The sequence below is a fragment of the Bacillus sp. CHD6a genome, assembly GCF_001293645.1.
Classification (GTDB): Bacteria; Bacillota; Bacilli; order Bacillales; family Bacillaceae_I; genus Sutcliffiella_A.
Genome location: NZ_LBMD01000001.1, coordinates 1 through 57,671, shown reverse-complemented (window position 1 = coordinate 57,671; position 57,671 = coordinate 1). Strand labels below are relative to the sequence as shown.

The 57,671-nt window shown below is 34.0% G+C and carries 61 protein-coding genes, 3 pseudogenes and 1 other annotated feature (1 of these 65 running past the window's edge); of the genes and pseudogenes, 6 read left to right on the top strand and 58 right to left on the bottom strand.

Translation table 11 applies throughout. The features are described from left to right. The 3 genes in view from AAV98_RS00320 to AAV98_RS00310 are tightly spaced (at most 11 nt apart) and all read left to right on the top strand, a layout consistent with a single transcriptional unit that may run on beyond the window. Positions 1 to 400: the end of a spore germination protein gene (locus AAV98_RS00320; protein WP_082380703.1), read on the top strand. 1,058 nt of this gene lie to the left of the window's left edge; 400 of the gene's 1,458 nt are visible here — the last part of the coding sequence; its start codon lies off the left edge, out of view; its stop codon occupies positions 398 to 400. A gap of 11 nt (positions 401 to 411) precedes the next feature. Beyond that, complete coding sequence (locus tag AAV98_RS00315) at positions 412 to 1,497, top strand: GerAB/ArcD/ProY family transporter (protein WP_060663565.1); 1,086 nt, start codon at positions 412 to 414, stop codon at positions 1,495 to 1,497. Then, the gene (locus AAV98_RS00310; RefSeq protein ID WP_060663564.1) at positions 1,494 to 2,606 is read left to right on the top strand and encodes a Ger(x)C family spore germination protein; all 1,113 of its coding nucleotides are present in this window, start codon (positions 1,494 to 1,496) and stop codon (positions 2,604 to 2,606) included. Before AAV98_RS00315 ends, AAV98_RS00310 begins: the two co-directional genes overlap by 4 nt. A 92-nt stretch (positions 2,607 to 2,698) precedes the next feature. On the opposite strand, the gene AAV98_RS00305 is transcribed toward AAV98_RS00310, so the two are convergent. The 31 genes and pseudogenes from AAV98_RS00305 to AAV98_RS00155 all read right to left on the bottom strand — a co-directional run bounded on the left by AAV98_RS00305 (position 2,699) and on the right by AAV98_RS00155 (position 27,562). Beyond that, the gene (locus AAV98_RS00305; RefSeq protein ID WP_060663563.1) at positions 2,699 to 3,331 is read right to left on the bottom strand and encodes a type 1 glutamine amidotransferase family protein; all 633 of its coding nucleotides are present in this window, start codon (positions 3,329 to 3,331) and stop codon (positions 2,699 to 2,701) included. 74 nt (positions 3,332 to 3,405) lie between these two features. Next, the gene (locus AAV98_RS00300; RefSeq protein WP_060663562.1) at positions 3,406 to 4,368 is read right to left on the bottom strand and encodes a helix-turn-helix transcriptional regulator; all 963 of its coding nucleotides are present in this window, start codon (positions 4,366 to 4,368) and stop codon (positions 3,406 to 3,408) included. Between the two features lie 248 nt (positions 4,369 to 4,616). Then, a pseudogene (locus tag AAV98_RS00295) lies at positions 4,617 to 5,411 on the bottom strand (phosphotransferase). Between the two features lie 156 nt (positions 5,412 to 5,567). Further along, on the bottom strand, positions 5,568 to 6,041 hold the full coding sequence (locus tag AAV98_RS00290) for a GNAT family N-acetyltransferase (RefSeq protein ID WP_060663561.1): 474 nt from the start codon (positions 6,039 to 6,041) through the stop codon (positions 5,568 to 5,570). A 157-nt stretch (positions 6,042 to 6,198) separates the two neighbouring features. Further along, positions 6,199 to 6,615 carry a hypothetical protein gene (locus AAV98_RS20640; protein ID WP_231687661.1) on the bottom strand — a complete coding sequence of 139 codons (417 nt, stop codon included), beginning with the start codon at positions 6,613 to 6,615 and terminating at the stop codon, positions 6,199 to 6,201. A gap of 68 nt (positions 6,616 to 6,683) precedes the next feature. After that, positions 6,684 to 6,926, bottom strand: coding sequence for a hypothetical protein (locus AAV98_RS20635; RefSeq protein ID WP_231687660.1), 243 nt, complete (start codon positions 6,924 to 6,926; stop codon positions 6,684 to 6,686). 52 nt (positions 6,927 to 6,978) lie between these two features. Next, positions 6,979 to 7,332 carry a DUF3147 family protein gene (locus AAV98_RS00280; RefSeq protein WP_060663560.1) on the bottom strand — a complete coding sequence of 118 codons (354 nt, stop codon included), beginning with the start codon at positions 7,330 to 7,332 and terminating at the stop codon, positions 6,979 to 6,981. Continuing rightward, complete coding sequence (locus tag AAV98_RS00275; RefSeq protein ID WP_060663559.1) at positions 7,316 to 7,738, bottom strand: MarR family winged helix-turn-helix transcriptional regulator; 423 nt, start codon at positions 7,736 to 7,738, stop codon at positions 7,316 to 7,318. Before AAV98_RS00275 ends, AAV98_RS00280 begins: the two co-directional genes overlap by 17 nt. Before the next feature lie 644 nt (positions 7,739 to 8,382). Beyond that, positions 8,383 to 8,835 carry a GNAT family N-acetyltransferase gene (locus AAV98_RS00270; RefSeq protein WP_060663558.1) on the bottom strand — a complete coding sequence of 151 codons (453 nt, stop codon included), beginning with the start codon at positions 8,833 to 8,835 and terminating at the stop codon, positions 8,383 to 8,385. A gap of 280 nt (positions 8,836 to 9,115) precedes the next feature. Continuing rightward, the gene (locus tag AAV98_RS00265) at positions 9,116 to 9,655 is read right to left on the bottom strand and encodes a GNAT family N-acetyltransferase (protein ID WP_060663557.1); all 540 of its coding nucleotides are present in this window, start codon (positions 9,653 to 9,655) and stop codon (positions 9,116 to 9,118) included. A gap of 105 nt (positions 9,656 to 9,760) precedes the next feature. After that, positions 9,761 to 10,225, bottom strand: coding sequence for a DUF4871 domain-containing protein (locus AAV98_RS00260; protein ID WP_060663556.1), 465 nt, complete (start codon positions 10,223 to 10,225; stop codon positions 9,761 to 9,763). A gap of 259 nt (positions 10,226 to 10,484) precedes the next feature. Beyond that, a complete protein-coding gene (locus AAV98_RS00255) occupies positions 10,485 to 11,255 on the bottom strand; it encodes a GNAT family N-acetyltransferase (RefSeq protein ID WP_231687659.1) in 771 nt (256 codons plus the stop codon). Between the two features lie 194 nt (positions 11,256 to 11,449). Beyond that, entirely contained in the window at positions 11,450 to 12,010 is a 561-nt protein-coding gene (locus tag AAV98_RS00250; RefSeq protein ID WP_060663555.1) for a class I SAM-dependent methyltransferase, read from the bottom strand. A 173-nt stretch (positions 12,011 to 12,183) separates the two neighbouring features. After that, on the bottom strand, positions 12,184 to 13,050 hold the full coding sequence (locus AAV98_RS00245; RefSeq protein WP_060663554.1) for a hypothetical protein: 867 nt from the start codon (positions 13,048 to 13,050) through the stop codon (positions 12,184 to 12,186). A gap of 147 nt (positions 13,051 to 13,197) precedes the next feature. After that, positions 13,198 to 13,632: an NUDIX hydrolase gene (locus AAV98_RS00240; RefSeq protein WP_060663553.1), complete on the bottom strand. Its 435-nt coding sequence runs from the start codon at positions 13,630 to 13,632 to the stop codon at positions 13,198 to 13,200. Between the two features lie 642 nt (positions 13,633 to 14,274). Continuing rightward, positions 14,275 to 14,868 carry a DUF2441 domain-containing protein gene (locus AAV98_RS00230; RefSeq protein ID WP_060663551.1) on the bottom strand — a complete coding sequence of 198 codons (594 nt, stop codon included), beginning with the start codon at positions 14,866 to 14,868 and terminating at the stop codon, positions 14,275 to 14,277. A gap of 232 nt (positions 14,869 to 15,100) precedes the next feature. Continuing rightward, positions 15,101 to 15,571, bottom strand: coding sequence for an NUDIX hydrolase (locus AAV98_RS00225; protein ID WP_060663550.1), 471 nt, complete (start codon positions 15,569 to 15,571; stop codon positions 15,101 to 15,103). Between the two features lie 423 nt (positions 15,572 to 15,994). Continuing rightward, on the bottom strand, positions 15,995 to 16,699 hold the full coding sequence (locus AAV98_RS00220; protein WP_060663549.1) for a Type 1 glutamine amidotransferase-like domain-containing protein: 705 nt from the start codon (positions 16,697 to 16,699) through the stop codon (positions 15,995 to 15,997). 72 nt (positions 16,700 to 16,771) lie between these two features. Further along, positions 16,772 to 17,161: a hypothetical protein gene (locus AAV98_RS00215; protein WP_060663548.1), complete on the bottom strand. Its 390-nt coding sequence runs from the start codon at positions 17,159 to 17,161 to the stop codon at positions 16,772 to 16,774. Positions 17,162 to 17,381: 220 nt separating this feature from the next. Further along, positions 17,382 to 17,831 carry a GNAT family N-acetyltransferase gene (locus AAV98_RS00210; RefSeq protein WP_060663547.1) on the bottom strand — a complete coding sequence of 150 codons (450 nt, stop codon included), beginning with the start codon at positions 17,829 to 17,831 and terminating at the stop codon, positions 17,382 to 17,384. Positions 17,832 to 18,678: 847 nt separating this feature from the next. Next, the gene (locus tag AAV98_RS00205; protein ID WP_060663546.1) at positions 18,679 to 19,482 is read right to left on the bottom strand and encodes a class I SAM-dependent methyltransferase; all 804 of its coding nucleotides are present in this window, start codon (positions 19,480 to 19,482) and stop codon (positions 18,679 to 18,681) included. A 190-nt stretch (positions 19,483 to 19,672) separates the two neighbouring features. Further along, the gene (locus tag AAV98_RS00200) at positions 19,673 to 20,470 is read right to left on the bottom strand and encodes a GNAT family N-acetyltransferase (RefSeq protein WP_060663545.1); all 798 of its coding nucleotides are present in this window, start codon (positions 20,468 to 20,470) and stop codon (positions 19,673 to 19,675) included. 712 nt (positions 20,471 to 21,182) lie between these two features. Next, positions 21,183 to 21,518, bottom strand: a pseudogene (locus tag AAV98_RS00195) (YunG family protein); the annotation flags it as partial. Positions 21,519 to 21,791: 273 nt separating this feature from the next. Beyond that, positions 21,792 to 22,439 (bottom strand): uridine kinase family protein, encoded by a 648-nt coding sequence (locus tag AAV98_RS00190; protein ID WP_082380702.1) that lies wholly within the window; start codon positions 22,437 to 22,439, stop codon positions 21,792 to 21,794. Between the two features lie 112 nt (positions 22,440 to 22,551). Next, a complete protein-coding gene (locus AAV98_RS00185; RefSeq protein ID WP_156317538.1) occupies positions 22,552 to 23,355 on the bottom strand; it encodes a carbon-nitrogen hydrolase family protein in 804 nt (267 codons plus the stop codon). 288 nt (positions 23,356 to 23,643) lie between these two features. Continuing rightward, a complete protein-coding gene (locus tag AAV98_RS00180; protein ID WP_060663543.1) occupies positions 23,644 to 24,090 on the bottom strand; it encodes a GNAT family N-acetyltransferase in 447 nt (148 codons plus the stop codon). 181 nt (positions 24,091 to 24,271) lie between these two features. Next, on the bottom strand, positions 24,272 to 24,691 hold the full coding sequence (locus AAV98_RS00175) for a GNAT family N-acetyltransferase (RefSeq protein ID WP_060663542.1): 420 nt from the start codon (positions 24,689 to 24,691) through the stop codon (positions 24,272 to 24,274). A gap of 115 nt (positions 24,692 to 24,806) precedes the next feature. Beyond that, positions 24,807 to 25,436: a class I SAM-dependent methyltransferase gene (locus AAV98_RS00170; protein ID WP_060663541.1), complete on the bottom strand. Its 630-nt coding sequence runs from the start codon at positions 25,434 to 25,436 to the stop codon at positions 24,807 to 24,809. 437 nt (positions 25,437 to 25,873) lie between these two features. Beyond that, positions 25,874 to 26,404, bottom strand: a complete 531-nt coding sequence (locus AAV98_RS00165) for a hypothetical protein (RefSeq protein WP_060663540.1) — start codon at positions 26,402 to 26,404, stop codon at positions 25,874 to 25,876. Positions 26,405 to 26,571: 167 nt separating this feature from the next. Continuing rightward, complete coding sequence (locus AAV98_RS00160) at positions 26,572 to 27,012, bottom strand: GrpB family protein (protein ID WP_231687658.1); 441 nt, start codon at positions 27,010 to 27,012, stop codon at positions 26,572 to 26,574. Between the two features lie 37 nt (positions 27,013 to 27,049). Beyond that, positions 27,050 to 27,562 (bottom strand): DUF5662 family protein, encoded by a 513-nt coding sequence (locus tag AAV98_RS00155; RefSeq protein WP_231687657.1) that lies wholly within the window; start codon positions 27,560 to 27,562, stop codon positions 27,050 to 27,052. An 84-nt stretch (positions 27,563 to 27,646) separates the two neighbouring features. Next, positions 27,647 to 27,893 (bottom strand) — a binding site (T-box leader). Between the two features lie 292 nt (positions 27,894 to 28,185). Here AAV98_RS00155 and AAV98_RS00150 point away from each other — a divergent pair. Further along, on the top strand, positions 28,186 to 29,316 hold the full coding sequence (locus AAV98_RS00150) for a winged helix-turn-helix domain-containing protein (RefSeq protein WP_060663539.1): 1,131 nt from the start codon (positions 28,186 to 28,188) through the stop codon (positions 29,314 to 29,316). 67 nt (positions 29,317 to 29,383) lie between these two features. Beyond that, the gene (locus AAV98_RS00145) at positions 29,384 to 30,667 is read left to right on the top strand and encodes an MFS transporter (protein ID WP_060663538.1); all 1,284 of its coding nucleotides are present in this window, start codon (positions 29,384 to 29,386) and stop codon (positions 30,665 to 30,667) included. Positions 30,668 to 31,213: 546 nt separating this feature from the next. Here the strand turns inward: AAV98_RS00145 and AAV98_RS00140 are convergent. The 22 genes and pseudogenes from AAV98_RS00140 to blaOXA form a co-directional block, all read right to left on the bottom strand. Continuing rightward, positions 31,214 to 31,723, bottom strand: a complete 510-nt coding sequence (locus tag AAV98_RS00140; protein WP_060663537.1) for a DinB family protein — start codon at positions 31,721 to 31,723, stop codon at positions 31,214 to 31,216. Between the two features lie 851 nt (positions 31,724 to 32,574). After that, entirely contained in the window at positions 32,575 to 32,973 is a 399-nt protein-coding gene (locus AAV98_RS00130; RefSeq protein ID WP_231687656.1) for a colicin immunity domain-containing protein, read from the bottom strand. 19 nt (positions 32,974 to 32,992) lie between these two features. Continuing rightward, positions 32,993 to 33,286, bottom strand: coding sequence for a hypothetical protein (locus tag AAV98_RS00125; RefSeq protein ID WP_060663535.1), 294 nt, complete (start codon positions 33,284 to 33,286; stop codon positions 32,993 to 32,995). 110 nt (positions 33,287 to 33,396) lie between these two features. Further along, a complete protein-coding gene (locus AAV98_RS00120) occupies positions 33,397 to 34,077 on the bottom strand; it encodes a DUF3885 domain-containing protein (protein WP_060663534.1) in 681 nt (226 codons plus the stop codon). 654 nt (positions 34,078 to 34,731) lie between these two features. Continuing rightward, positions 34,732 to 35,175: a hypothetical protein gene (locus AAV98_RS00115; protein ID WP_060663533.1), complete on the bottom strand. Its 444-nt coding sequence runs from the start codon at positions 35,173 to 35,175 to the stop codon at positions 34,732 to 34,734. A 257-nt stretch (positions 35,176 to 35,432) separates the two neighbouring features. Further along, a complete protein-coding gene (locus AAV98_RS00110; RefSeq protein ID WP_060663532.1) occupies positions 35,433 to 35,912 on the bottom strand; it encodes an HIT family protein in 480 nt (159 codons plus the stop codon). 300 nt (positions 35,913 to 36,212) lie between these two features. Then, positions 36,213 to 36,662 (bottom strand): WapI family immunity protein, encoded by a 450-nt coding sequence (locus tag AAV98_RS00105; RefSeq protein WP_060663531.1) that lies wholly within the window; start codon positions 36,660 to 36,662, stop codon positions 36,213 to 36,215. Positions 36,663 to 36,840: 178 nt separating this feature from the next. Further along, positions 36,841 to 37,695, bottom strand: coding sequence for a GNAT family N-acetyltransferase (locus tag AAV98_RS00100; protein ID WP_060663985.1), 855 nt, complete (start codon positions 37,693 to 37,695; stop codon positions 36,841 to 36,843). Between the two features lie 89 nt (positions 37,696 to 37,784). Next, entirely contained in the window at positions 37,785 to 38,003 is a 219-nt protein-coding gene (locus tag AAV98_RS20890; RefSeq protein WP_231687655.1) for an NUDIX domain-containing protein, read from the bottom strand. A 344-nt stretch (positions 38,004 to 38,347) separates the two neighbouring features. Beyond that, the gene (locus AAV98_RS00090) at positions 38,348 to 39,148 is read right to left on the bottom strand and encodes a hypothetical protein (protein ID WP_060663529.1); all 801 of its coding nucleotides are present in this window, start codon (positions 39,146 to 39,148) and stop codon (positions 38,348 to 38,350) included. Positions 39,149 to 39,266: 118 nt separating this feature from the next. After that, entirely contained in the window at positions 39,267 to 39,974 is a 708-nt protein-coding gene (locus tag AAV98_RS00085; protein WP_060663528.1) for an MBL fold metallo-hydrolase, read from the bottom strand. A 73-nt stretch (positions 39,975 to 40,047) separates the two neighbouring features. Further along, a complete protein-coding gene (locus tag AAV98_RS00080; protein WP_060663527.1) occupies positions 40,048 to 40,233 on the bottom strand; it encodes a hypothetical protein in 186 nt (61 codons plus the stop codon). A gap of 100 nt (positions 40,234 to 40,333) precedes the next feature. Beyond that, a pseudogene (locus AAV98_RS20885) lies at positions 40,334 to 40,525 on the bottom strand (DUF6980 family protein); the annotation flags it as partial. A gap of 97 nt (positions 40,526 to 40,622) precedes the next feature. After that, positions 40,623 to 41,294, bottom strand: a complete 672-nt coding sequence (locus AAV98_RS00075; RefSeq protein ID WP_060663526.1) for a hypothetical protein — start codon at positions 41,292 to 41,294, stop codon at positions 40,623 to 40,625. Between the two features lie 195 nt (positions 41,295 to 41,489). After that, on the bottom strand, positions 41,490 to 42,443 hold the full coding sequence (locus AAV98_RS00070; RefSeq protein ID WP_060663525.1) for an NAD(P)-dependent alcohol dehydrogenase: 954 nt from the start codon (positions 42,441 to 42,443) through the stop codon (positions 41,490 to 41,492). A 683-nt stretch (positions 42,444 to 43,126) separates the two neighbouring features. After that, positions 43,127 to 47,179 carry an Ig-like domain-containing protein gene (locus tag AAV98_RS19740; protein WP_082380698.1) on the bottom strand — a complete coding sequence of 1,351 codons (4,053 nt, stop codon included), beginning with the start codon at positions 47,177 to 47,179 and terminating at the stop codon, positions 43,127 to 43,129. A gap of 269 nt (positions 47,180 to 47,448) precedes the next feature. Further along, positions 47,449 to 48,471 (bottom strand): LacI family DNA-binding transcriptional regulator, encoded by a 1,023-nt coding sequence (locus AAV98_RS00060; RefSeq protein ID WP_060663524.1) that lies wholly within the window; start codon positions 48,469 to 48,471, stop codon positions 47,449 to 47,451. A 424-nt stretch (positions 48,472 to 48,895) separates the two neighbouring features. After that, on the bottom strand, positions 48,896 to 49,483 hold the full coding sequence (locus AAV98_RS00055) for a histidine phosphatase family protein (RefSeq protein WP_060663523.1): 588 nt from the start codon (positions 49,481 to 49,483) through the stop codon (positions 48,896 to 48,898). 81 nt (positions 49,484 to 49,564) lie between these two features. After that, entirely contained in the window at positions 49,565 to 49,918 is a 354-nt protein-coding gene (locus tag AAV98_RS00050) for a glyoxalase (protein ID WP_331456859.1), read from the bottom strand. A 336-nt stretch (positions 49,919 to 50,254) separates the two neighbouring features. After that, positions 50,255 to 50,512 carry a hypothetical protein gene (locus AAV98_RS00045; protein WP_156317536.1) on the bottom strand — a complete coding sequence of 86 codons (258 nt, stop codon included), beginning with the start codon at positions 50,510 to 50,512 and terminating at the stop codon, positions 50,255 to 50,257. Then, the gene (locus AAV98_RS00040) at positions 50,494 to 50,964 is read right to left on the bottom strand and encodes a DinB family protein (protein ID WP_060663521.1); all 471 of its coding nucleotides are present in this window, start codon (positions 50,962 to 50,964) and stop codon (positions 50,494 to 50,496) included. The genes AAV98_RS00045 and AAV98_RS00040 overlap by 19 nt, the downstream gene beginning before the upstream one ends. Before the next feature lie 374 nt (positions 50,965 to 51,338). After that, entirely contained in the window at positions 51,339 to 52,157 is an 819-nt protein-coding gene (gene blaOXA, locus AAV98_RS00035; protein WP_060663520.1) for a class D beta-lactamase, read from the bottom strand. A gap of 137 nt (positions 52,158 to 52,294) precedes the next feature. On the opposite strand from blaOXA, the gene AAV98_RS00030 reads away from it, so the two are divergent. Further along, on the top strand, positions 52,295 to 53,632 hold the full coding sequence (locus tag AAV98_RS00030) for an aminotransferase-like domain-containing protein (RefSeq protein WP_060663519.1): 1,338 nt from the start codon (positions 52,295 to 52,297) through the stop codon (positions 53,630 to 53,632). A 7-nt stretch (positions 53,633 to 53,639) separates the two neighbouring features. Here the strand turns inward: AAV98_RS00030 and AAV98_RS00025 are convergent, their stop codons facing one another. From AAV98_RS00025 to AAV98_RS00005, 5 genes are all read right to left on the bottom strand, one after another. After that, a complete protein-coding gene (locus AAV98_RS00025; RefSeq protein WP_060663518.1) occupies positions 53,640 to 54,086 on the bottom strand; it encodes a hypothetical protein in 447 nt (148 codons plus the stop codon). A gap of 899 nt (positions 54,087 to 54,985) precedes the next feature. Continuing rightward, positions 54,986 to 55,777, bottom strand: a complete 792-nt coding sequence (locus AAV98_RS00020) for a hypothetical protein (protein WP_060663517.1) — start codon at positions 55,775 to 55,777, stop codon at positions 54,986 to 54,988. Then, positions 55,764 to 56,111: a PadR family transcriptional regulator gene (locus tag AAV98_RS00015; protein ID WP_060663516.1), complete on the bottom strand. Its 348-nt coding sequence runs from the start codon at positions 56,109 to 56,111 to the stop codon at positions 55,764 to 55,766. The genes AAV98_RS00020 and AAV98_RS00015 overlap by 14 nt, the downstream gene beginning before the upstream one ends. Positions 56,112 to 56,382: 271 nt before the next feature. Then, on the bottom strand, positions 56,383 to 56,619 hold the full coding sequence (locus AAV98_RS00010; protein WP_060663515.1) for a DUF2651 family protein: 237 nt from the start codon (positions 56,617 to 56,619) through the stop codon (positions 56,383 to 56,385). Positions 56,620 to 56,868: 249 nt separating this feature from the next. Then, a complete protein-coding gene (locus AAV98_RS00005) occupies positions 56,869 to 57,561 on the bottom strand; it encodes a VanZ family protein (RefSeq protein WP_060663514.1) in 693 nt (230 codons plus the stop codon). Positions 57,562 to 57,671: the final 110 nt, after the last annotated feature.

Sequence of the window (57,671 nt, the reverse complement as noted above, 5' to 3'; positions counted from 1 at the left end):
AGGACAAACGATTGGAATTGTCGGTGGAATTGTTATTGGGCAAGCTGCTGTAGAAGCTGGCATTACAAGTAACATCTTAATTATTGTAGTCGCTACTTCTGCTATTGCGTCCTTCGTAATACCAAGCTATTTAATGAGTGGTTCCATTAGAATTATTCGTTTTTGCTTTATTTTGATAGCTGCATTTTGGGGAAATATCGGTCTAGCATTTGGTATCGGCTTATTTGTTATTCACTTAAATGGGATAACGAACTTGAAAGCTCCATATTTCATTCCGGTCTCCCCTACATATTTTGGTGATTGGATTGACACGATTATTCGCGCTCCATTTAGTGTAATAAAAGACAGACCTGTCCAATCTAGATCTAAAAATAAAGATATTAACAAAATGAAGAAATAGGTGAGGAAAATATGAATGAGAGGCTCCACCCGTTTCAAATAGCAATATTAATATATATGACCCAATCAGGTGTTACTCTATTTAGTATTCCACGGTTAACGGCAGAAGCATTTGGTACAAACGGGTGGGCTGGTTTAATTATTGTGTTTATCATTATAAACATTAATATCTTATTAATATCTCTCTGCTATAAATTCGGACATGGACGTTCAATTTTTGAAATTCTAGAGTCGAATATTTTTAGATGGTTTCTTATTCCATTTTATTTAGCTGTATCTATAGTGTTTATTGTCCTTGCTGTATTAGTCACCAAAAAATATATCATTTTATTAAAGATTTTGTTTTATCAAGAAACACCTTTCTTCGTCTTTTTCTGTATGGCACTTCTTCTATCGTATATGCTTTTAACAGGAGGTATTTACCAAATAGGTAAAACTACTATTGTTTTATTTTTTATCACCATATGGACTGTGTTCCTTTTAGCATTTCCCATTAAAGAGTTTGAAATTATTAGGTTGACACCATTCTTGTTTCAAGGTGAAAAATCTATATTTAAAGATGGTATGAATGTTTATACTGCTTTTCTTGGCTTTGAGCTATCATTGTTGCTGTTCCCATACGTACAAAAAAAGTGGACTAAAAGTATTTTTATTGGTAATGCAATAACAACCATTATTTATTTAGGTGTATCCTTCGTAAGCTATGGTTTTTTCAGTTTTGAACAATTGAAGATGGAAATGTATCCTGTCATTACAATATTAGAGTCTATCGATATTCCTTTTATTGAACGAGTGGAAAATGCCATCTTTTCCTTGTTTTCTTTAAAAGTTTTAATAACGATTGTTATGTATTTTTGGGCAGCCACAATAATGATTAAACAAGTGAATCATAATGTAAATTCAAAAATTATTAATATTGTTGTATTGTTGGTAGGATATTTTATTTCTCTCATTCCAAAAGTATTAAGAGATGTGGATTTATGGTTAAAGTGGTTTACTTACATCCTTTCTAGTCTCGCTATGATAATCCCTATCCTTCTTCTACTAATAATTTTTATCGAAAATTTCTTAAAATCAAGGAGAAAGATTTCCCAATGAGAATAATATTAATTTTACTTGTATTGCTTCTAAGCGCTTGTGGAGAAAGAAAGCAAATTGTAGAAGAACTAGCATTAATTAATGTGATTTCTTACGATTTATCTGAAAATGAGGAAGAACCTTTACAGGTGACTATAAACTATCCAATTATAAATAATGAAGGGGAATTAACTAACGATATATTAAGCGTTCAATCAAAATCAAGTAAAGATGCACGTATGAAATTTACTAACTTATCTAACCTCCAAGTAGTTAGTGGACAGGTTCATTTAGCATTATTAGGAAGAGAATTAGCTGAAAAAGGAATCCTCCAGATTCTAGATACTTTTAAACGAGATCCTAATATTGGGTCGCATGTCAACCTAGCAATTGCGGAAGACAATGGTTTTGATTTGTTAACATTTGAATCAAAGGAAGGGGATTCAAGTGCTTCATATTTATTAACCATGTTCAATAAATTAAAAGCTGAAAAAGAGTCAGTAAACTACCATACATTTCAATTCTTTCGTGATTATTATGACGATGGCATAGATCCTTTTCTTCCAATAGTATCAATTAAAGATAATAAACAAGCGATTGTAGGGTACGGTTTATTTAAGAAGGATAAATACGTAGAAAAGATCAATATGGGTCAATCCCTAATCTTATTTTACTTAAGGGATGATATAAATAAGGGGATTATTAATCTAAATGTATCTGTTGGCGAGGAGGAGGAAGATGACAAGCTTTTACAAAGCAGAGTAACGTTCGATTACAAAAAAAGTGACTCGAATACAAGTGTGAAAATAAAAAATGACACGGTTGAACTGAAGAAAAATGTAGAGTTAGAGATTAGTTTATTAGAGTATACAGGTTCAATGAACTTAAGCGAGGAAAAAAATCAAAAGATAATTGAAAAAAAAATTGAAGAGTATTTAAATAATCGTACAAATGAATTTATGGGACAGCTACAAGAATTTGGTTGTGATCCTATAGGTATAGGTAAATACGTAAGAAACCATATGACTTATCAACAATGGCAGGAAACAAACTGGGATCAATTATACAGCTCAATGGATATTAATATAAAATCGAAGGTTAAGATTATGGATTTTGGAAAAGCCAAGTAAAAATAACACTTCAATTCATACTTTCGACTGAAGTGCTTTCCAAGTGTTTTTCATCATTCATTGAATCATCTACTCTATATCTTTCAGTTACGTCATTTATTAATGGAATTCATTAATTGGAAGAAGTATTCAGGTTGATGAGTCTTATTTAGGTTATACCATGAATGTAATGTATCTGGAGTAAAAACTTCTATTTTTTTTAGAACCTCCATTGCAAATTCCAGAGGAGCTATCCCTGATGCAGTAACTAAATTCGCATCAGATACCGCAGATTTCAACTCATACAACTTTTCTCCTTTATAGTTAGGACATACCATTTTAGTATATTCTAAGTTATTACTTGTATGCTTTTTAGTATCCAAGTATCCCATATTTGCCAGGCCGTCCGTTGCACCACAAATCGCACAAACAATCGTGCCAAGCTTTAATGCTTGACCGATTCTTTCCAAGATAGGATGATGAATTTCTTCACTCCAAGTAGTCCCTCCTGGTAAAATTAAAAGGTCTCTACTTTGAAGAGTACATTCATCAAGTGAAATATCTGGTTTTATACTCAGTCCTCCCATAGTAGTTATCATTTCTTTATTAGCTCCTACTGTAATTACTTTTAAAGGTGCTAAATCTTTTTTAAAAAATCTTCCTGAGCTTAGTTCAGCAATTAAATATCCATATTCCCAGTCCGACATTGTATTAAATACATATAGAAAAGCTTTTTTTGTTTGCATCTAATCACACTCCAATCACAATTGATATAGCTATTATAAAATAACTTCCCTGACATTTAACGTCAGGGAAGTTATCATATTTGATGAAATTTTGTTAATTCCGACAGAACTTCAATAAGTCTTTTCTTAAGACTTATTGGCTCCATAACTTTAATAGATTTATTGTACGGTAAAAGTAGATAAGGGACATATGTATGCATCACATCTTTTTCAAGAAGAAAAACTGCATGATTTGAAGTCCGTTCTTGTAGATAATGTCCTAAAAACCAATGGTCGCAAATATCAGCCAATACACTTTTATCCGCATTAATAACCAAAGAAATAACCCCTTCCTTATTTTCTATCTTTGGAAGAAGGCTTTTTATAAAAAAGTCATGTGCTGAAAAATTGTCTGGCCGATTAAACTTATTTTCCGTTATCATTAGATTTTCCATTCGATCTACTCTAAAACTACGGATATCATTCCTAAGATGACAAAATCCAATCACATACCACTTGTTATTCCAATAAATAATTCTGTACGGATCGACCGATCTATTATTTAATTTCTTTTCGCCACTTTTTTGGTAAAGAATTTTTACTGAGTACCCGTCAGCTACGGCCTGCTCCAACTCCTTCAAAATAGGCTCCAAAGAGAGTGAACTGAATCGACTTATAACTTCAAGACTAGTTAAATGTTGGTTTATCTTTGTTTCCTGCTCTTGATTTGAGTATTTTCTAAGTTTTGAAATAGCCCTATTTAGTGCTTCCCCTCCATAATATCCCGCTTCTTCTGCAAAAACAGCAGCATGAAGTAGTGAAGTTTGCTCCTCAAAATCAAAAAAAAGAGGAGCCTCTATAAAATTGTTCAATAAAGTGTATCCACCGTTATGTCCTGGTTCTGAAACTATTGGTACGCCACTTGTTGAAATTGTATCAATGTAACGATAAACAGTCCTTATATTCATCTCTAACTTTTCTGATATTTGTTTTGCAGTAATTTTTTTACCTGACCGAAGCATCCATATGATTGCTAACATATTGTCAATTTTAGGCATAAAATTTCACCTCCATTTGAAATTTACTTTCTATTATTCTTTGCCCCTTCTTCATTAAACTCAAGGTCATATATCCAGTGAAAATAATGTCCCGTCTTCCTTCAAAATATAACCCTACATAAGAATAGGACGTGTTTAAACAAACGCGCTCTTAAATGGAATTACTCAACTAACAATCTAGATTGTTTTGGACTTCACTTGAGATACAAGATAGTCTAGTAGCTCAAAGTTCAATTAATTACTTCTGATCAAAGCCACTCTCCTCCATATTCACGAATGAATTCCATATCATTTTCATAATGCTCAAGGTGTCCTTCGTCTATCATTTTTTGAAATGCCGTGTCTCCTTCGTTGGACTTTCTCTTCATGTATTTACATAACCCATCTAACCGCAACAATACCATCTCTAAAAAACCTTCTTCTATACCTTCAATATCGTAAGAATTAAAAAACAACTTAATTCTTGTTTTGATCCTTTCTGCATCATTTAAAGCATTATAATAGACAGCCTCACCTGCTTAGTTATGATAAAGTCTGCTTAAAGGAACGCATGTATAGAGGGTGTAAGCTATGTCCCAAAGTCTTGGGCCGGGAGCTGCAACATCAAAGTCAATAATGCCTACTGGCTGTTCATGATTAAAAATAATATTGTACACAGCAAAATCATTATGACATAGGACCTCTCTATTAATAGGGGTATTGTCAATTGGAATCCATTCATCTAACAAAGGAAAGTCACTTACTGCGTCATGATAAAGACGAAGCATATGTGCTATTTCTTTTAATACATCATTTGACCACATATATTTTTTCAAAGGGTAATTTCCAGCCTCTCCTTCGATGAAGGATAATATCTCCCTATTTTTTTCATCTATACCCAAAAACTTCGGGGCATAATTAAAACCTTTGCTCTCTAAGTGCTGCAACAATTTATGTATTTTCAAACTATCAGATTTTATTTTTCGTCGTACAGTATCTTCAAATCGATATACATTCGAGACATTCCCTCCAGATAACAGTACTTCTTTCTTAGAGTTTGACATTGTATCACCCCGTAATAGAGAGTTATGTTGATTTATTAGTTGCTGTGCAATAATATCTTGTGAATCCCAAGTGGTGTGCATATCTGAAGGTAAAGTAATCTTATATTCCATAAAAACTCCAGTAAAGTCTAAAGTATATAATTTTGTTAGAGGAAATCAGTTTGACTCCATACAATTAATTTTAAATACATCTATATTTTCGTTTTTTCCATCAGAAACGGTTTCAACAAAAGTCCAACCTAGCTTTCTATAATAATCAGAACTATCTTCTGTCCTTAAATAAAGTTCTTTAAACCCTAAATCTTTGGCTACATCTATTGTTCTAGCTACTAAGCGTTGCCCTATCCCTATGCTGCGATATTCTGGTTTGGTATATAATGATGCAAGCCAAGGTCTATACATACCTCTTATCTTTAAATCATTTTCAAAGATTGATACCGTCCCTAGACATTCGCCGTTCTCTAATGCCACAAGAGTTATTGGAAATTCATTGTGTTTTGTATTAGAAAAATGTTTAACTACATCATCAAACGTCAAACCACTCTCTGTTTTTAATACGAATTCTTGATAAATCATTTCAGAAACTTCTTTTATTTTTTGAGGATGGTTTGATAAAAAATCAATATGCATTATAATCTCCCTTAGTGTTAAATTCAACTGCACTTCAGAAAGTAACTTACCCAGATCATTAGTCCAATTATTTCATGATCAAAAAATCCCTTCAATAAGACTTTTTCCATGTTACATATAAAAAAAGCGCGCTAATCCGGTTTGCTGAAGAACGAATCTATCCGAAAATTTGTGCAGCTATGCCATATAATGTTTTAGTACGTGGTGGTAGTAGGTATGAATTCTTAATCAGAATAGGAGGTTGACTAACTTTTATGAAATTATTTTTTTCTAAATGCGCCATAAATGCATCATTTCCAGATGGAATATCTATTCTTAAGTTACCTTGATGACTTCCAGCTAATCTATTAAGTAATGCAAACGCTACATGATGATTAGGTGCTTCAATTGGGCCAAGTATAAGATTGATAGGCCCTAAAATAGATAAGCCATATCCAATAATTCTCCCATCTGGATTTTTGACAACAAGTGACTCTTTAGCTTGGTTTATCCTATTGCTAATAAAAACTCTTCTTTCTACACCAACTGCATTCTTATCTAATTTTACAACCTGAGGTAAATCTTCCTTACGCATCTGATGAATCTCTATTTCAAGAGTGTCATCTAAATTTGTAGGGGTATAATTGTCACATAGATATTTATTTACAGTATCTGTATATATAAACCCCATACTATTGATGCAAGGTTTACGCCATAAGGAATTATTGCAGCACTAGCCACAATTACCCCTTCATCAATCTTGTAACCGTAAACTTTACCTGATGACATTATCGTTTGAATTTCATTTTTATCATAGTCCCATCCTACTGAAGCAGATAATTCAATTAATCCAGGTATATCTCTTTCTTGAAAAACTTCTATTATACTATGAAAGGATTTAATCATTTAACAATACTCCTTTAGTTATCAATACATTTTTAATAAAACTCTCTTACTTTCAATCAAAGAGAATTGTTTTAAGAAAATCTTTTAAATGTTGTTGAATGATTAGGAAGATCAGCCAGCCACTAATACCGAACGTAATAGAAACGTATAGATTTATTGATTGCTTTAAAGACATATAAACGATCAGCAATAAAACTGCAGTTGCAGGGAATCCCGAGAGAACACCTAGAGCAAATTTACTCAAGCTCTCACTTGATTCGCCTTGAACAGATAACCAAATAATACTTAACAAACTTACAAGAGGAAGGGCTGCAATAATTCCTCCATAAGTAGGGAAGTGCCTAGCAATCTCTGTTACAACACCTATGATCAATGCTGATACAAGAATCTTAGCCAAAAGGTACATTCTGCGCACGCTCCCTCAATAATTTAAAGGCAGACTCTACTAACGATTTTTCATCGGGAGACATGCTATCCCATATATCAATTAACTTGCTCTCGTCTAGACTTGTATTTCTTTGTAAAACCTCTCTTCCTAAATCCGTTAATTTTAAAATTACTCTTCTTTCATCTGATGGATATCTATCTTTAACTAAATATTTTTTTTCAATAATGCGTTTAACATTTTCAGAAGCTGTATTGTGAGATACATTTAAGTGTGAAGAAACTTCGTTAATTCCAATGTTCTGTTCTTTCTCTACTATTTGCAGAACCCTAATTACTTGGTGTGTAATCTTTTCCTTATGAGGATAATGCAAATGAAAATAGATATCTGTCCAATAATTATTTAGTGTCTTTACATTAAAATCCATTCTGAAAACACCTCTTTATATCGTATAAATAGATTATATCTTACTATACGATATAAAACAAATATGTATGAGCCTTAAAAAAAGACGCCCTATTCTTAAAACGTTAACTGGTAACCGCAATCTAGTACGCCAACGTTACCACTCCAAGGACTACGTAAAGACGTTTATTGAAGTTACAAAAGCTATTCTTTATTGGATTTCTTGCCTCAAAATAGTGATATCTCGAAAAGAATTAGACTAAGGAAGATGCGTTTAAATAACGGAGAGAGAATGCAGTATTATGAGTAAAGACATTAATGACTATTGATGTCTAAAAAGTAAAGTTTCAAGAGGGAGAAGCGGTGTATGATGGAGATACTACTTGACGCTGGACTTTCAATATAGTAAATCACCTTTCAAATCAGATATATACAGTACGAGGACTCAAGTAACATTTCAGCATATCAAATAACTAACCATCATAATGGAGTGTTGAGGTGGTTTGCGGAAGTTTACCCATCAAATAAAGTATTCTTCAGTAAAGAGACCTTTTATTGAACGAGGGAACTCAAAACATTTATCGAGTCCCCATTCATTATTTAGAAAAACAACATTATCCATTAAAATCCAAAAAAACTAATTTTAGGCCCCTTCTTAATTAAATACTACTTAATATATTTAATTACTGCCATTTCTTTACCAAACCTATCTCCATAATCTATAAACCCTAAGCTGGAATATAGCTGGTGGGCACTTGTATTCATAGGATGATAACCTACTACAATTTTCGTTCCATTCGGTAATTTTTCCATTTCTTGAATCATTAAATTTGTTGCTGCTTTGCCTATACCCTTGCCTTGGAATTCTTTATCAACCATTATTCTATAAATCCAATAACCATCAAGTTCTTCTGGAACCGAATTATACATTAAAAAGCCTACTGCTCTCTCTTTAAAATATATAGCATAAGGTTTTAATGTAGGCTCAAATTTTGATTGAGCTATTGATATTGCATTTGATTCTATGAATTTTGCTTGTTCTAATGATACCTCTAATTTACAGCACTCATACCAGTTCTCTTCATTCAATTCTACAAGCTTCACGTTTTTTGTACTCACAAATGTTTCCCCTTTCAGAATTTGGGAAAACGCTAAACAACTTTGTTAATTCGGCGTAATCCCCATAAATTTATTCACAATTATATCCTTCTTGTTTAACATAATGAACGCCTCCTATAACAGTTATTGTCCCGTAATAATTCAGACTTTTCAATTATAGCATAATTCTGCTTAACCAAAATTATTTAACAAAAGTGTCATATTGCTGGAAATCATTTATTAGAGAAATGGCTGTACAGGTCTCCCAGAAAGAATCCAAAATAGTTGAATAGTGCTCCTATTAATAAAGATAGCCCAATAGATCTAGTTCTCCATTATGCCACTTTACATTTCCTATCTCTTTAATCAAAAGTTCATTAATCTCTTCATTTCCTAAACCTAAAGAACTATGGCTTTCATTATCTATCATAAGCCATTTACATTTGTTCTTTACGGACCTGTATCCATTTTTTAAATACAAATTTTTATTGTCTGCAAATAAAAGTAAGAAATCTATTAACTTGTTTTTACTAAATTTTTCAACTTCTGTAAGTAACGTTGAGCCTAATCCATTTGAACGGTATTCTTTTAAAACACATAAATCAATTACTCCAAGAACGTTTACAGGCTTGCCATTTAGATTCATTACTCGATAATCTAATCCAACTTGAGCAACAAGTATATCTTCATCATTAAAAACTAGGTATCTAAAATGGGGCAATTGCTTATAATAAATTCTTTCTTTTGGATAAACCTCTTCAAAACAGTTTAATAATAACTCTTGGATACTTCTCCTTACACCATCATCAAGTTCATAATCATACACTCTTTTAATCTTCAAATTTTATTCACCTGTCCTACCTATCTTATGATCCCGTATTTTGATGAGAGGAAGATACATATGCTATGAACGCTCCAAGATTGTTTCACAGATTGCTTCTACTCTTCACTCATTTACATCTACTATAAAATCTCCTATATGGTTGCCATCAGTATAAACGGAAACTTCCCAAAAACCTGGTTTCTCGAATCCAACATAGGATGGCATCGTCTTCGTTGCTCCAAGATTAGGTTGAGTAAATCCGTGGTCAAACTCCCAAGTTGCAGCATCAAAACTATGACCGTCTAATAATATTGGAGTTTTTTCTCCTGTTTCTAAATGAGTCCCTTCCACCCGTACAGCACCATTTATTTCATCAGAAGGCCCCCAAAAATGCCATAAAGTCTTTTGAGGTTCATTTGCAGTATAAACACCGTTTAAAAAGCCTGCTTTACCCTCTATTCCAGCAAATTCCTCCGATTCAGAAACAAAAGTTGGAGTGGTTTCGTAAACGATTGTTTCTTTCTCACATCCTAATACAAACAATCCCAACCCTAATCCAATGAAGACTAAACGTAAAGCACCTAGCAAAATTATCACCTCAACTAAAACTTTGTTGTAAATTGTTATTCATTAAAAATGCTCGTTTGCTTAATTCCAATTATTTCATAATCTATAAATTCCTACAATAAATAATTGTTATCCTTTTAAAAGAAAATAAGCGCTAATCCTTATAGGATAGCGCCTTTTCTCGAATGGCTCTTGCCCCCTATAATGGAAGGTCGTCCAGAAACAGCCTTGCTGCAAGGATATTCCAAATACCCTCCTGATAAATTAAGAATAGATAAATTTAAAAAGTTATGCCTCTTTCCTCTATTCCCATCTCTCTCAAACAGTTATGAAGGACCATTCTTTTTATCCCATTTACATGGAAGTACTTCTCTTGATAAAGAGCAACTATTGCTTGCTGTAACCTATCATACGAAATGTCTTCAGCGTTACACTTTTTTACAAATAATTTAAGAGGCACTGATTGCTCTTCCTTGTGTAAAGGTGGTTGTCTATAATCAATTGAACTTAGATGAAAATAACCGTTTCTCTTAAAAAATTTTTCTCGTTTACCACATTCCTCTTTTTCTTTTTCAGTATGAACCATTTCTTTTATCTCAGTTTCAAGCAGTATCTTATCTATATTCTCATATCCTGCATTTATAGCATCTGCATTAAGTAACTCTTCTAGCTTATGGAGAGTTTTAGAACCTAATCCACTACTTCTTATAGAAGGGTTTGTCACGATATAAACAACAAAACCTGCATTAACACTAGCCAAAAAATGGCCTGTTGCAAATGATAATACTTTTTCATCTTCAATCCCTACCAAAAAACGAAAAGTATTTGGAAAACTACTTTCCGAATATCTAATGCTTCGATGAAAAATATCTTGTGATTCCCTGACTTCAAGTGGGAAAGATTGTTCATATAATTTCATTACTTCATCAAAATACTTTGTACTATTTTTCGTTATCTCAATCCACTCTATAGCCAAGCTGCCACCAATCCTTACTTTTATTAACTTTAGAAAAATTATGTAAATTTCTTCTGGTAACTTAAAACCCTTCACAATCTTCACTTATATTAACATAGATATCCAATTTAGCTGCCAAGTGTTGCTCAATTTTTTAGCCTCATAATGAAAAATAAGCGCTAATCCTTCTAGGATAGCGCGCGTTTGTTTGAAGTCTTAACATCAAGATAACCTACGTAGGCTTTCTAATTCCGAAGCTTGGGAACAATTTTAATCTTCTATTGGTAATTTCATAATGGTTTCACAGCATCGACTATGAGTGAAACAAAACCCAAATTGCCGTTTTGATTTCGGTGGTCAAAACGCTTTGAACGATAGATAAATCCCATCTTTTCATCCCAATTATTGAAATGAAATTTACCATCCCCATCACAATATTCTAGTAGAGTAACGTCAAAACCAGCTTGTTCAAACATAGAGCTAAATGTCTTGTAAGTATGTACAATTTTATGACTTGCTGCTGGGTGATCTTTAGGTCCAGGTCCTCCTACTTGAACCTCTTCCTGGTATTCTTTATCTGGAAAAAAACCATCAGGAACGGCACAACGTATATAGCCACCAGGTTTCAAAAAATCAAAACAAATCTTTGCAGCTTCAGCTCCTTCTTCATAAGTTAGGTGTTCCCAAACGTGTTCTGCCAATACAGCTTCAAGTGAGTTAGGTGAAAACTTATTCTTCCAATCAACTCTCCTTAACAAATTTAGTTCATTTTCTTGCGTTTGAAGCCATTCTGGATTGTTATTGTATTCACCTGCACCAATGACTACTTTTAGATTGTTATTTAAATTCATATAACCCCATCCTCTCCTCATAATTGAAGTTAATTTCTTATGTTTTTAATTTTGAATATGTTAAATACTACTCTTTTTAAAATTACGTACTGCTGTCGATTGCTTTATATATTCCTCATAAAGTAAATTCATTGCTTCAATTATTTTGTTGTCTGCCTCCTTCCATCATTTGGTTAATATAGATACTCTCTCCACTCACTCCAAGCTTGAATATAACTACTAAAATCCTGAGGATGAACTTTAATGCATACTCCAATACGGGTATACAGTTGAAAAATCACCTCATCGATAAGACGTTTTTCTGTGAAGGGTAGATTACCTTTCCATAGGTTGAATAATGGCTGCAGCGTTTCAAAATCCAGGCTATCAGGAGAGGAGCAGAATGCATACGTAAAATCATAAATCCTTGGTCCAATTAAAGGTGACGGATCTATAACCCCGACTAGTTTATTTGAATGGTAGACGAAATTATGGATTCCTGTATCTCCGTGAAGATAATATTTATCTTCTTGATTATGATAATCTCTAAGTTTCTCTACTAACTCTTTGACTCTACTATGGTCTTCATAAGGTAGATGGTTTCCTATGCTTTCATGAGCAAGCTGAAAACTAATATTGTTAAAATCTGTCCAAGTGCTTCTATGTATTCCATTAACCCTTCCCCATGATGAATCATTATTTATCTTGTTGTATTTAGTAAATAATTCTTGGATTAAAATGGTCATCCACTCTAATTTAGAACCACGGTTGTGGTGAGTTTCTCCAGGGATATATGTATAAACTATGTAATTATCATTTTCATCCGCATAAATCACATCAGGTATTACACTTATTTCTTTGTATGCCCGCAAGAAATCTTTAGTTGAACTTATGATTTTTGGATCATCCATTTTGATAACATAAACAGGGTTTTTATCTAATATAAGAGTATATAAGATTCCACTAGTAGTCCCACTATTCATGCGCTTTAATTCTATTTCAGCATTCCTTAACAATCCTTTACTTTCTAAAACATCAATGATTTTATCATTACCTTTCATACAGCAGCTCCAATAGATTAATTAGAATTAACTACATTTAATATTAATCATTGCCAATAGGGAGGAGAATAAAGAATATGTTCTACATAATGGTCAAATAGCCACCCTGCTTCTCTTAATTTTCCTTCCTCTACAAAACCTAAAAACCTAAATTTCCTTTTTCAATAATTCTGTTAATCCATTTGGGTAAAGGACTTTTTCCCCAGAAAAAATTTCATCTTTATCAATCCATTTTGCATAAGTAATTTCATTTCCTTCAGATACTGTAAAATATTCTTTATGATATAAATTCCTATCTTTAAATTCCACTAAGTATATCTGTGTTATTTCGTGACCTAAGTTTTCGTCGAACGTAAATATATTCTCTATGCAGGAAATATATCTCTTTATAACAACATCAACGCCTAATTCTTCAGTAAACTCTCTCACCAATGTTTCATTTGACCTTTCGCCGAATTCAATTGTACCGCCAATGGGACGGTAATATGAACCTATCCCTTTTGAATGCTTTCCTTCCTGCTCTTCCAAAAGGATATCGTTGTCCTTCACAATTATTCCTAGTGTATTTGCTCTTGGATACACCAATTAACCTCCCCTAAAGATAACGCGATCTAGAAATTTCTAATGAGAGTATAAAAATTTTTTCTTAATCCTGCCTGTTTGCTTAATTCCAATTATTTCATAATCTAAAAATTCCTTCAATAAGATATTTTATTGACCAATAAAATAAACTAGCGCTAATCCTTGTTAAAGAATTGCGCCAGAATAAGGAATATCTGAACATGCGAAACAGCTGCAAAGGTTAATGATTAGTTATTTTTCTAAAGTATTAATTCACTTAAAACACCCTTTTTAGTTAAATTATCCATATAGTAAAATCAGGATGCCCATTATGATAAAAACAAAACCGAAAAATATCAAAGCTCCTCTCATTAACCAAAATGGAATATATTTAAATAATAAAGTAAGCAAAAATAATACAATAGATTCCACTATTCCTACATTATAGACAGCAGTACCATTAATATATTTTTCTTCCGTATGCTTAGCTTTAGTAAGTTTAAACCCTTGAATAATAAGAATACTACCTATAATGATAATAATCGATACTCCAATATACATCCAAATCTTTTTTCACCCAGCTTCATAAAACCTATCCTTTGGAAATTTTTATGTAAAAAGATCGCTCCTAGAGTATGGAACATAAAAGATTTGTCAATTTTTTTAGCTTAAGAAATCATCAATAATTTCTACTACTTCAATTTTACCGTTAATTAAAAGTTCAGTTAGGTCAGAATTTACATTACTACTCCAATATTCTCTTGCTTGTTTAATTTTGTTTGCAATAGGAGCTCCATCCTCTTTCGGTAATTTGTTTCCATCACCCTCATAAGAATTACCTATAACTTTGAGTTTAACAATTTGCAATACTTTTCTATTGTAAGATTCAAAAATATCTTTCCATTTCAAAGCTTCTTCATAACTTTTTGTTGCGTATAAACAAGATAATCTTGACGGATATTCTGGATATTCTTCTAACCTAACCATTTCCACTACTACTTCTCTAATAGCTCTAATTGTTTGATCTATATACTTAATTGCTACTTCAGCATTTTCACTATTCAAGCATAAGCCCTCACTAGTATAATGACCGTTAATAATTCTTATAAAGTCTTCACCAGTTGAATTCAATTGTTCCTTTTCAAAGAAGAAACTATATAAGGTGTTTTTTTGATTCTTATCGAAGTTAAGTATCTGACCCATACTCATTTTTTTCCTGGTAACAACGTGGTAAACATAAAACTCTTTATCTTTCATTTCTTCTATCCCCTATTTGACCATTCTATTAATGTGGTCCATTTTCAAATGCTGCCCGATCGCTTAATACCAATTATTTCATAATCTTAAAATTCCTACAATAAGTTCTTATTCTTCCGGAAAAGTAAATAAGCGCTAATCCTTGTTACAGGATTGCGCCCAATTAACTTCGAAAATAGATTTTAATATCAAAATACAGGTATTAATATCAATAGTTTTTATGCATGGTGTTCTATCTAAAGACTCCTGTTCTTTTGGATAACCAATCTTCCAAGGCATCTTCATGCGACTTGGTGAATAATGGTGGTATTTGATCCAGAGGGAAGAACTTTAAATCTAAAGTTTCAATACCATCTGATGTGAGTTTCCCGCTAATTGGTTTGCACTGAAAACTATAAACAATAGATTGGGCTTTATCCCCGTTTGGATATTCTTCTATGTATTTTGAATAGACACCAATAAGATGTTCGACCTCAACCGTTAATCCTGTTTCCTCAAAAATTTCTCTTTTCGCTGTTTCTTCTATAGATTCTCCAAGTTCCATCGCACCACCAGGGAAACCCCACTCATTTCTATCTCCTCGTTTTTGTAAAAGAATTTCATTTCTTTCGTTGTAAACAATGCCTCCAGCAAAATTAAGAAATATTAAATCGTGCCCAACTTTTTCACGAATAAAGCTAATGTAGTCTTTTTTTATACCCATTTCATTTCTCCTTATTATAGTTAGAAGTTTATTTACGAATATTAACTTGATTTAAGCTATCGACTTGTCTGCTAATCGCTTAATAGCAATTATTTCATAATCTAAAAATTCCTACAATATGTTTTCACCCTAGTTAAAGTAAAACGAGCGCTAATCCTTGTTACAGGATTGCGCCCGATTGTTGATGTACTCTAAATTCCATAACACCTTATAAGATTGCTGTTTCAATCATGTCGTGTTAGATCATTTAAGTGTTTTTCCATCTCACTTTTTTTAATTATTACTAATATTTTGTTACTATGTATACCAACCTTTTTATAGAAGTTATGAATTATGCTTGGATTATTCATTTTCAAATTTGTGGTCACTTCTTTTATATAAAAAGCTAAATTTTAATACTTCTATGCAGATTGAATAAGAATTTCACAAACAAGAGCTTAAGTAAATTGTATTAATCTCATCTTCAATTATTTTCTTATCTACAACTTTAACGGAATATGACTTTGCTTTTGGTCTAGAACTCACAGATTTAAGTAGTTTTTCATTAACAAAGTGAAGAGCTACACCGTCATCTACAGCATATCCTTCTTTCATATTCCCTTCTAAGATTAATTGGTGATAAGAAGGCTTTCTTTTATTCTCTCCATCATAATGAGGGCAATAACTTCCCTTCAAATAACCTAAACAATCTAATTTATACAACGATGCATTCAACGGGTCAGTTAGTCCTTCTTCAAACCAACATATGGCACCAGCACTTAGTCCTGCAAGGATAATCCCATTGGAATAAGCCTTTTTAAGAACTTGATCCAATCCCCATTCCTTCCACAAGATAAGCAAATTTCTGGTATTTCCACCTCCAACATATATCACATCTTGATGAAGTACAAAGTCTTCTAAGTCTTTAAATTCCGGTTCTAATAGAGAGAGATGAGAAGGTTGGCAAGGAAGAAGCTTAAATGCCTTATAAAATCTTTCTATGTAATTTGATTGGTCTCCGCTAGCGGTTGGAACAAAACACACTTTGGGTAAGTCTCTTTTTGTTTGTGCTAAAATGTAGTTATCAAGTAGTAGGTTTTCTGGCTCCATTGAGAAACCTCCTCCACCCATAGCTATTATTTGCCTCATCCATTCACCTCTTCAATATGTATTTCATCCTTCTTTCAACCTAGCAGCTTACTTCATAACAATAATGTTACCCTATTGTTTTATACCCATTATTTCATATTCCGTTTTAAGTAGTATACTTTGTAATTTTTTTAGCGCTGTCTCAAAACGAGCATTTATAGAGGCTGTTTTATCTCGTATCAATGGTACATTTTGATCCTTTGTATTTTGAGCAAGAAGACAGGTTACATAGGAGTTCGATTGTGATAGATTCATTCTTATGTGTCCAATGGAATCAATTAGTTCCGCAACTGTCAATGATTCATTAATTCCTTTTGGGGTATTAAAATGACTCAATTCTTTTTCTAAATCACAAACCTTGGATTCTAGGAATTTTATATGTTCCCTAAACTGAATTGAAGTGCTTCCATCTGGAAAAAGATTATCTAAATTCCATACTTGGCTATACTCAATTACTTTCACTTTGGCCCCCCCTAAAATTTATGTGATTTAACTCGATTAGAATGTATATTCCTATTTTATTATGTAGTGGAAATTTATAGGGATTATATGCTACTACTTGAATCTATATTTAAATGTGAAGCTAGAAATGTAAATAAGCGCTAATCCTTTGTTCTAGGATCGCGCTGGATCTATTCCAGCCTAGCTCCTAGTCTATGTTATATGAGTTTTCTGCAACTATTCATTTTAATGTGTACTTAAACAAGAGTTCACCATTATTCGGGTCAACTTCATTCATAAATTCAAACCCTAGACTTTTATATAAGCTATAAGCTGTACTATTTTCTTTTGTAATACTTAAATATATAACATTTACATCGTATTCCTTTGAAACGATATCCATGAGTTTTATCATTGCAATTTTACCATAGCCTTTGCCTTGATATTTTTCATCTATCATTATTCTATCTATCCAAGTATCTTTATTTATACCAAAAGAACCATACATAGCAAAGCCAATAACTCCTTCACCAAAATATATAGCTACTGGATGCCATTCCTGATAGATGGTAGCTTCTTTCAAACATTCATCTACAGTTTCAATATATTTTTCCTGTCCAGATTTTAATTTTATATTTCTAACTTGGTATTCATTAGTAACATCAATGTCTTTAAAGTACACATTACTCATGTTTTAAATTATACCTCCACCTATTTTAGAACGTTATGGAAGATTACTACTCTATTATTAAGTAAATGGCGCATCCTGATTCTTATATAAAAAAAACTAAGCTGTACCTTCAGGTTTGATTTATTTTGCTTTATAGAAAAACCAAACGGCAAAAAATAGAAAGAAAAAAACATATGCATTTTCAAAAAGAAATGGCGGACTGGGGCTGCTTATATATGAGTTCTGACTAACATTTACGCCTACATAAACGATCGCACTCCTTAGTCGCTCTAATGTGTAAACAAATCCACTTGCCAAAACAAACACCCAACCTAATAACCTATATGTATGTTGCTCAAGGTAATCCCCCTTCGTCCAAAATCTGCGCCTTACATAATACCAATTATTTCATATTTTAAAAATACCTACAACAAGTCATTTCCACCCTGGATAAATTAAAATAAGCGCTAATCCCTGTTATAGAAAAGCGCGCTTTTGTAAATGTACATTTTCTTCCCAAACTATTTAATAATCTATTTTTCCTGACACTAACAAATAAAAACGATTTCTACGGAAGTCGTTTTTATTCAATTTATACTCACATCTATGTCCTCTTATTATATGATCCTCGAATCAAAAAAAACGCTAATCCTTGGTATAGGATTGCGCAAGATATACCCGAACAAGTCTATTGTCCTTTAATATTGAACTAACTATTTGAATAGACTCCATTTCAAACCACCACCTTCTCATCATAGGTTTCAATCCCTAAAATTATTAAACAATAGGACCATCTATTAATATAAGTTCAATAACCCAAAAATGCTTTTCTCTTAATAGACTGGCAAGCTACAATTAATAATTAATTTTATTTTTTAGCTAAAATTGTAAAGAGTCCAGGAATATTTTCTTTAATGTCATCAGGAGAATTTTCCGGGAAAGCCCATCTAATTCCTGCTTCTTCTTCTAAACTTTCCATTGTTAAACCAGCAGTAATAATGGACGTAACGATTTCACCTAAGCCCCATCTTCTTATACTATTTTTTACTAATTTTTTTCGTTCAGCTTCTGTTAATAGCAAACTATATGCTACCTCGACTTGTTTTACTTCTTGATCGAAATAATTACCATTAGCAACCACTATATTATCAACAATATTGATTAGCTTTGAGACAAAAGGATGATAATCTCTTAATACAAATTTTCCACCAGGTCTTAACAGCTTAAACACTATTTCAAAAAGAGGATTTAAATCTACGAAATAATGCAATACCCCCAGCTCTAACAGTACAAAATCAAAATCCCCTAGTTTTACTTGATCTTGAGATAGTAAATTCAATACATCTGATACTACATAATTAAGGTTGACACCTGCTGCGTGAGCTAATTCAGATGCATATTGTCTATTTCCTTCAGAAATATCTACCACGGTTACACTAGCACCTAATAATGCTAACGAAACTGCTTTATTCCCTTTTGATCCTAAAAGGTTGATTATCTTCTTACCTTTAACATCACCCATGTACCCTAGATAATGGTTCACAGTCTTAGTAGGGTTTTCTGTTAATAATTGAGAATAACTACTTGGTGACCCATGGCAATTTACCCAGGCTTGATAAGCTGCTTGATTCCAACCTACCTCATTTATTTTACTAAGCTCCTCTTGTTTCATTTGCTCTCCACCTTTGAACAAAATCGATAGTAATTCATTAATCAAGCCACCACTATTTAATACCAATTATTTCATAATTTATAAATTCCAGCAATTTGAAATTCTTCATCTTATCAAAAATTAAAATGAGCGCAGATTCTTTACAGAACCACGCCCATTTGTCGTTATCGTTATAAAGCAGTAGATTATTCTAAACAGTTAATACACGCCATTCACAAACCTCAGTCATGCCTATATTTTTGTAGACACTTCGAGCAACTGGATTGTTATAAAATAAATATGGATATTTTCCTTCGGTCAATAACTTATCAAACAAGCCAGTCAATACTTCTGTTCCATATCCTTTACCACGATATTTTGGATTTGTATAAACACCTATTATTATGGCACTTTTATCACCTTCTCTAATAGTAGCGACAGATGAAACCATGACATTATCAATACTTAAATATGCAGTTCGGTCAGTAGTGTTTTTTAATCTCTCACTTTCCATTTTAATATAATCGTCTCTATCCTCTGGAAGACTACCGTGGAACTCATCAGTTGTTAATAATAAATCATATTGTTTTCCTATCTCTTCTTCAGATTGAACAATTCTCACCTCTAAATCTGGGTACATTTTTTTTACCTCTACGGTCTTCACTACACCCATATGAGATATAGCCTCATTTTTCAAATTAATATAAGGTTTAAACTTTATCATTAACTCACTGGGGCCAGATAGTTTATTGAAAGATAAATTACTTAAAATTTCTTTATAAATCTCTACCTCTCGATCTGACTGAGAATAATAAGTAACATTGTTAAAATTATTTAATAAAATAGATACTAATTCTCCGTTTTCATATTCTCCATATACTTTGAAATGATCGCCTTGATAATTATTGACAATTAAATCATTGATAAGAAAGTAATAGTTTTCAATATCATTACTAAATAATCTGATAACTTCTGCATGATTCGAACGTGTTAATTTCATAATACTCATAGATTTACCTCCAAATGAACATAGTAGAAAGTTTAGAAAATATTTCATTCAAAGAACGCCTATGAATAATAGGAGAAGGTATGGTAAAAAAATAAAGCTCCCCAAAGGCAGCTCTGCAGTATAAAGAAACATTATACTTAGCGTCAGCGTTCCTTGCAATGCAAAAAAGACATACTACTCCCTTGGTAAAAAAGGGTATTTATATGCTTTTGAATAAGACCATTACAAGTATGTTGGCATAAAGTATAAGACTCCTTCCAAATATCTCCTATTAATTATATAATATTCCAAATATCAAATGAAATCAATGTTTTTCCCCAGAAAATAATCCTAAAATAAAGAAATAGCGCTGCCGTTCCATCGTCCTGGATCGCTCGCTATTCTTGAATATCAAAAGGCTAATATTAGCTTTTATCAGCGACCAAAAAGGAAGATTTTTTTATAACAATTTTCCTTTTTTTATATTCTCAATCCATTCATTTATTTCATCAACTTCGTGAAAATATACACCCTTTTCTATTTCTAAATCAATTGCTAATAGGTCTATGAGATATTTATGCATCTTATCTTCATCTATAGATAAATGAGTTCTACTATCAAAATTCTCTACCCATATAAATGACCAGATGTTAAAGTCTTCTCTGGTCATTTGACCATTTACCACGCTTTTCAGACGATTTATTATATCTTCTTTTGTAGGTTGTTTTTCATAGTGTAAATTTACACTTCGCTTGAGATAATCATATTGTTTCTGATTCGTATCCAAGAATGCCTCTTCTCTATTTGACAAAATATCCATATACTTGATTTGTTCATTAAACTGTGAAAACGTAAAATCATAACGAACACCATGAATTTCGTTATAAAAATGCCAGCCTTCAGGTAACTGGGTCTTTCTTATAATTCCACCAAGTACGTCATTTACTACTAATGCTGTTACACCGCATTGGCCCCTACCTGGATTGTTTTCCGTCCATTTGGAACTTGAATTAATTGACCAAGATTTTAGTAATGCTTCCTGCATTTTTTTATTTGTTTGTGCATTCATCCAAAAAAACCTCTTTAGTGAATTTATACTGCTATCTTACTTTACTAACCCTTATACTCTTTTCCCTAACATAAGAAATGATTGTGATCACAAAGCTAAAAATTTTTCAAATCAATTTATTAAAAAAATCATTTTTTATTTACTTTGGTAGTAATACACGGTTGATGGATCTCCTTTTCTTGTTATTACATAATCGCGCCCCATTGCTTAACAAAGCAGTTTGTAAAAGGAGTAAGTACAAACTGCAACAATGCTGTTAAACCATGTACAAATTTAGTTAGTTCCATTATAAATAAGGTGGGCTTTTTGGCTGGGTTTATGTTCCTTAACATAAATATCTTCTGAAATCATCCAGTTATTCTTCCACATCTCCAGTGCTTCTTTCCCGTCTCTTTTAAGACCTCGTGAAAGCCTCGTTTCCCGTGGACATTCAACCCATATTGTAAAATCATATTTATTAGCTAATTCTTCTCTAATAGAATAAACACCCTCTACTAGTACAACCCCTCCAATAGGAACTGTGTGCCATTCTGCTAATTTATCCGTTTCCCAATCATAACGTTGATACTGTCCTTCTATGTTTTGACTAATAGGTTCAAGAACTTGTTTTAATACACGTTTCCAATCAAAATCTGCTCCAATTGGCTTTTTTTCTGAGTTTAATTTAATAATTTGAGATGATGGCAAATAAAAGTCATCCATATGTACAATAGTTACATTAGGAAATTTACTCTTTATTTTATTTGCTAAAGTACTCTTTCCTGAACCTCCACAACCATCTACTCCAACTATTAAGGTTGATTGTTTTTTGAGATTTAAATGAATCAGATTAACAACTTGTTCAATATTATTAGTCTTGAAAGCCACTATATCACCACTTTTTAAATTGTCACCTTTATTTAATTCAACTGCCAGATACATGAAGGATATAATCGTCCTTCACATTTATTCCTAGTGTATTTGCTCTTGGATACATCAATCAACCTCCCTGAAAATAACGCTATCTAGTAATTTCTAATGAGAGAATATTGTTCTAACTGTTTTTGCTAGTATTATTTAAAGGACCAAAAGCTATAACATCCAGTAAATCTTTTCGACTCTGGCTCAAATACCAATTAGAGTTTTCACTTAGATCTATTTGTATTCTTTCTAATGTCTCACAATCCACTTCTAGCGTTTTAATTACTTTACCCTTGGGTGAGATTACCATTGATGAACAGCCTTGTTCTACATGTGCTATATTTGATGAAATAACATAGCGTTGATTTTCTGCTGCACGACTAATTAAGTGAGCGTTCCAAATATCCAGTTCTTCAGTATCTATAATGTTAGTGAGATAAAAAATTATATTTGCACCATTTAAAGAAAGGAACTTCCATTGTTCAGGGAAACGTATCTCTCGACATAATTGAATAGCAATTTTTATATTTGCTTCTCCATTATGAAAGTCAAAACAAGAAAGATTGCTTCCTTCTTTGAGAATTCCTCTTTCATGAATGGCCAAATTCACCTTTTTATAGATATGTTTAATTCCATTGGGAGATATGTAGATTCCTGCATTATACCAACTACCCTCTTCCCTTATACAAGAACCAAATATTAAATGAACATTGTGTTGTTTCGTATAGAATAGAAGTTTTAATAGTGCTTGCTCTATTTCAAGAGCCATATCTTCATTTAAAAATTCAAGGTTATGTGAATACCCTGATAAACAGCCTTCAGGCATAACCACAATATCATTCTCTTTAGTTTGGCTTATCAGCTTAACCATCTTATTGAGATTCTCTGAGACTTCAAGAGTTGGTTTAAACTGGGCTAGAGCAATAATTAATTTCATTAGTTTCTCCTTTATAATGATTACATCAGATTCATTCGGTAAAACATCTGGTCTCAATTCCTAGATACTTCCTTAGCTATTACGCCTTTTAATAGAATAATTAACTTATTTTCTTGAAAAATCTACTCTGTTTCAATTATCGCCAACGATAGCTGAATAGAGGCCTATATTTTGACAAATAGCACCTTTAAATAAATCTTTACCGTATTTCTCCAAAAAATCACCTCTTCATGACTTATTCAAATCAAAGTTATTTCTTTATAGCGCCCCATAATGGAATATTAAACTTTATATTACTTGAACTTTCATTAGGGGTAATTTTCTATCTGGAAATACTGTGGATGGAGAATAACCTGTTTTTATTGCTCCCATTTTTAAATAAAAACCCTCTGCTTTTGGCTCACTATTGAGTGTAAACTCATTCATTCCTAATTCTTTAGCTTTGTTCTTTAAATGAGTCCACATTATTTTCCCTACCCCTTTTCCGATATAATCTGGATCAATAAACAATGCCTCGAGTTTATAGTTGGTTATGGAGAAGCTATAGAATGCTATGATCTTATTATTGTACTCCAATAAAAAGACAGGTTGTTCCTCTATATATTCCTCTGTTACAGTTAGGTCCTTTTTACATTGCTTCATAAATGATTCTGAATATCCCCAATATGCCTTTGACATATAAGCTAATTTACTGAGTGATTCACTATCTTCTTTTAATGCTTTTCTAAATTTCATAAGCAATCACCTCTACTATTTATAACGAAAATATTGAAATCAAGTATTTTTGTCCTGTCCTATTGCTAAATACCAATTATTCCATAGGATGAAAATTCCAACAATATATCATAATCGCGCTGGTCAAGTAAAATAGGCGCTGATCCTTAAAACAGGAAAGCGCCCTATTCTGGAATAACCACTACTTTGATTTAAAGTATATGATTTCCGGATCTCCTGCATCTAAATTTTCAACTATCCCACTCTCTGTAAATCCTTTTGCATGAAATACTTTCTGCATACTAATGTTAGAACGATTAGTAGAAGAAAACACCTTCGTAGTGGGAGATATATTCATCAAATAATCCAGCAGTAAGCTTGCATTTCCTTTTCGTCTCTTGGACGGTGAAACAATAATTAGTGATATAAAAGAGCATTCAAAAAAGTTAGTATCGTAAATTAAGAATCCCTCAATGTCACCACCATTTTTCGCAATTATGCAGTGTCCTAACTCAATGGCATTCTCAATATAATCTCGTCTGTTCGTGTGGCCAATAACCTCATAGTCTATATTTACCATTTTGTCCAAATCTTCGAGAGTAGCCTTAACAATAGTCTTCATCTTACTCCCCCTTTTTAAGCTTTCTATCAATCTAAATTATCCTACAATCGCTCCCAGATTGTTGAATAAGAAAATAAGGAGCAGCAATCAAAATGCCACTCCTTGTATATTTGCATTATTTTCTTGATAGGATAAAGATTCCGCCGCAATGAGATATTGGGTGAAATTCACATCGGCAATCATTATTCAACGATGAATTGAATTCATCATAAACAAAATAATATTCAACTTCATCCCAATGATTAATATTTTCTTCCCGGCAAATCACCATATCTTCTCGGGTATTAAACGCAATATCACCAATAAAAATCTTCCCTTTTTCTTTAAGTAGAGGAATTAATCCTTTAATAAACGAAACTTTCTCTTCGTCTGTTAAATGGTGTAGAGTATACGTACTTATAATCGAATCGTATTTTTTTCTTCTTATTTGGAATGGTAAACCATTTAAGATGTCCCACTCAATCAAACTTGCATTAGGCATCTTAGTTTTGGCAATTGAAATCATCCCGGTTGAAAAGTCCAGCCCGTCAATTCGATGTCCATTTTCATATAATTTGCTTGTTAACACACCTGTTCCAAAACCAATATCTAAGACATCCGAATTGTTTTTTTGCATTGCTTCACTAAAAATGCTGTTTAGTATTTTTTTATATCCTGCAAAAGGATATAGGTTATTATCCTCACTAACTTGAACTGTTTTATCATAGTTATCCGCCCAAAGATTAAAGCCTCGATTATTTAACATGAATGCTCCTCCTAAAATTCACAAATGTACGAGCATTCATACGTAAATGAATTACCCGTATTGAATCTCACAAATGTTATGCAATGGATTGTAAATTTTCAATTTTTTCATTATTAATCCCACCTTTCAAGTGATAAGCATATTTTACCACTAAAATCTTAATTTTCCAATAAAAGTACGGTGAGTCGTCTATTTAAAATCCAAAGAGCGATTACCTAGTTTCGCAATCGCTCGCAGTTTGTTGAATAAGTCCTCTAGGAAACTAAATTAGACGCTTGGGGATTTGGCCGCTGGTTTCCCAGTCCTTATAAGGAAGGATTGTAAAATAAAAACTGCACAGGTCTTCCAGAAAAGCTCCCAATTATTAAAAAGAGATGAATAGTCTAAATAAATAGTTGGCTTACATAATCGAGTATGTGAAACGAAAATAATATTTGTTAATTTTCATCTGAATTGTTAAGGATAGCGTCAACTTCCCTTGTAGCTTCAATATAGGAATCTAAAAATTGTTCAGGGTCCTCATTAATTGTAAAAATACTTTCTTGAAAATTAAGGACAATGCCTAACCAAGCGGATGCATTAGATCTATCTAATGGATCTTCAAAGTTTAGTTTCAGTAATTTTTTATTTGCAAGTCCATTTTTTTTAATATCCTTTAATTTATACTTCTCTTCTAGAATACTCTCGTCAACTGTTAAAAGTATGTGAGTTTGTATAATGGTATCTACGTATTCTGTTGTATTTAACAATAATTCTTTATTTTCTTTGGATGGTTTGCTTAATACAAGATTATAGGAAGTGTTTATTGGTCTGAAAAGAGGTTGATGATCTTGGAGTCTTTCTCGTGAAACTTCTATTTTACTTTTTAGATCTGAAGAAGATCGATAGTTCCCATCTAATAGACTCACAATAAAAAAAATTGCAAGAAAGCCAATAATAATAGCTATACTTGTTTTTACTTTTTTCATTATGTAACTCACCTCCAATATAACGTACCTTAATACTTCAAGTTACAGTTCGATCCTATCTCTTTCTTAGCCGAAAATCGAAGTTACATCTTTTTTATAATATCATCCACAAACTGTTTCTTTTCATCTGTATAAGAACGTTCATCGTTAGGAAATTTTGCTTCTAATTACGTCTTGAGCGACTCGTATTCTTTAGCAACTGACGGGTTTATGTTCAAATAATCTCTGAATAAAATATGTTTGTTCCACCAATTCCCATCATACTCAACCACATGAAGAATATGTGTCTTGGTTAGGTTTTCTAAGTCAGAAAACTTAGCAAAAACCTCTTTCCCCTCAATATGAACTCTTGATAAATGATGGTACCCAGCTTCTTTTAATTTTTCTTTATTAAACATTTCGACATCCATTAATGAATCTACACCAATTAATATATCTATAATAGGTTTGGCTTTAACCCCCTTGATTGCTGTACTGCCAAAATGTTGAATATCCTTTGTCTTGTCCCTAATAATTGACTCCAATAAAATTTTTTCTTTATCAAACAGCCTCTTCCAATTGTCCATATGGTTAACTAAAAACACTTCACCTTTCTTAACGCCTAACATAAAATACCCCCTAAAATGCAAGTTCCTTACAGGAATGCTACCCTTTTGTTTTACTAATGGTCGAAACATTTTTCCTTCTTTTATTTAACTCATTGTTATCTGCTTCTCTTTTTCTCAGCATGATTAACTCCAGCTCCCTTTTAGAGTCAGGATGCAAAACGAGCTTTTCAGTAAGATCCAATTCTGATTGTTTCATCTTTCTCCCCCACTTCCTAGAAAATGATCGCCAATCACATACCATTTCTATCAGGTATTTTCTTGGCATTGGCAAAGCGGTTTTATTTTGAGGATCAACAACCCAGTATTCTGCATGATGTTTATTTTTATTTTGGTGGTGCAGCCAAGCATATTTCCATTTCATTTCATCTTCAGCACTTAGTTCTCTATCTGAAAAAAATTTTTTCGCATATGGGACAAATTCTTTAGAGGAAAATTTCGATAAATCATGAGTTATCCCTTGGATAAATAATCCTTCTTTCCAACATTCAACTAAAACATTTAATTTGTGATTAAGAATATAAAGGAAATTTCTCCAACAGGCTTTCCACATAAAACATTCTCCCCCTTCCATTTTAATCCTGCATTGATTTTCTGTACTCATATAAAAAAATCCCACCCCCAAGACAATAAATGTCTTGGGGACGAGATTATATTTCGTGGTACCACCCCAGTTTGTTAATATGTCACCATATTAACCTCTTCAGGTACAGTTTACTTATACCCTAGCTCTAAAACAGGAGCACCTGTCACAATATCCCTCCAATTAAGTTCCTTTGTGCTGCTTAGAGGCTTGGTTCAATAAAACATCCTTACTCCTTTTCAGCACCCGGAGCTCTCTGTAAAGAATAAAATTTATCTACTCTTCTCGTCATCGCAATTATAATTTTTTAGTTTTTTATATAGTATCAATGGAAACGTGTATTGTAAAGACATAATTTTCTGTATTTTTAGCTATTCATTATTGGCCTAAAAAAAAGCGCTGAACCTTATTACAGGATTGCCCCCATTCATGGATAAGGAATAATTTCTTCCTCTCCATTATCCTTTAAGAGGTTTACAGTTTGAAGTATTTACTTACCAGTTTTTTCAGAAATATAAAAAAATATCAACCATCATTTTTAAGCTAATGATACTATATGTTTACAGGAATAATGATAGAAATGTGGTGTGCTTATGCCGGTCGTTTTCAATATTAGTGACTATACCGTTATGTTTGACGGAGAAGAGTTAAAGCTTTTACGAAAAGAATTTTTACTCCTTGAGTACCTTTATCAAAATGGAAACAAGGCTTTATCTCGACATCAGCTCTTGGATGCAGTTTGGCCTTTACAGGAACCATCCGACCGGACCGTCGACGATCATGTTTATCGCCTTCGTAAAAAGCTAAAGAAGTGGGAGCATGCTATAAAACTGGAAACGGTTAAAGGCTTTGGGTATAAATTAACAGTGTTTCAACAAAAAGAGTTCAAGTCGTTTCCGTTTGTACAGGACCAGGAATTTCAACAACTTACCATAAATCTTATAAGTAAATATCATCTTTTTGGGCATGGAGAAGCCATTGAGGAGTTACTAAGTAAGCATACCTTTGGAATAGAAATAGATGAAAAGTTGCTACTAGTTATGAAGTTATTACGTGGTGATTTTAAAGCCTTTTTACATTCTCCATTACCTTTTAAGGATAAAGCATTGCCGTTGCTATTCCTATACTCGACAATGGAAGAAGACATCCACGTAATAAATTACTATTATCGTATATTTGAAGACAAACAGCTTTTTGAAAATGAGGGCAAGGAAGAGATTGATTTATTCAAAATTTTTCTTTGTTTAAGAGAAAAAGATTTGCGTCATGCTTTTGAAATTTTGGAAGCAACTGAAAAGACTATTTCTCTTGAGGTACCTGGCTTCTATGGTTTTTTCCAAATTAATTGGCTAGCCTATGCTATTGGTCGGAAAGATTGGAAATTAGCAGAAGCTAAAATAAAGTGCCTACATTTGTTCTTTAAAGATAAACCATATCAAAGAGAATACGGCGTGTTTTTAATGTTAAAGGGTATATACTTTCTCCATCAGAAAAAAAAATCGCTCGGTGTGGATTTGATTTCTCAATCGTTTCATGTTCTTGAAAAAACAAAATTTGTCATGCACATTTTAATTTCTATTTTGGTAGCTGAACTATTGCAGGCTGATCTTCACTGTAAAGAAGCCGAAGAAATAATTCTCCTTAAAAAAGACGAGGTTTTTGATAAATATCAATTAATTCCGCTTAAAAAACAAATTAAAACGTTATTTGATTCCGTACTCTGATATTGCTCTGACATACACTCGATATCCTTAAAACAAATAACAATTTGTTTTGAAAGGATGTTTATTAATGACAAGTGTAAATATAAGGAAAGAGACGATTTGGCAAAACTCCATTTTTATGAAGCTATTTGCCTCGTACTCCGTATCGATGCTTGGGCATTGGTTTGATATGGTGGCAATTATTATTTTATTTGGATACGTTTGGAAAGCAAATCCTATAATGATTGCTCTTATCCCTGTTGCATATGCACTGCCTCACGTCTTGCTTGGACAATTTGCAGGAGTATTAAGCGATAAATTTCATAAAGTGAAAATTATGATGTACGCGGACTTCATTACCGCTGTCTTAACTGTATGTCTTCTGTTTACTAATACACCATGGATGGCACTAGTCATCATTTCATTAAGAGCAACAGTAAATGTCGTACACACCCCTGCTCAGCAAGGACTTATTAAACTAGTCGTAAAAGAAAACCTGATTATGAAAGCAATCACTCTTAACGGTACAGTGAATCAATTAGCCAAAATTATCGGCCCTTTTATTGGGGCTACGATTATTGGCCTCGTGTCCCCAAAGATTTGCATTCTAATTAATGCCATCGCGTTTACTATTTCTGCTTTTATCCTATTATTCGTGTATTTAGATAAAGAGATGAAAAGGAAGACTACCGTACCAAAGAATGAAACAGCATTGATGGAAGAAAGCTTTTGGGGTGCTTGGAGACAGGGCTGGCTCATTATTTTTAAAAGTAGAGTAATAGTTGTTAGTTTCATCGCAACCTTCTTAGGTTTGACTGTCATTCAAATGGTGGACATTCAATTTCCTGTTCTTTTCCGTGAACTTGCTCCACATTTTCCTGAGCTCACTGGTTGGTTAATGGGCGGATCAGGACTTGGGGCGGTGGTCATGATTATCTTTTTAAATCGCTTTGAAACATTAAAGCATTATGGACGGCTTATTGGGGCTAGCATGCTGTTAGTAGGCGTAGGCTTTGGAGGAGTGGGCTTCCTAAACGAAGGTTTTAATATTCTCTATCCCATCTTCCTTTGCTTTATTGGTGGATTAGGGGTGGGGTTATTAACTATCACGACTCAATACATTATACAAATAGAAACGACAGAACACGAAATCGGGCGTGTCTCCGGGATTTTTAGTACGATTATTAGCTTTACCGTATTAGCCTCTCCGCTAATGGGTGGTTTTCTCGTTCATCTCTTCGGCGTCATCCCCCTATATCTATCCTCTGGCGCGGTTTTACTTGTTATTGGTACTGTGTTAGTTACCTTTAACACGTTCCTCTTTCCAGAACAGAAGGCAGAGAAAGATATCCTTGCAGTAGATGCCAAATAGGAATAACTGGAGTCGTGGATTAGGGAGTTTAGGGGAAACTGTGGTGAATAAATAATAATTGAGTTGGAGGGAGTAAAATACTCCCGTCCTCTCACACTACCGCAACACGGGACTTGTATATGTCGGTTCAGTCTATTATGTATCTACGCTCTTAGATTTGGAAGGTTTTCTAATGTCTTTTTCAATTATATGGGCCATTAAATGAAAAGTAGGCACGGATCCTTGTTCCAGGATTGATCACGCCCGATTGCGGAGTATGTGGCGCCCTTTTGCGGAATAACCATCAATCTTTATTTGTCATTCGTATGATATATTGAGCTCGTTCTTCGTTAGCTTAACGAAGAGGCCTTAGTTTTTTCCTTGTTTGATAGTATTATTCGTTTTTCATTTTTAGACAAAATTCAGTATGCAACCAATTGCTTCTGCTTTTTTAAACTCGTCTTGTTCTCTCTTCATATCAATCTATGAACGGGGCGGGAAGACTGCGATAGTAAAAGAACGGAAGCCGCGTTTTAAGTGCAGCATCCGTTGCAATTTAAGGGACAACTAACTCAAATACCTATTTCGGATGACCCCCATATGATGAATCTCGTGTCCTGCGATGCCGTACGCTAGGGCACGCGCAGTAATGGTTGCGTTATTGGCAGTGCCTTTGCGGGACCACGCCTCCGCCGGTAACCCACGCAGCAGTGTAATCGTCGATTGCCGTACGGCCCGGTAGTCTTCAGCCAATTGAGCGGTTGTCCAGCTTCTGAAAGGAGGCATGAACAATTCCTGGTCGAAACTGGACAGAGGCGTCTTGTCCCCTCTTGCGAACCGGAGCAGGCGGTAGGTCATGACGCGTTCTCCGTCTGCGATGTGGCCCACGACTTCTTTCAGTGTCCACTTTCCTTCCGCATACCGATACGCACCATGGCTTTCGGTCAACGATGCCAGCAACTCCGTCATTTGCTTTTCCTGGACGAGTAGAATGTCGATGATGTTACCATCCGGCACCAACCGGATATACTTTCCGAAGTCGCCGGCATATTCTTCTTCTGTCGGTCTTTGATTCATGCGTAATCACCTCTCTATGGATTTATAGAAAATTAAAATGTTCTTTCCAATGCTCTACCGCGATTTTTTGCGAATTTAATTTCGGCATGTATAATAAATTCCCAAAAGGATAAAACTTTCCTTCCAATAATTGAGTCTAAGCATCCATTTAGTTGGTCGGTGGCCACGCTAAACTACCCCTTTAAATGCATAATATGCTATTTCTAAATAATCCAGATAGCTTCCTTTTTGAAACAAAAAATGGCACGATACAAAAAAAACGAGTTTCTCAATAAAGCGCCCGATTGCCGACTAGATTTCGAGATAACTTTTATTTGTTCTTCGGTTAAAGCTCCTAGATTGTTGAATAAAAAAGTTTCCTGTCAAACTCATACTTTTAAAGATGGTATTTGTTTAATTTTATCGTCCTTAAAAATCCAAACAAAGGAAATGCTACCACTATTAATAGTGTAAGATTTAAATCAAATGAAATTTTTCGATGCAACATTAAAGAAATGACTGGTACCGTTATAACTCCAATTAACAGGAACAAAACAACCTGAGTAATTCTTGTTTGTGCTTTTAATTTATGCTCAATTAGGTACGCTGTTGGAATAAAAAAAATAAAGAATAATATTCCAAAGGTTAGTGTCAAGAATAGAGATTCAAAAGTGAAAATGAATGATAAGAAATTATTAATTTCTATATTAGGATTATATAAATCATTTAACAACATAAAAAATACAATAATTAATGTAGTTACTATTAAAGCTAATAGATCACGAAACAATAAAAACACCACACTTGTTTATTATTATTTGAGATAACTCGAATACGCCAATCGATCCATTTAGTTGAATACAATTTAAGGCTTATTCAATACAATTAATTTTAACTAATGCTTCACATACTTCTTTTCTTAGTTGTTGTTCGGATATTTCAAAAGCAGTTTCTTGTCCAGGAAGACATTCGTGCCAATAACAATCTACTGCTTCAAAAACTCCGTTTAGGATATCAAATAGTGTGTAATCCATTCTTTCCGTCTCATTTTTAAATGTTTTTAGATAGTCACGTTCAAAATCCTCAACAGTTATTACTTCAACAATAAAATCTTTCATTAAATTTTTATACTTATAAGCAGGAGAAGCGACAATAACAATTCTAAGATATTCACCTATAGAAAGATTAAAATACCAAAGTACCATCTCAATTATTACTGCTGATAATACATAAACTAACACTGCTATTAGTAATTGCTTTCCAATACTCATTTCCTCCCCCTAGCATCCTTTAATTGAAGAAATCACTTTCACACGTTCCCGTTCCGATACCCAGAATAGGAAGGGTAGTCATTAAAACAATTAATAAACCTAGTAGTATTGCTCCACCTTCAAAAGATAAAAGAGAAATTAGCCTTAAAGATTTCGGATCATCTTTTGTATTTACATATAAGAAGAATCCACCGAAAATGAGAAAGAAAAAACCAATACCAAAACCAATTAAGTTGCAGATATAAATACCTCCGTCCTCAAAAAGAATTATGCATATTTCATAATGTCTGCGTTTTATTCCTAAAATAATCATTTCGATCTAAAACCTTTTGAACTAATGTTTTGCAAAAAAAAAAGCGCCGTAGCACTCTTATCGTTAAACTATCTCGCCTGGCTGTTTAGCATTGACGCTAACAACCCTACTTAGCTGAATGTGCTGTCTATTTTGTCTCGGTCATAGTCAAGTATCCATTCATTGCGAACTTCATAGAGTAAGCGTATATGTTCTCTATCTGCTGCTATAACATCACATCCACGATCATCGTATAAATGATAAATAATCTTTTTGGATATGTTCAAAAAAAAGATATCGTACCCATTCCTAGGAGAGCTTTTTAAAATACAAGATTGATGCCCGAAGTCTTCGTAACTTATCGCCAATAAAAGCTGTCTATAGCGAACTTCACTTTTTTTGCACTGAAATATAAAACGATGAGTAACTTCATTTTCATATTCATCGCTTTTTTCATCATCCCACTCGATACTTGGCAAAACGTCATGCCTTAATTTGTTTAATGATTTCCTGTTCTTAACATACTTTCTGTACACATTTAATGGCTTACTTTGAAGGAAAGTATTTGCTTTGTGACAGTACACATTGGTCACTAATAAAACTTCATCATTTTCGTCGAATACCCTTTTAAATATATCCGTACTACGCTCATAAACTTGCTTAAGATTAGCCTTTTCCTGAAAAGATAAATCAGGGTTGGAAATTTCAAAACGCAGTCCATATCTCCAGGAATAAAACAACCCCGGCGCTAAAACGAGATCATCAAAATGTTTTTTTAAAAATTGTTCTAATTTATTTGAAAGGTCATTCATCCTAATCCCCCATTCAGTTTTAATTTTCATGCTATAATCTGGATCAAAAATAAAAATTGAGCACCTATTCTTCCAAGAATGGCACCCGGTTGTTGAGTAAACTTTATTTATTTAAAACTTTCTAATTCATGAATTTCTTCTTTTATAAATTCCCCTAGCGTCCTTGTCAAATCGTCCAACTGGTTTATTTCAGTAAGGATATAGAAGTTAGTTCGCATATTATACTGGGGTTCTAACTTGTTGTCTATCTTAAACTCAATACCTACAACGCCTCTTTTATCATGTATAAAAAACCTCATCGATAAGAAGTGCGTTGTATTTTAGATGTCCTGTTACTCAAGTGAATTCCCTGTTTCCAATTTGATTTGCAAAATTATCAATACCCTTTTGCAGTTCTTCTAAATGTCCGTTATCTAAATATATATCCATATTTACATTACAACCATTTCAGGATAATGATAGGTTTACTTCAAAAAAATCTACATCAGTCCAAATTTTCTTCATTTTAAATCTTGGTTGAGACAAACATATCACTTCCATAAATAGATGTCATTGCTACGTAAATGCGTCCTTTGGCTTAAGTATACTGCTTAACAAACTCATATGAATAAATGCATATTCAGCTAGATTACTGCTCGATTCATACTTATTTAATTACATTCCTAAAACGGATATAACCTTAGTTGAAGGGATTTTTGCTTCTATCCAATTTTGGAATTCCGTAATCATAGTTATAAGCTGCTGTATATTCTTATCATAGTTTTCCGTAAATTTTCCCATAAATTCTTCCTCTGAGTAGATGAACGGAAACCCAATAACAGCTTTTAGAGAATTTGGTTTAGGATTATTAGATAGACAATCCTTCATCTTTTGCAATTCCTTTATAATCGATTTCCACGTTTCAATATCTATTTCATTGAAGGCATAATAATCAAATTTTCCAAAGCACTTTTCGAAGATAGGCATTATATAGCTAAAGTTATCTTCTGAAAAGAAAATAGAAGAACTACTCCAACAATCTCCTTTATACTTGTCAGGGAGAATTTCTATATAACAAGAACCTTCAAGGGTACTAACATCGTATATTATCTCAATCATTAATAACTCCCCTTAAAAAGAAAACCTTAATAAGCTAAGATTATCATAATTTGGATTTGCTGGTATCGGCAGCTTCTACTATTAACCTGCAACTTTAGTTTAAGTGTAATCAGTCACAATATTATCTATATTTCACTTCTTTTCTAAAAGGTTTTATTCCATTATCTGGCCCTAAAATACAAAATGAGCACCGATTCTTCTTCAATAATGGCGCCCTTTTGCGGAATAACAGTAAAATTTCACACCTTACTTACTCCTCAATATGAATTTTTCATTAACTCTTGGATTTTGATTCTTAATTGCTCTTTGATTTCTCCATGGCATTCATAAGTATATTTATATTTTGGATCGCTCCATTTTTCACTAGAGTATTGCCAGACAGGATATGGAATTCTTTCTTTAGGTTCCCAATTATATCGAGGAAAAACATGTGCGTGTAAGTAAGCATCTGTGTTGCCATAAATGGAATAGTTAACTCTTCTAGGTTTACAAACTTCCACTATCGCTTCTCCAATCAAACTCATATCCAACAAATAGTCACTACGTTCCTTCACATTAAGTTCTTCTAGTGATCTAAATGGTTTTGTGGGTAACAATACAGTGTAACCAGGTAAGAACTGTGTATCTCCAATAGCTGCAAAACCACTTTTCATTCGTACAATAATCATTGGGTTATCACCACTATGTGCCGATGCAATCCTATCTTTTTTCCACTCGTCTTCAACATATGTATTCATTTTATCCACCCTTATCATGCTGTCTTAAAAAATCTTTCTTCAGTCTTCTATATAAAAAAAAGAATAGTACTATGATAAATCCTATTATCAAAGTTGCAAACGGATATATTATTGAAGTATCCTGACCGTTTGTTAATTCCAATTATTTCATAATTTAAATGTTCCTACAATATGTTAATCTTCATCCAGTGCAAATAATGATGAGCGCTGATTCTTGTTACAGGATAGCGTCCAATTGACGAAGATTGAAGATACTATAGAGTTGTAAAAAGAAAACGCATTTACTATAGAAAACAAGCATTATTTCTTTACTCCTACATTTCCACCATAATGATCCACTATTTTTTTTAAATCAGCCAGTGTAGAAGTCAAATAGCTCTGTTCACTTTCAATTTCAAAATGTAAAGAATTCTCCTCCGATAGATACTCTTGGAAACTGCCATGTATTGAAAGTTGACCTAACTCAGTAAATTCAATCGCTAATTTAAGCTCTGATGAATCGGGATTTTGAAAATAAACAATACCCTTTAACTCATTGTAGCTTTTAAGTAGTTGGTGATAGAAATTATATATTTGACCTGTTGAAAACCAAAGCTCGGCATCCGATAAGTAATAATTCCCACTTCTTATTTCGATTTTCCCCTTAACATCATAGCCACCCAAATAACTTGTTTCTTCTGGAAAGCCTAATACTTCAACTAACTCAATTCGAATATGTCCCTTTTTTCCTCCAAGTTCAAATGCATACACTTAAATCATCTCATTCCTCTTCATTAAACTACCTTATTCAAACATATCAAAATCCGAAATATTTTTTCGATTGCTTTATCCCAGAAAGCAAAAAAAACAGAAAGACACACTTCATATTCCTAAAGCGCGTCCGATAATTGAAGGTTCGATTTAATATTGAGTAGTTATTAAAACTGAATTATTCGCCTTTATCAAAGCCTAGATGAACAGAGTCTGCAATCCTTTCATAGCCAATTTCTCTATATATCTTATTTGATGTCGGATTCATCAAATCTGTGTATAGGACGCAAAAGTTGAAGTCTTTAAGCAGTTCTTTTGATACCGCCGTAACAAGCGTCCGAGCATATCCTTTTTTGCGTTCTTCCTTTGGAGTAAAAACCAAACTAACGGTTACACCGTTCTTAGTAGGACGTGACTTTTTCATCATTGACACTATTTTTCCTTTGTCCTCCCAAATAAAGATCTCTTGTTCCTTTAGAAACATTGCAACACGTTTTTTCACTTGTTCCATTGGCGAAGTCGAAAGTCCTGCATCATTTTCGAATGAGTTAAACCACTTCTCGATAATTGCAGAATCACTTTCTTCCGCATATCGCCAAGAACCTGGACTATGTACTAGCATTTCATTAATCGTATCTAATCGATACAATCCATGGTCCATAAGCAGTTGATGAGCCTTACCTGTTTTATCTTCCCACTTCTCCGCAACTTTGTATGCCCACTCTTTCAAAGTGATGATTGAACGAAATTCAATTTTAAGATCGACCATATTTTTTATGAAGAAATCAATTATTTCATCTAAACGGTTTTCATCGACAATAATAATATTTAACGGATGCGGTGGTGTCATTTGGAAAAAGGCTAACACATTTCCGTCTTCCTCAATTGTTGCCATAAATGGATTCTCATAATTACCAGCTTTAATCGCTTGCAGTACACCATAAAAAAGACTGAATACATCTTCCTTTTCCAATAAAAACGAATCGATCTTTTTCTCAAAATCATGAGCATTCTCATAAACGTTAAATTTCATTTTCAACACCCTTTGAATTGTTTCTAAATCTTCAGGATACATATGTATCAAATTATCTAATTCTAATAAAGTCTTCCAAGCAGCTTCAATTATTGTTTATCAGGGTCATTAATCCCTTCGCTCTCTCCTATTTTCTCTACATTAAAGTAATGAGTGTTCACATTTATCCCCTTAATTACACTCTCTTTTATAAACAACCTTTCTATAATTCTAACCTCATATCCTGTTTCTTCTTTTACTTCTCTTATGCAACATTCTTCAGGTGTCTCGCCTATTTCAATTCCTCCAGATGGGACACTCCACCCCATAGAATCATTACTTCTTACCATAAGAACTTCATTATTTTCATTAAAACAAATCGCTGCAGATCCATGCCATTCTTTAATATATATCGCTCCCCAATTTTTTTACATCTCTCAACATGTCAATTTCCCAAAATACTTACCTTTGGTTAATTCCAATTATTTCATAATCTAAAAATTCCTTCAATAAGATATTTCCTTAGGTCAATATGAAAAACGAGCGCTGAAACTTGTTACAGGATAGCGCCCGATTGTGAAAGATTATTGAAGCTTCTATTTAGTGGTATGTTTAATAACAAAACATTGCGTTCTTTGCTACAGGAATCCACCTGGTATTTCACAAGAAGATTCTATTTAGTGTACTGCTCTTTATGCTTCTCTTGGAACACTTTAAATACACCCTCATATTTTTGGAGCTTTTTTGTATCGGTAGATGAGTTCAAAAAAGGTTTGCGTTTACCAATAACCATAATATCTTTTCCATCTATAGGATCGTTTAATTTTACATAAGGCGTGAAATAATCACATTTAGTATCAGGAAGGGCAACGGATAACCTTGCAAACTCTTCTGTAGGAAACTGATTAGATACTTCAAGTTCCTCTAAATTGAGTAAATACGATAAAGGCTCCAAGGATTCATCTTTTACCCGTATGTTAGATAATCCTAAATATTTAAGGGCATTTAGTTGCTTGAGGGGTTCTAGGGTATCAATATTTAATGTGTTCCATATGCCACCTGATAAATGTAACTCCTCAAGGGCTGGGCAATGCTGTAAAGGGTCCAAACTGTTTAATCTCTTGAAATCTTCAAGGGACAAAGTCTTGAGGTGAAAATTTTTATTTAAATCCCACAACTTGGTCGCTTTTGTATTCCAACATAAATATAATGTTTCAGTATCTGAAAGAAGCTCCAATGAAGATAGATCTTCTACCCTCATTTCGTAAACATAAAGTGTTTTGGGCCTTACGGATTGAAGAATTATATCAAACTCTTCTTGATTTACACTGAACAACCATAACTTTTCAATACCAGACAAATCCTTCAGTCGTTCAAGATTTTTGGTTTTTCCTTGTATAGCAATCTCACTTGGAACCTCTTCAAATTGGTTTAGATCTTTAATAAACTCTGGTTGTTCTCCAATAGGAAACATTGCTCTTCCCCCAGTAAATTTAATTACCCCTAAAATACAAAAATAGCACCCATTCTTCTTTAAGAATGGCACCCGATTGTTAAAGACTGGATTTCAAGATAATTATCCGTTTCTTCAACTATACAAACTGGCCCTGGATGAGGTCTAATAAGAAAGAATCCACATCATCCCTAATCACAACCCCATGCCCTGTACAAAGGATACTTGGCTTAATCTCCCTAAGTTTATTAAGCCCTTCCATAAACAACTCAAAATGATGCTTATTTCTCATCTCCTCGTTTTTTGCCCACTCCGAGATGAACTTTACGTATTTATCCTTCATTTCTTTCCCATTACCCGCAACTTTTTCATTTGGCAAAGGCTCACCAAAGAAACAAAGGTGGTCTCCACAAAACAGCACACCACTTTCTTGATGAAAAAGAGCAACCGAGCCTGGTGTATGATGACCTAGGATGATACACTCCAACCCGTTGATAACCATACCATTATCAGGGAGCGTTCCTGTAAGATTGGTTTTCAGCTTTTCCGGCACTAGGCTGAGATCTTCACTATGAATATAACTTTTAATGTTTTCTAAAAAGGATAGTCCGCCGATGTGGTCTTTGTGACCGTGTGTAGCTATGAATGCGAAAATCTCCTCTTTATTTAGATTGATGTCTTTCATGGAGGCTTCTAGGTAATCAAAGTGCTCTTCTTTACCAGAATCAATAAGTGTATAGCCATTATCTCCCATTACCAAATAACAGTTATTATAAGAATTCCACGATTCATCCCATAAGAGAAAGCCATGCACATGATCCGTTATTTTTTCGAAGTAGTATTTCAAAAAAAAATCCCCTCCCTGTTTACACTCGACAACCCTTTTCAATATTTTTGCTCAGGTTACCTAAAGATAAATTTCAAGAATTAATATTTTCACTAGCATCTAACCTATCCATAAGTCGATCTATTTTCTTTAAAATTCTTAATTGTAGTACGATTATATGAATAAAAAAACCCACTCCCATTCCAACTAAAGGTGCAAAAAATCCAATAAAAAATGTCGCTACTATTGTTGGTACTATGTACCCCAAAAGTACTATCATTTTGTTTATCCCCCTTTTAATTTAGTGCATTCTTTAAGTTGATTGCTGCTAAATGGTTTTAATACCAATTATTTCATATTCTAAAAATTCCTACAATAATTTATTTATCATCCTCGCAAAAAAAAGCGCTAATCCTTGTTACAGGATTGCGCCCGATTGCAGACAATAATATATATGTATGTAAACTAGAACTACCACTTTCGTTAATTATTAACCCATACTCATCAAACTGGTTATTGGAATATATTAGATTATCTGAGCAATTAAATGGATTGGTTTGTTCCTCGCATTTAGAGTTGACCTGTTATGTCATCGTTTTACGAACAATGTTTTTTCAATAATTTATCCTTTTTATAGTTAAGCCCGCGTTAGTTCAATAACAATTTGAATTAATAAATATATCTACAAGTCTCATAATTTCCATACTTGATAACAGTTTCAAATTCTTCTCCACCATTTTTTTCCTTTAATAGAGCATCCATCTTATCATCTTTGATATTGTAATGTCTCTTATTTAGAAAGCCAACACTTCGGATTGTAGGATGGTCTAAAATCGGTGTTAAGTCACCATCTAACACATTAGTATCAACAAATCTAAAGTCAATAAGGTTAGGAAATTGATTTAAAAAATGCAAATTCTCAAGATTACCACAAGAATTAAGACACAGAACCCGAAGATTCCTCAGAGAGAATATTTCTTCATTTGGTACAAATTTCTTGGATTGATTAATATGTAAATGTTCTAGCGTATCGGCTAACCCAGACAAACCAAAATCATTTTTTAATTTAGTACAATTATGTAGTTCTAAACGCTTTAATTTATTCATTTTTTCTATACAAAGAAAATCTTGTATATTGGACCAGTTTAATTCTAGATAAAGGAGATTTTCTGGAAAACCAATAAAGTTTCCCAACTTATTCTTTTTATGATGCCAAAGAGTTAAATATTGAATGTTTTCAAGCTGAATCTCATTAAATTTTTCTTTTTTTAAGTTTATATGAGATTGAAGATTATCTGGTATTTGTTCAAACCAAATCGCCATATTCCTCCAGTTATCCATTTTGCACCACCCCGAAATTTACCATCATTTCTTTTATCTTATCATTTGGACTTGTTAAACTAAACTGCCCAATTCTTAAGTAAGGAGCGATCCACTATGCCGCAATCGAGCCCGTTTGATAAAGTACACTTTTTCACAACCAATAAAAGGCCCTGTTTGTTTAAGATGGAATTCACATCATCAAATATATCCAACCTATTTGACTCTAAGAACTATCTTTCCTTTTGTACGTCCAGTTTCAATGTGCTCGTGTGCCTTTACAATTTGTTCCCAAGGGTAACATTTTTCAATAACAGGTCGTAATTTTTCTTCCTCCACAAGATCCCTTAGGAAATCCAAATCCCTAGCATTCGGTTTCGTAAAATGAATTTTTGCTTTCTTGCTACCTATTAATGATCCTATCATCAATTGAAAAGGATGGTACTTAGGAAAAAATAGGTGTTCCGTAATATAAAGACCATTCTCGGTTAAAGAGTGTAAACAACTGAAAAAGGTTCGTTTACCAACTGCATCCAGAATAACATCGTATTTATTTCCATTATCCGTGAAATCTTTTTTGGTATAATCAATGACATACTGTGCCCCAAGTTTCTTGACCCAATCTAAATTTGAGGTACTACAAACAGCAGTTACCTCAGCCCCAAAGTAATTTGCAAGTTGAACAGCGAAATGCCCTACTCCGCCAGAAGCTCCATATATTAACACTCTTTGACCTTGCTTTACCTGAGCTACATCTCGTAATGCTTGTAACGCTGTTTGAGCAGCACACGGTATAGCAGCCGCTTCCTCAAAAGTTATGTTTTTCGGCATATGACTTAGGAAATTCTCACGAGGAGCGACATATTCAGAATGAGATCCAAAGCAACTCCCAAAAACATTATCACCAACCTTAAATTTGTGTACATTTTCACCTACAGCCTCAATAGTCCCTGCAACATCTATGCCTAGTATGGGACTCTTAGGTTTTGTTAGTCCATTATCCATTCTTGTTGGTAAATAACCCTTTCTGTACAAGTAGTCTAATGTATTGACTGAGGCACTGTGTACACGAATCAATACCCTATCTTGTTCTTTGATAGTTGGTTTTTCGACGTCCTTAATACTTATAACTTCAGGGGGACCATAAGTACTGTAAACCGCTGCTTTCACCTACATTACCTCCAAGAATTTTGTATTTTATTTAATTGAAACTTTCCCACCTTCTATCTTTGTACCATTTAAACATTATGGCATCTAGCTTTTTTACAAACTACCCTATTTTAGATCTCCACTCAAAAAATCTTAAAGGGGCAAGCAAAGGATTTACGAATGGATTGCAATAAATAACCCTTTTAAGAATTCATAATTTTCTCACTCAAAAAATCAGTCTTATTTTTACATTTATTCTAGTTCTTCTTCAGCTAACCTGCCACTTTAGTTTAAGTACATTTCTTCATAATCAGAAGTGATATTAATATAAATATCCTGTTTTGTTTCGAGGTTTTATTCAATTATCCTGCTCTATAATTGAACGTCAGTGGCAGCCCACCATTTAGAAAATTCTGTTAACCATAGCTTATCATAAGCAGGGTGCTATAACGACTTTGGCGGTAAAATTGTTACATAATATATAGTTCAAACTGCAAGACCCCATAATTTTATGTGGTACTGCAAATTGGGTTGCATATTAGCATCCAAATTCACGTGCAAAATCAATAAAAACAATGATATTTCAATAAAAAAAGGCGATACAAAATGCTATGCAAATTGTATCGCAAATTACCTTGCAATTTATGGGTTTCTTCCTTTCAACTGAACGGGTTATCCGTTATGCGGAAAGGGGGTTATTCTTTTTATTTTTTCACTTTCACTCTCTTCGCTTTGCTAGTATTGTTTGCAGCATCCGTAGCGGTAACGCTAAGTTCCGTAGATTTCTTTTGTTTAGAAATGGTAACTTCGAAATTGCCGTTCTTGTCTGTTTTGGAGGTTCCGATGACCTCTTTGCCCACTGTAATCGTAATGGTGGTAAATGCCTCTGCTTTTCCTGTCACAGAAGTAGTGTTGCTATAAATTTTATCTACTTTTGGAGTGGAAGGAGCAATTTCATCCACGACTTCTACAGTAACAGCTTCACTTATTTTTCCATCTGCGTCTGTTGCTGTGATAGTAATAGATGTTCCTTCTTTTTGAACTGGGATTTTAACTTTGAATTTGCCTTTTTTATTGGCGGTTTCCGTATACTTCTTTTTTCCAATCTGAACGGTTACCACGGCTCCTGTTTCTGCAGTACCCGTTACTTTCTTGGTAAGGTTAGAAATTGTATTAACGATTGGTGCTTCTGGCCTTGGTTCTGGTTCTGGTTCTGGTGCGGTCTCAAATTTATGCGTGTAAACTTGCTCAGGATATTCAGCTTGTCCCCCAGCTTCTAACCCATACGTAAACCAATATCTGATTTCATCGCCCTCTTTGACGCCAGTTAATGTGTAAGTTACATCTTCACCGTTTTTATGCATCATGATATTTTGTTGAGTTGTACCATTTTTAATGTAACTAATAATCGCCCAAGGAACATCCGCCACATAGAATTCCACGGAGTTTTCTTTTATTGTTCCTACCCCATAGCCTTCTCTATCTGGAACTACTGGATCCTCCGGGTCTTCAGCCGGTAAGGCAGAAATTTCGTACAAATAGACATTATCTATCGTAACGACATGCTCTCCTATCGCCTCTTGTCCTTCCACCTTCCCTAATGCAAGCACAAGCTTTGCAGCAAGATCAGTATTTTTATCATGCGTAAATTCTATGGCATAGGTATTTGACTCTTCGTTTATTTCTACCGTTTCCCATAAATATTTGTCATAGCTTGCACTTTCCAATATGGCATCTATTTTTCTATCAATAGTAGATGACATATCAAATACTAGTCTATACGACTTGGAATTTTCTAATGGAAGACCAAGTTGACTAAATTGAATACTCCAGAATTCATTACCTAATGACGGAATTGTAATTTCATGCTTTTCCTCATTAATCTTTGAAGTTGCTCCAACATCCGACCATACTTCCCATGAAGAGGCACCTTCTTTAAAAGTATGATTCTTAATCTTGTTTGTAGGAGCGTTTTTTACTTCAAGCACTACGTTATCAATTGTAACTTCATGCTGGTCATAATCAGCATATTTTCCTAGTAGAAAGTTCAGTTCCACTAGTTCTTCTGCTGTCGCTTTGAATGAATAGGTATATCTTTTACTCTCTGAAGTTAAAGATATAGTTTTTTCTAAAACTCTATTATAGGCACTATTTTGAACGACCAGTTCCATATCACGAGCGACAGTTGAACTAGCATCAAAGGAAACTAGATACTCTTTTTTCTCTAAAAGCTGAAGGTTTTTTTGCCTGAATTGTACCGCCCATTTTTCTGCGCCAGTACCACTAGCATCAAACTTTGGAACATTAATTTTTGCTATTCCATCTACTACTTGGATCTCATCGATAAAGCTATCGTTTTTATTCCAGCTCCAAGCTGACCAGTTGGTAAGCTGTTGACTGAACGACCCATTTTTCAATGGGAAAATTTGATCTTGTGTTAATTGCGGGATGATATCTACAACAACGGTACTTGTATCTACCATGTTACCGTCTTCTGTCGTTACAGTAATAGTGGTTGTCCCATTTTTCAGTGCCGTAACAACACCAGTGCCACTTACTGTCGCTACACTTGGATTACTTGATGACCATGTTACTTTTTTATTGGTAGCATTAGATGGTGCAACAGTTGCTGAAAGTGTTGTCTTTTGACCTTCTGCTGTTAATGTCACTTCGCTTTTGTTCATTTTCACGCCCGTTACAGGGACATTAACTGGTTCTTCTTCCTCTCGCTCTTCTTCCTTATACACACGAACATAATCTACTTGCATCGTAATTGGGAAATCTTCTATAGATGGTTCTCTTCCACCGTCAAACCAGCCGCCAAGCGCAAGGTTCATGATGACATAAAAGTCTTGATCAAAAGGTGCAAGCGGATTGTCTCTGACCGCTGCAGAGAACCATTGCTCTTTAGTTACTTTATAAAAGAAGTTTCCATCCACATACCAACTGATGGTATCTTCCTCCCAAATGACACTATAGACATGATAGTCTGTATCGATTCTTCCGCCATCCTCAAAAGTTTGTTCACCTGAAAGATACTGATTAGATGGCCATTCCCCACCAAAGTGGATTGCACCGCTTGTGGATTCAGGAACACGCCCTCTGGCTTCCATAACATCTATTTCACCAGAAGATGCCCAACCTCCATATACATTATCATTTGGCATCATCCAAAGTGCCGGCCAAGCTCCAGAAACTGCAGGAAGCTTCGCGCTGAAATCAATTCTTCCATATTTAAAAGTAAACTTGTCTTGTGTCGTAATTTTTCCTGAAGAGTATGGTGCTACACGCTCTGGATCTTGAGGAAATGTAGCAGGATCATCAAGTGCCATAATATTTAAGTTTCCGTCTTCTACAAAAACATTATTTTCACTATCTGTATAATGCTGAAGTTCATTATTGCCCCAGCCCCATGTTCCTGGATCATCATTTAGATAGTAACCCGTTTCATAATTCCATTTGTTAGTATCTAATTCCGTCCCTTCAAACTCATCATTAAAGACTAATTCCCAGCCTGCAATTTCTGAATCTGTAGATGTCCCTATTTCAATATCATCTAATGCTACCTCATCAGGACGAAAGGCATCAGGGTTACCAATAAATTTGTACTGAACATAGTTGGCTCCAATGTCTCCACCCTTTTCACCGTTCAGGGGGTATCCTATACGTAAGTCTACGTCCTCTTGAATAGGTTGGAACCAAAGGCCAAAGATGTAGTCCGTCCAATATCCCCATTGATTGGCAGACGACATTCTATTGTACCCATTAGCGGAATATCTGAAGTCAGTCTCTAAGATGTTTACCCACTCACCATCAACCTTCACTTCATATACAAAGTTATCCACTTCTTTTTTAATAGCGGCTCCCCCATCTATTTTGGGAAGAGGTAAACCGATTGCCCCATTTTCATCGGCTTCAAAAGTTGACCTTCCGTCATAATTTGAGATGGTATGGGAGTTTCTTACAGGCACAGTAACTTTTAATGTGTACTCTACAAATACATCCGGATTTGTTTTAGATGCCACTTTAAAAACGGTTGTTTCTTCTACCGGATTAAACCAATAGCCACCCGGTCCTTCCCACCAGTTTCCAAAGTTATTGTCATAAATCCAGCCACTCGCAGCATTATTGTCAATGGAAACCCACTCATCATTTTGCTTTACGAAAAGTGCAATATCATCTTTTACGTCCTTAAACGTTGCGCCATTATTAAATCTCGGAAATTCAAATCCAACTCCACCAGAAGGTGATACATCCAATAAAGTCGCACCAGCAGGAGCCATGGACGTTATGACTTGAGGATTTGCCAGCGTAACATTTAACGTATACTCAACAAAAATGTTAGTATTTGTTTTGGATGCGACTTTTACTTTGGTCGTTTCTTCTACCGGATTAAACCAATAGCCACCCGGTCCTTCCCACCAGTTTCCAAAATTCACATCGTAAATCCAGCCACTAGCCGCATTATTATCGATTGGTACCCAATCATTACTTCCTTCCTTAACAAATAGAGCGATATCATTCTTTACCTCTTCAAAAGAAGCTCCATTATTAAAATTGGGGAACTGAAACCCCACTCCTCCATCCATCCCTACTTGAATGGTAGTAGCACCAACTGCAGTCATCGAAGTAATGACTTGCGAAGTAGGCTTTCCCCCTTCAGCTTGACCATTTAAAACCCCTAAATTGATTAAAAGCATATTCATCACTAAAATAACACTCAACATTTTCATTCTCTTAGCTTTTGATTTGCTCAATAGTTACACATCTCCCGTCTAATTTTCTTCCCCTTGTAAATCTTTTCTCAAAAAGAATGACCTCATGACTTCTTACACAACTTGCTGGTGTTAGCGCTTTCAAAAAACTTATAAACATTGACCTGAAAAACAAATAGTCTCCCTTTCGTCATTTTGTCCTACGTGGGACATTTGTATATAACTATAAAAGCATTCATTATTTATTACAACATTTTTTTACAATAATGAATGCTTTTGATGGTGTTGGATTTAGTTAAAAAGGTGCCTTTTCACGTCGATACAGGCTGTGCGCAGGAATCACGTTCAACCAAAGTGGCCTTGAAAAATTGTTCAGGTGCAGGGTATCCATCCTCTACCTGACTAATCAATTGCTCCACCAAATATTCCGCCATTTCCATTCTAGGTAGATGCATGGTAGTCAGAGAGGGATTTGTATATTCCGTCAGCCGAACATTATCAAAACCGATTAAAGAAATCTGTTTTGGTACTGCAATTTCATGTTCTCCTAAGGCCTTTAATGCACCGATAGCAATCAGATCATTAGAGCAGAAAATAGCAGTTGGGAGGGTGCCCTTTCCTATCCATTCTAGCGTTGCTTCATAGCCTGACTGTTCTACAAAGCTCCCTTCGAAAACAGGGCCATTTTTAATGCCTGCCCGTTGAAGAGCCTCTTTATATCCTTGAAGACGTTCCATGGCAGCACGATTTTCCAGTTCGCCAGTGATAATTCCGATTTCTTGATGACCAAGCTCAATCAGGTATTCCGTCGCAAGAAGGGCTGATTCTTTATTTAACAGCATAGGAATAGGCACATGCTGCTGGTTTGGGGAAATATTATTCTGATCAAATACACCTACTAAAAAGTCAGCTTCCCTAATTTCATCTACAATTTTTTGTACGCATGACCAGCTGATAATCATGCCTGCATCAATGCTTTTCTCCCTGTAGAGCTTCAGAATAGGTGCGGTGTCGGTAAGCGTTGAAGTCGTTACAAGCACATTGTAACCACGATTCGCACAAGAGCTGATCATACTGCTGATTACCGTACTGTAAAAGAGGTCATCTGCATATATATTATTTTTCTCTGGATCCTGAATGATAAATAAACCTAGCGTCTTCGTTTTCTTTTTTGTTAAGCGTCTAGCAGAGACGTTAGGGTGGTAATTATGCTCCGCCATAATAGTAATAATGCGCTCACGTGTTTCTTTCTTTACCTGAGGCGAGTCATTTAACACCCGCTGAACCGTTTTTCTCGAAACGTTGGCGAGTTTTGCAATATCAAAAATATCCATTGGTTCCTCCTAAAAGATTGAACGGAGGGTTGAGGGGACAGGCATATTTACCCATCTACACTTTAAAGAAAAACAGGGTATTTCATACCACCTTCCGTTATTGTCCACTATTATAACTTTATTTGCTAGATTTTACTATCTACAAATTTGGGTAGGAAACGTTAACTGAATACCCGCTATAACTATAAAAAGCCACCAACTCTTCCCAAACTTTTGACAACAACATTCTACTTCACTCTCCTAGTTTACAAACCAATTAAACTTAGGAATAACATTGACTAGAAAAGTAGGTTTTATACGATTTTATTCAACAATCTAGTGGAATGGTTTAGTTTAGGATAGTACATAGAGTTTGGGAAACATAGGAAAAGGCGCTTTCGTTACTACTGAAAAGCGCCCTTTAGTTGATAAAAAAAAGTGATTTTTATTTGTTATCTCGTATATTAACACCCCATAATCTTTGAACATTCACTAATTCCTGCTCATTGAATTCCATTTTATAAATATCAGGTTTTGATGTGCTAAGTAAAAAATTTAAGTCATAAATGCGATCGAAATGTCCCATCATCAAGGTCATAACAGCCCCGTGAGTACCTATTACTAATTTTTTATCTTTAAAAAGATCTAATATTTCTTTTAAAACTTTTATCGCTCTTTCTTGACAATCAGCATTAGATTCTCCTTCTTCTAAAGCGAAATTTGGGTCAATAAATGACTTCTCCAACAGCGGAATCAATTCCTTATCAGATATTCGATTGTCTTCAGAAGAAAATATTCTTTCTTTTAAATCTTCAAAAGTTAAAACTTCTTGTCCTATTTGTTTTGCTAATTTTTCTACAGTTAAAATGGAACGTTTATACGGGCTTGAGAAAACAACATCAATATCTTCATCTATTAATATTGATGTTATTTTTTGAGCATCTAAATGACCCTTTTCCGTTAAATCTCTTGTTCTTTCATTCCCTTCCTTTGGCGATTCTCCGTGTCTCACCATATAAATAAACGTACTCATAAGATTTCCCCCAAAAAAGTTACTAATATATTTCTTCTTCCTTCTAACCTTAAACTTCTCAACCAACTATAATTCCAAAGGCTATCCATTTCCATCGATATCTTCAACTACGAATTCTTTATTATTGTAATCAGTATTTTCTAAGGAACGGGCTATTTTAACATTTGAATTAATCAACTCTTCTTGGAGTTCTTCTTGATTCTTAAAGTAAGCATCATATCCATTACCATATAGGTCTCTATTCGAAATTACTTTTTGACCATTAGTTTTGGTTAAGATTATCTCTGTTGTATCACGAGACAAACAAATATGTGGTTCATTTGCTTTCAAAAAATGAACAGCTTTGAAACCCATTTTCTGTTCATAAAAACCTGCAGTTTTTAATATATCGTGAGATGGAAATATACAGTGTGATTCTATTAGAAGGTTCTTCATCCTTTTTCTCCTTAACTTAGAAATTTATATAACTGTTCTCTAGCAACGCTACTTTATTACTTAATACCAATTGTTTCATAATCTAAAAATTCCTACAATAAGATATTCCAACCAGGATTAAACAAAAATGAGCGCCTATCTTTATGGGTTTTCTTTTCATAAAAGAAACACCCAGTAGTGATTATCTCCCGGATGCTCTTTCTAGCCCTCTCACACTTGTTCACCTATTTTGCATTGAGGTGGGTATAGGTAGGGGCAAAGCATATTTAATTGCAACCTAAGATCCTTACCAACATTCCTCAAAAAGAAAAACCCGGGAATCCTTCCGGGTTGAAATTACACTTCTGCTTTTTTGGATTTCATCACTCTTTTGTATATAAACCAAATTAAGAAATAGAACAACGCTAGATTAACATACGGTCCCAAACTTGCAATTGAAATCCCTCCAGCTTTTTCATGAACATGAATTGCATCGAAAGGGAAACCATAAGCATGGTAATTTTCCATTTCTCTATTGCCAATCACCGGAATGAAACAAACTGCGGCTGTTACTAAAATACTTATAAAGAAAATCGTCAACGATTTGATGGCCAAGATCCTTGCATTTTTCTTAATTGAATAATTTGTCCTGTATGATAAGCATCATGAAGCATGATGTCTAGTAATTTCCCCTCAAGTGAATTTTGATCAAGCCCTCGATCGGAAATTTTACTCAATACCTTTCTTAAATTGCGTTGAGCGTTTTCCGAACGTTCAACGACTTTCATCCATTCCTTATCATCAATAGATTGATCGGTAAGATAAAAGGTTTCATCACCGTCGAGATTATGGGTCCATTCACGACCTTCCAATTTTGCAGAAAGTCTCTCTTTGTAGTAAATTAGATGATTAACGTTCTCCCAAATGTTTTTGGTTGCCTCTCCAGATGGTTTCCAGATAGCATGTTCAGCTGTAAGTCCTTCTATAGCATGTATAAACGGAGCATACCAACTCTCTTTATTAAATGTGGAATCTAGTACGTTTAAAAGTAAGTCAATTCGTTTCAAAGTCATCGCCTCCATGAATGTTTAGAATTTCAAAAATCCCAATAAATAAATTACCTCTATTTAAGATTCTGCATTTTTATAAAACTACCTGCTATTTCTTCTTCAACTATCTGTTCATAAAATGCAAATTGAGCGCAAATCCCTATGGAATAGCGCCCGTTTGCTGAAGATCGTTAAATAAGGTATATCCTCCACTGATGTTAAAGAAAATCTAGCAATTAGCATAATAATATCAAGTGCGACATAATTTACCATAAATATTGGTGGATTAGTTAACATTAAGTGTAAAAAATTTTTTCTCGCTTATGTTTCTCGTCCATTCATGATAATGTTTCCAAGTATTCCAGATATCTTCAGTCCATTTCATCATCATCTCATCTCGATTCGTCCCTTCCTTCTCTGATAATATCCTTCTCCTTCAATACTTCCACGGCAATATTCTTCGCTTCTGTACCAGATCCATCAATATTGACGGCAAACACCCATATACCCTTTTCATTTTCAATAAATCCTACATACCAGCCCAATCTCATGTCAGAAAGCCTTGTTCCTGTTTTTCCATGAATGGTATATACATCCTGCTCATCCTGGATCATCATTCTTTTGACTGTTTTTATATTCTTCTCGGTAAAAGGAAGTTCTTCCTCTACCAGCTTTTCAATAAAGCACGTTTGCTCGAATGCTGAGATTTCAAGGCTGCTGTCCAGCCAGAATGTATCGATTCCTCCTGAAATATCCTGGTTTCCATAATTCATCTTATTAACGTTTTCTTGCATCTCTGCTTTCCCAATGGTTCTTGCAAGATCCTGGTAATACCATATTGCCGACTCCCGCATGGCAGATGCAAGCGAGTGATCCCTGTTCCAGTTTTCGAATTGCCTTCCCACACCATCCCAGCGCTTTACCTCATATTCATCTCTTACTGCAGAGGTTTCCAAGCCAATCAGCGCATTCGCTATCTTAAAAGTCGACTCAGGCGTGAATCTCTCTTTGCTTCTCTCCTTATTGTAGACATATACCTGCTCATTCTTAAGATTTTTTAGAACCATCGTACCCTCTTTTCCGTTAAATAGCCCCTCAATATCCAGGTTCTTTGTGTTTTTCTGCTCAGCTATAGCAGAAGCTCCCGTTCCACCAATTAGCAAAAACACAGAAAGTAATACTAAACCTGCACTTCTCATCCACTTCATCATATTTCCTCCTCACAAAATAGAATTTTCATGATGTCAGTCCTTTGGTGTTCCCTTATACTATAAGTAGTCCGACAGGCACAGAAAAGGAATGTTTTTGCCGTCTGTACCCATACAGATGCATGAAGAGGAGGACAAGCATGGGGTATATATACGAAGAAATCATTGGTGAAATTAAATCCAGAATCAAGGCTGGATGGCTGCAGCCTGGGGGGAAACTCCCTTCAATCCGTAGCTTTGCAAAAGAATTGAATTGCAGCATCAATACCATTTTAAAGGCCTATGCTGAATTAGAAAAAACACATCAAATATACTCCGTTCCGAAGCGTGGTTACTTTTTGGTTGGTAGCGACAAGCTGAACAAGTCCGACCCAATGTTCATTGATTTTTCCTCAGCAGGCCCTGATAAAAGGAAAATGCCTTATCAGGATTATCAGCATTGTATGAATCAAGCAATTGATCTTTATAAAGAAGAAATGTTTCAATACTCTGAACCGCTTGGATTACAAAGTCTTCGATATCAGCTTGCACAGCAGCTGCAGGATCTGCAGGTATTTGCCTCTTCAAAAAGGATATGTGTTGTATCAGGCTCTCAGCAGGCACTCGATCTTTTAGTCTCACTCCCATTCCCGAATAGAAAAGAAGAAATCTGTGTTGAACAGCCAACCCATTTTAGTTTTATCGATTCAATCACTTCCCGCGGCTTGAAAGCTGTTGGCATCGAAATAAGCCAGAATGGCATTGACCTCGATTATTTAGAAAAAGTATTTAGGGCAAGAAGCATCAAATTCTTTTATACAGTCTCAAGGTTCCAGAATCCAACAGGCTACAGCTACACAAATGAGGAAAAAAAGAAAATCGTGAAATTGGCACAGAAATATGATGTGTACATAATTGAGGATGACTATATGGGAGATCTCGATACAAAAAGAAAGGCAGATCCCATGTTTGCTTACGACCCATCCGGGAGAGTGATTTATACAAAGAGCTTCTCAAAGGTCTTATTGCCTGGCTTAAGATTGGGAATGGCCGTCTTGCCTGAAGAACTGTTAAAAGATTTTTCAAGGGCAAAATTTGCAGCTGACGTGCATACACCTGTCCTGACTCAGGGTGCTCTTGAAATCTACTTAAGCAGCGGAATGTATAACGCGCATATTCAAAAGCTTAGACGGCAATATAAGAAAAAAGGCACCATACTCAAACAGGCCTATCTCGACCACCTCCCTTCCGAGGCCTCATTTACAGGCGGTGACTCTGGTTTCTACTCGACAATTAAACTTCCTAGAGGAATGAAAGCAAAGCAGCTTGTGGAACATCTCAAAAAGAAGAATGTACTGGTTCAGGATGCAACTAATATGTATCTCCCTGAGTATAAGAAGGAGAATCGAATACGGTTGAGCGTATCACAGGTGGAGGATCGGAAAATCCCGATTGGAGTGAGAAGGATTGGGGAAGTGATAGGAGATTTACAACGTTAGGTAAAAATCAAATATAAAAAAGCTCAATTTCTCGGAGTTGTAATTGAGAAATTGGACTTTTTTTCGTTTCTCCAAAAAAGCGCCCTTTCCATGAAGACTTGAATTCGAGAGAACTTGTAAAGTGAACTTCGATTAAAGCTCCCGATTCTTGAATAAGGAATTGGCTATAATAAATTATGTGTAAAAGCGAACAGGTTCTAATGACGGATACTACTATTTGAGCAAAATTACTATTTATAAAGAAAAAAACAAAAGCCTTTAATTTAATGGCTTTTTGTTTTTTTTTTGGATATTTTGTTTCAATTTTTAATATTTGGAGAAGTAGAACTACCCCAACTATAACGAGTGTAAACTTAGGTAACTCTAAGAGCATGATAGCTACAATAAACATTATACAAGTAAGAAAAAGCTCCACATATCTATATTTTTTTGAACGTTTCTTCTTAGAAAACATATTCTTCAACTCCTTAGATACTTACTCCTATAATTTGCCTCATCAATTCACCTCTTCAATTGTTCATAACTGTAAATTAAAACCGTGCAGCTTACTTCTTATTCCACAAACCTTTAACTTAATACCAATTATTTCAAATATCCTCAGATCTGACAATCATTTTTCAATACAAAAAGGACGCAATATTAGATAATTGCGCCCTTTAATAGAATATCCAATATTTACAATTGTATCATAAAACTCCTTGTAAGATGGATTTAATAGTAGTTATTGAGTGGAACAGGTTGTGAATTGGTAAGTCTTTTAACACCCTATTTGGCGCCTTTTTTTAGCTGGGTAATATCCATTTATTGTACGCTTGCAGATTTGGGTGCTAATTGGAGAGCTAATTCAGTGCCAGAACAGGTATATTCATTGATTTAACAATAATAAAAACAGGTCTAATTCGTTTGCGAATAAGCCTGCTATTTATATTGCTACTTATCCTGCTTTTTGTTATTTTCTCTCCCAAAACGGAACCCCTTATTTCCACTCCTACTGGTGTTAATCGGAAGAATAGAATACATCTGGGAGTCAATGATAACTCGATTACATGAGACCTTTACTCAAACTAAATCAGTCCTTCTCATTGTCCCAATCCCGTTTTCTTCTTTGATTGACACACACTACTCTGTACTATTTCTTTAAGTGATTCACAATCCAATCCTCCTATAATTTGTTTTAAGGCACAAAAAAGCACTTCTCCTGAAACGATTCACTTAATCTCAAGTGAGAATCATCTCTCAGAGAAATGCTTTTAGTATGGAATACTTTCCTTTACAGGTTAGTAACAAAATATCATACAATGTGCTGCTTTTGAAGGACTTGGTTCCCAGCAACATTAGTAGCCGAGGAAACGGTCAATCTCTTCTTCTGCTAATATCGAAGTATATATAACCTAATATATTCGTTAACAAGAATACAATACCCCAAACAAACGGTGATTTCCTTAAGTAGTAAGCTTTTAATGTAGCCCATATTGTAAATGTGATCCAATAAGATAACACCCCGAAGACTAGACAAAAACTTGCAAGCTCATAAAAATGACTGTATTTTGTTTCGATAGCCCATCCATCTCTTCTTACTCCACCTTCGTGAAAGGACCTATATATCGGCTCCGCAAAGTAATAATCTCTTTCGTAGACAAAACTTGGTTCGTTCGGTTTATTTAATAAATTATTACTATCTTCTAATTTATATATATCCATATTTTTTATGACGCTCTTTTGAAGTGTATAGATTATTTCATCTTCTAAGTTACTATCTATTTCTTCTTTATTTTGTAACAATGTGATAATGCTACCAGTTACATCTGATTGCTGTGTTACCATATCCACACTTATTTTGTGGAAAGTAAAGTAAAGGCTAATCCCAATAAATAAACATAATAAACTTATTAAAAATCCTTTCCTGAAAGCTAATTTTTGTTTTTTGTTAGTTTCTTTTAAAAGTGCTTGTAAGAAATCTTCTTCTTTAAAACGTTCAATGACTATTTGTTGTGCATCTTCGTCTGGAACATTCTCATTATGTACTAAGTGACGATATGATTCATATAAATGACTCTTAATTTCAGCTTTTGTCTCAATAATTTCTTTATCGTTAAGATTAGTATGTTCAAATAGTTTATTAATGTATTCATCAATTCTCTTCAATATTAACCGCCTCCAAAAATAAGTCAATTGTCTTTTTAACATACGTCCATTCTGCCTGACTATTTTTCAAAACTTCCTTACCTTCTTGTGTAATATGATAATACTTTCTTCTCCCTCCAGGTCCTGATTCATGATTCCAATAAGATTTCAAACACTTATTTTTCTCTAGTCTCTTTAGAGAAATATATAAAGTTGCTTCTTTAAGTTCAAATTTGTTGTTTGTCTTTTCTCTCACAATTTGTGAGATTCGATATCCGTACAAATCGCTATCTATTAATAGAGACAAAATTATGGTATCGATATGCCCCTTTAGTAATTCTTTGTTAATCTGCAAATTATTTCCTCCTTTCTTTTATATAGTAATACAAATTACCTCGCATTACAATGTAATAATTAAAAAGAAAAGCCATAAAATCATGGCTTTTAATTGTAGGTGATATGAACTGTTTTTTCCAATCTTTTAGTTCTCTAGAACCAGATAATTTCTAGACTTGAGTCAGCTTCATATAAAATGGTTGTTCCATATAATGGCCCTAAAATACAAAATGAGCACCGATTCTTTATCAAGAATGGCGCCCGGTAATTGAATAAAGGTGTATTGCCTCTTATCGGATAAATAGCACTTTGGTAAATTTCACTATCAAACTAATAATGACCGAAAGAATTGTATAAACCACTACCCAAATAAAGAATGATTCATTAAATAATGTAAACATTAAGATTGCAAAAACAACTAATGTTAACGCTGGAACTATAAACCACTTTTTAAACAAAAGAATTCCAATGATTGAAGCTACAATAACAGCAGCAGGGAAAATGAAAAGTACCAATAAAAATTCCATTTTTTTCACCTCTTTTTATAAAGTTCATCGGAGAGTTCCTCAACAATTTAGCTCGAATACGGCGCAACCGTTTAAAACAATCGAGCACGATTGCAGAGAATCGTTAATTAAGATATGGGCTTCACAAATCTTCCAAAAAAGCTCCTAGATTGCAGCATACTGTTATTGAACTAACTGCCCCGTTACATTAAGTAAATAATTCACAATCTCCGTTATTTTTATAAAACATAAATGAGATACCCTATTACGTTAATTTAATGTCGAGACTTTATTGTTTGTGATTTTGTTAGTTACGAGCTGGTTATAAATAATAAAAATTAGAACTCCGACTATTCCACCTGCTGTGTTTAGTATGACATCATCAATATCAACAGCACGATAACCTCCTTCAGAGTACAAATATCCGGAAACACTAAAGTTTACCAAAAACTGAAATACTTCTATACACATCGAAGTAAAAAATATAGTCAAAACTACTTTATATTTGTTAGTTAATAATCCCAATGACAATAATGCAAACGCCAATGGTAACAACAAAAATAGATTACCAATGGTTTGTATAATTGTTACTAGTGCAACGACTGTTCCAAATAAATCATTATAGATTGTATAGAAGGGGATTAAATTTATCTTTTCCATACTCACAAATGGATTACCGATAAATTCTTGATTAAAATAATAAGAAATATCAACGTAAGTTACATATGAATGTAGGACGAATAAATATAGGATCAGTGAAAATAAAATTATAAATTCCAAAATACTTTCGACTGTTGATTTACTAACTATCCATACTGTTATTAACATCATTAGCCCGAAATTAACTATTAAATCAAAATAATCTAATGCAGTTCTTTCAAAAATATTAGCATTGTAAGCATAAATAAAGTAAATAAGCACAGCTAACAAACTATACCACTTATTGAAATTGTGCTTTAACATTCCATTTCTCCCTTCTCAATTTAAATACATTTTAATATTGCTAATACCTTTTTTAGTTGAAGGCCTTCATTATTTTTCATAAGTAAGAAGCGATAAGCTATGCTACAATC

Coding starts and splice junctions, on each gene's coding strand:
- AAV98_RS00315 (WP_060663565.1), top strand. CDS start 412: ATGAATGAGAGGCTCCACCCGTTTCAAATAGCAATATTAATATATATG.
- AAV98_RS00310 (WP_060663564.1), top strand. CDS start 1,494: ATGAGAATAATATTAATTTTACTTGTATTGCTTCTAAGCGCTTGTGGA.
- AAV98_RS00305 (WP_060663563.1), bottom strand. CDS start 3,331: ATGCAAACAAAAAAAGCTTTTCTATATGTATTTAATACAATGTCGGAC.
- AAV98_RS00300 (WP_060663562.1), bottom strand. CDS start 4,368: ATGCCTAAAATTGACAATATGTTAGCAATCATATGGATGCTTCGGTCA.
- AAV98_RS00290 (WP_060663561.1), bottom strand. CDS start 6,041: ATGCATATTGATTTTTTATCAAACCATCCTCAAAAAATAAAAGAAGTT.
- AAV98_RS20640 (WP_231687661.1), bottom strand. CDS start 6,615: ATGCGTAAGGAAGATTTACCTCAGGTTGTAAAATTAGATAAGAATGCA.
- AAV98_RS20635 (WP_231687660.1), bottom strand. CDS start 6,926: ATGATTAAATCCTTTCATAGTATAATAGAAGTTTTTCAAGAAAGAGAT.
- AAV98_RS00280 (WP_060663560.1), bottom strand. CDS start 7,332: ATGTACCTTTTGGCTAAGATTCTTGTATCAGCATTGATCATAGGTGTT.
- AAV98_RS00275 (WP_060663559.1), bottom strand. CDS start 7,738: ATGGATTTTAATGTAAAGACACTAAATAATTATTGGACAGATATCTAT.
- AAV98_RS00250 (WP_060663555.1), bottom strand. CDS start 12,010: ATGAATTTAAATAACAATCTAAAAGTAGTCATTGGTGCAGGTGAATAC.
- AAV98_RS00245 (WP_060663554.1), bottom strand. CDS start 13,050: ATGAAAGGTAATGATAAAATCATTGATGTTTTAGAAAGTAAAGGATTG.
- AAV98_RS00230 (WP_060663551.1), bottom strand. CDS start 14,868: ATGAAAGATAAAGAGTTTTATGTTTACCACGTTGTTACCAGGAAAAAA.
- AAV98_RS00225 (WP_060663550.1), bottom strand. CDS start 15,571: ATGGGTATAAAAAAAGACTACATTAGCTTTATTCGTGAAAAAGTTGGG.
- AAV98_RS00220 (WP_060663549.1), bottom strand. CDS start 16,699: ATGAGGCAAATAATAGCTATGGGTGGAGGAGGTTTCTCAATGGAGCCA.
- AAV98_RS00210 (WP_060663547.1), bottom strand. CDS start 17,831: ATGAGTAATGTGTACTTTAAAGACATTGATGTTACTAATGAATACCAA.
- AAV98_RS00205 (WP_060663546.1), bottom strand. CDS start 19,482: ATGAAACAAGAGGAGCTTAGTAAAATAAATGAGGTAGGTTGGAATCAA.
- AAV98_RS00200 (WP_060663545.1), bottom strand. CDS start 20,470: ATGAGTATTATGAAATTAACACGTTCGAATCATGCAGAAGTTATCAGA.
- AAV98_RS00190 (WP_082380702.1), bottom strand. CDS start 22,439: ATGTATCTGGCAGTTGAATTAAATAAAGGTGACAATTTAAAAAGTGGT.
- AAV98_RS00185 (WP_156317538.1), bottom strand. CDS start 23,355: ATGAAATTAATTATTGCTCTAGCCCAGTTTAAACCAACTCTTGAAGTC.
- AAV98_RS00180 (WP_060663543.1), bottom strand. CDS start 24,090: ATGAAATTTAGAAAAGCATTAAAAGAAGATAGTGAATCACTCAGTAAA.
- AAV98_RS00175 (WP_060663542.1), bottom strand. CDS start 24,691: ATGAAGACTATTGTTAAGGCTACTCTCGAAGATTTGGACAAAATGGTA.
- AAV98_RS00170 (WP_060663541.1), bottom strand. CDS start 25,436: ATGTTAAATAATCGAGGCTTTAATCTTTGGGCGGATAACTATGATAAA.
- AAV98_RS00165 (WP_060663540.1), bottom strand. CDS start 26,404: ATGAAAAAAGTAAAAACAAGTATAGCTATTATTATTGGCTTTCTTGCA.
- AAV98_RS00160 (WP_231687658.1), bottom strand. CDS start 27,012: ATGTTAGGCGTTAAGAAAGGTGAAGTGTTTTTAGTTAACCATATGGAC.
- AAV98_RS00155 (WP_231687657.1), bottom strand. CDS start 27,562: ATGTGGAAAGCCTGTTGGAGAAATTTCCTTTATATTCTTAATCACAAA.
- AAV98_RS00150 (WP_060663539.1), top strand. CDS start 28,186: ATGCCGGTCGTTTTCAATATTAGTGACTATACCGTTATGTTTGACGGA.
- AAV98_RS00145 (WP_060663538.1), top strand. CDS start 29,384: ATGACAAGTGTAAATATAAGGAAAGAGACGATTTGGCAAAACTCCATT.
- AAV98_RS00140 (WP_060663537.1), bottom strand. CDS start 31,723: ATGAATCAAAGACCGACAGAAGAAGAATATGCCGGCGACTTCGGAAAG.
- AAV98_RS00130 (WP_231687656.1), bottom strand. CDS start 32,973: ATGAGTATTGGAAAGCAATTACTAATAGCAGTGTTAGTTTATGTATTA.
- AAV98_RS00125 (WP_060663535.1), bottom strand. CDS start 33,286: ATGATTATTTTAGGAATAAAACGCAGACATTATGAAATATGCATAATT.
- AAV98_RS00120 (WP_060663534.1), bottom strand. CDS start 34,077: ATGAATGACCTTTCAAATAAATTAGAACAATTTTTAAAAAAACATTTT.
- AAV98_RS00115 (WP_060663533.1), bottom strand. CDS start 35,175: ATGATTGAGATAATATACGATGTTAGTACCCTTGAAGGTTCTTGTTAT.
- AAV98_RS00110 (WP_060663532.1), bottom strand. CDS start 35,912: ATGAATACATATGTTGAAGACGAGTGGAAAAAAGATAGGATTGCATCG.
- AAV98_RS00100 (WP_060663985.1), bottom strand. CDS start 37,695: ATGAAATTTAACGTTTATGAGAATGCTCATGATTTTGAGAAAAAGATC.
- AAV98_RS20890 (WP_231687655.1), bottom strand. CDS start 38,003: ATGGGGTGGAGTGTCCCATCTGGAGGAATTGAAATAGGCGAGACACCT.
- AAV98_RS00090 (WP_060663529.1), bottom strand. CDS start 39,148: ATGTTTCCTATTGGAGAACAACCAGAGTTTATTAAAGATCTAAACCAA.
- AAV98_RS00080 (WP_060663527.1), bottom strand. CDS start 40,233: ATGATAGTACTTTTGGGGTACATAGTACCAACAATAGTAGCGACATTT.
- AAV98_RS00075 (WP_060663526.1), bottom strand. CDS start 41,294: ATGGATAACTGGAGGAATATGGCGATTTGGTTTGAACAAATACCAGAT.
- AAV98_RS00060 (WP_060663524.1), bottom strand. CDS start 48,471: ATGGATATTTTTGATATTGCAAAACTCGCCAACGTTTCGAGAAAAACG.
- AAV98_RS00055 (WP_060663523.1), bottom strand. CDS start 49,483: ATGAGTACGTTTATTTATATGGTGAGACACGGAGAATCGCCAAAGGAA.
- AAV98_RS00050 (WP_331456859.1), bottom strand. CDS start 49,918: ATGAAGAACCTTCTAATAGAATCACACTGTATATTTCCATCTCACGAT.
- blaOXA (WP_060663520.1), bottom strand. CDS start 52,157: ATGATGAAGTGGATGAGAAGTGCAGGTTTAGTATTACTTTCTGTGTTT.
- AAV98_RS00030 (WP_060663519.1), top strand. CDS start 52,295: ATGGGGTATATATACGAAGAAATCATTGGTGAAATTAAATCCAGAATC.
- AAV98_RS00025 (WP_060663518.1), bottom strand. CDS start 54,086: ATGTTTTCTAAGAAGAAACGTTCAAAAAAATATAGATATGTGGAGCTT.
- AAV98_RS00010 (WP_060663515.1), bottom strand. CDS start 56,619: ATGGAATTTTTATTGGTACTTTTCATTTTCCCTGCTGCTGTTATTGTA.
- AAV98_RS00005 (WP_060663514.1), bottom strand. CDS start 57,561: ATGTTAAAGCACAATTTCAATAAGTGGTATAGTTTGTTAGCTGTGCTT.